The 55,709-nt window shown below is 74.6% G+C and carries 50 protein-coding genes; 27 read left to right on the top strand and 23 right to left on the bottom strand.

Annotated elements, in window-relative coordinates:
• Nucleotides 1–365: 365 nt before the first annotated feature.
• The gene (locus tag M0638_RS01915; RefSeq protein ID WP_248665263.1) at nt 366–1,139 is read left to right on the top strand and encodes a DUF1194 domain-containing protein; all 774 of its coding nucleotides are present in this window, start codon (nt 366–368) and stop codon (nt 1,137–1,139) included.
• A gap of 341 nt (nt 1,140–1,480) precedes the next feature.
• Here M0638_RS01915 and M0638_RS01920 read toward each other — a convergent pair whose 3' ends face one another.
• Nucleotides 1,481–1,888 carry a hypothetical protein gene (locus tag M0638_RS01920; RefSeq protein ID WP_248665264.1) on the bottom strand — a complete coding sequence of 136 codons (408 nt, stop codon included), beginning with the start codon at nt 1,886–1,888 and terminating at the stop codon, nt 1,481–1,483.
• Between the two features lie 55 nt (nt 1,889–1,943).
• Between M0638_RS01920 and M0638_RS01925 the strand changes: the two genes are divergently transcribed.
• Nucleotides 1,944–2,801: a S49 family peptidase gene (locus M0638_RS01925; protein ID WP_248665265.1), complete on the top strand. Its 858-nt coding sequence runs from the start codon at nt 1,944–1,946 to the stop codon at nt 2,799–2,801.
• A gap of 163 nt (nt 2,802–2,964) precedes the next feature.
• Here the strand turns inward: M0638_RS01925 and rpsU are convergent, their stop codons facing one another.
• A complete protein-coding gene (rpsU, locus tag M0638_RS01930; protein ID WP_007006360.1) occupies nt 2,965–3,168 on the bottom strand; it encodes a 30S ribosomal protein S21 in 204 nt (67 codons plus the stop codon).
• 275 nt (nt 3,169–3,443) lie between these two features.
• Here rpsU and def point away from each other — a divergent pair, with 275 nt between their 5' ends.
• From def to M0638_RS01950, 4 genes are all read left to right on the top strand, one after another.
• The gene (gene def / locus M0638_RS01935) at nt 3,444–3,977 is read left to right on the top strand and encodes a peptide deformylase (RefSeq protein ID WP_248665266.1); all 534 of its coding nucleotides are present in this window, start codon (nt 3,444–3,446) and stop codon (nt 3,975–3,977) included.
• Nucleotides 3,977–4,585, top strand: coding sequence for a COQ9 family protein (locus M0638_RS01940; RefSeq protein ID WP_248665267.1), 609 nt, complete (start codon nt 3,977–3,979; stop codon nt 4,583–4,585). The genes def and M0638_RS01940 overlap by 1 nt, the downstream gene beginning before the upstream one ends.
• A gap of 202 nt (nt 4,586–4,787) precedes the next feature.
• Nucleotides 4,788–4,928: a hypothetical protein gene (locus M0638_RS01945; protein ID WP_248665268.1), complete on the top strand. Its 141-nt coding sequence runs from the start codon at nt 4,788–4,790 to the stop codon at nt 4,926–4,928.
• 341 nt (nt 4,929–5,269) lie between these two features.
• A complete protein-coding gene (locus M0638_RS01950; protein WP_248665269.1) occupies nt 5,270–5,800 on the top strand; it encodes a hypothetical protein in 531 nt (176 codons plus the stop codon).
• A gap of 39 nt (nt 5,801–5,839) precedes the next feature.
• Here M0638_RS01950 and M0638_RS01955 read toward each other — a convergent pair whose 3' ends face one another.
• Together M0638_RS01955 and M0638_RS01960 are read right to left on the bottom strand one after the other, a co-directional pair.
• Nucleotides 5,840–6,409, bottom strand: a complete 570-nt coding sequence (locus tag M0638_RS01955; RefSeq protein ID WP_248665270.1) for a DUF924 family protein — start codon at nt 6,407–6,409, stop codon at nt 5,840–5,842.
• Nucleotides 6,410–6,419: 10 nt separating this feature from the next.
• Nucleotides 6,420–9,359: an FAD-binding and (Fe-S)-binding domain-containing protein gene (locus M0638_RS01960; RefSeq protein ID WP_248665271.1), complete on the bottom strand. Its 2,940-nt coding sequence runs from the start codon at nt 9,357–9,359 to the stop codon at nt 6,420–6,422.
• 267 nt (nt 9,360–9,626) lie between these two features.
• Between M0638_RS01960 and M0638_RS01965 the strand changes: the two genes are divergently transcribed.
• Both M0638_RS01965 and M0638_RS01970 read left to right on the top strand, forming a co-directional pair.
• A complete protein-coding gene (locus tag M0638_RS01965) occupies nt 9,627–10,811 on the top strand; it encodes a pyridoxal-phosphate-dependent aminotransferase family protein (RefSeq protein WP_248665272.1) in 1,185 nt (394 codons plus the stop codon).
• Nucleotides 10,812–11,205: 394 nt separating this feature from the next.
• Nucleotides 11,206–12,603, top strand: coding sequence for a PleD family two-component system response regulator (locus M0638_RS01970; protein WP_248665273.1), 1,398 nt, complete (start codon nt 11,206–11,208; stop codon nt 12,601–12,603).
• Between the two features lie 509 nt (nt 12,604–13,112).
• Here the strand turns inward: M0638_RS01970 and rpmG are convergent.
• The 6 genes from rpmG to M0638_RS02005 form a co-directional block, all read right to left on the bottom strand.
• Nucleotides 13,113–13,280: a 50S ribosomal protein L33 gene (rpmG, locus tag M0638_RS01975; RefSeq protein ID WP_248665274.1), complete on the bottom strand. Its 168-nt coding sequence runs from the start codon at nt 13,278–13,280 to the stop codon at nt 13,113–13,115.
• 240 nt (nt 13,281–13,520) lie between these two features.
• Entirely contained in the window at nt 13,521–14,567 is a 1,047-nt protein-coding gene (locus M0638_RS01980) for a hypothetical protein (RefSeq protein WP_248665275.1), read from the bottom strand.
• A 313-nt stretch (nt 14,568–14,880) separates the two neighbouring features.
• Nucleotides 14,881–15,576 carry a hypothetical protein gene (locus M0638_RS01985; protein ID WP_248665276.1) on the bottom strand — a complete coding sequence of 232 codons (696 nt, stop codon included), beginning with the start codon at nt 15,574–15,576 and terminating at the stop codon, nt 14,881–14,883.
• Between the two features lie 175 nt (nt 15,577–15,751).
• Complete coding sequence (locus M0638_RS28695) at nt 15,752–16,951, bottom strand: IclR family transcriptional regulator domain-containing protein (RefSeq protein ID WP_282571786.1); 1,200 nt, start codon at nt 16,949–16,951, stop codon at nt 15,752–15,754.
• A 6-nt stretch (nt 16,952–16,957) separates the two neighbouring features.
• On the bottom strand, nt 16,958–18,274 hold the full coding sequence (locus tag M0638_RS02000) for an NAD(P)/FAD-dependent oxidoreductase (protein ID WP_248665278.1): 1,317 nt from the start codon (nt 18,272–18,274) through the stop codon (nt 16,958–16,960).
• Between the two features lie 59 nt (nt 18,275–18,333).
• Nucleotides 18,334–18,657, bottom strand: a complete 324-nt coding sequence (locus M0638_RS02005) for a 2Fe-2S iron-sulfur cluster-binding protein (RefSeq protein WP_248665279.1) — start codon at nt 18,655–18,657, stop codon at nt 18,334–18,336.
• Between the two features lie 236 nt (nt 18,658–18,893).
• Here M0638_RS02005 and M0638_RS02010 point away from each other — a divergent pair, with 236 nt between their 5' ends.
• From M0638_RS02010 to M0638_RS02035, 7 genes are all read left to right on the top strand, one after another.
• Nucleotides 18,894–20,255 (top strand): aromatic ring-hydroxylating dioxygenase subunit alpha, encoded by a 1,362-nt coding sequence (locus tag M0638_RS02010; protein ID WP_248665280.1) that lies wholly within the window; start codon nt 18,894–18,896, stop codon nt 20,253–20,255.
• 3 nt (nt 20,256–20,258) lie between these two features.
• Nucleotides 20,259–21,695 carry a glutamine synthetase family protein gene (locus M0638_RS02015; protein WP_248665281.1) on the top strand — a complete coding sequence of 479 codons (1,437 nt, stop codon included), beginning with the start codon at nt 20,259–20,261 and terminating at the stop codon, nt 21,693–21,695.
• A gap of 242 nt (nt 21,696–21,937) precedes the next feature.
• Complete coding sequence (locus tag M0638_RS02020; protein ID WP_248665282.1) at nt 21,938–23,149, top strand: ABC transporter substrate-binding protein; 1,212 nt, start codon at nt 21,938–21,940, stop codon at nt 23,147–23,149.
• A gap of 155 nt (nt 23,150–23,304) precedes the next feature.
• Nucleotides 23,305–24,657, top strand: a complete 1,353-nt coding sequence (locus tag M0638_RS02025) for an ABC transporter substrate-binding protein (RefSeq protein ID WP_248665283.1) — start codon at nt 23,305–23,307, stop codon at nt 24,655–24,657.
• Nucleotides 24,658–24,777: 120 nt separating this feature from the next.
• Nucleotides 24,778–25,113, top strand: coding sequence for a DUF1488 family protein (locus tag M0638_RS02030; protein ID WP_248665284.1), 336 nt, complete (start codon nt 24,778–24,780; stop codon nt 25,111–25,113).
• A gap of 37 nt (nt 25,114–25,150) precedes the next feature.
• Nucleotides 25,151–25,276, top strand: coding sequence for a hypothetical protein (locus tag M0638_RS28700; protein ID WP_282571787.1), 126 nt, complete (start codon nt 25,151–25,153; stop codon nt 25,274–25,276).
• Between the two features lie 143 nt (nt 25,277–25,419).
• Nucleotides 25,420–25,857 (top strand): ArsC/Spx/MgsR family protein, encoded by a 438-nt coding sequence (locus M0638_RS02035; protein WP_248665285.1) that lies wholly within the window; start codon nt 25,420–25,422, stop codon nt 25,855–25,857.
• 28 nt (nt 25,858–25,885) lie between these two features.
• Here M0638_RS02035 and M0638_RS02040 read toward each other — a convergent pair whose 3' ends face one another.
• The gene (locus tag M0638_RS02040; protein WP_248665286.1) at nt 25,886–26,719 is read right to left on the bottom strand and encodes a transglutaminase-like domain-containing protein; all 834 of its coding nucleotides are present in this window, start codon (nt 26,717–26,719) and stop codon (nt 25,886–25,888) included.
• A 473-nt stretch (nt 26,720–27,192) separates the two neighbouring features.
• Between M0638_RS02040 and M0638_RS02045 the strand changes: the two genes are divergently transcribed.
• The 7 genes from M0638_RS02045 (at nt 27,193) to M0638_RS28710 (ending at nt 35,826) form a co-directional block, all read left to right on the top strand.
• A complete protein-coding gene (locus M0638_RS02045) occupies nt 27,193–28,749 on the top strand; it encodes an ABC transporter substrate-binding protein (protein ID WP_248665287.1) in 1,557 nt (518 codons plus the stop codon).
• 10 nt (nt 28,750–28,759) lie between these two features.
• On the top strand, nt 28,760–30,340 hold the full coding sequence (locus tag M0638_RS02050) for a GMC family oxidoreductase (protein WP_248665288.1): 1,581 nt from the start codon (nt 28,760–28,762) through the stop codon (nt 30,338–30,340).
• 347 nt (nt 30,341–30,687) lie between these two features.
• The gene (locus M0638_RS02055; protein WP_248665289.1) at nt 30,688–32,916 is read left to right on the top strand and encodes a TonB-dependent siderophore receptor; all 2,229 of its coding nucleotides are present in this window, start codon (nt 30,688–30,690) and stop codon (nt 32,914–32,916) included.
• A gap of 25 nt (nt 32,917–32,941) precedes the next feature.
• Nucleotides 32,942–33,163, top strand: coding sequence for a hypothetical protein (locus tag M0638_RS02060; protein ID WP_248665290.1), 222 nt, complete (start codon nt 32,942–32,944; stop codon nt 33,161–33,163).
• 161 nt (nt 33,164–33,324) lie between these two features.
• On the top strand, nt 33,325–34,518 hold the full coding sequence (locus tag M0638_RS02065) for a PepSY-associated TM helix domain-containing protein (RefSeq protein WP_248665291.1): 1,194 nt from the start codon (nt 33,325–33,327) through the stop codon (nt 34,516–34,518).
• A 59-nt stretch (nt 34,519–34,577) separates the two neighbouring features.
• A complete protein-coding gene (locus tag M0638_RS28705; protein WP_282571788.1) occupies nt 34,578–35,456 on the top strand; it encodes an ABC transporter substrate-binding protein in 879 nt (292 codons plus the stop codon).
• On the top strand, nt 35,410–35,826 hold the full coding sequence (locus tag M0638_RS28710) for an ABC transporter substrate-binding protein (RefSeq protein WP_345892971.1): 417 nt from the start codon (nt 35,410–35,412) through the stop codon (nt 35,824–35,826). The genes M0638_RS28705 and M0638_RS28710 overlap by 47 nt, the downstream gene beginning before the upstream one ends.
• A 295-nt stretch (nt 35,827–36,121) precedes the next feature.
• Here the strand turns inward: M0638_RS28710 and M0638_RS02075 are convergent, their stop codons facing one another.
• Entirely contained in the window at nt 36,122–39,280 is a 3,159-nt protein-coding gene (locus M0638_RS02075; protein ID WP_248665292.1) for an efflux RND transporter permease subunit, read from the bottom strand.
• Nucleotides 39,281–39,413: 133 nt separating this feature from the next.
• Complete coding sequence (locus M0638_RS02080; RefSeq protein WP_248665293.1) at nt 39,414–40,619, bottom strand: efflux RND transporter periplasmic adaptor subunit; 1,206 nt, start codon at nt 40,617–40,619, stop codon at nt 39,414–39,416.
• Between the two features lie 209 nt (nt 40,620–40,828).
• Here M0638_RS02080 and M0638_RS02085 point away from each other — a divergent pair, with 209 nt between their 5' ends.
• The 3 genes from M0638_RS02085 (at nt 40,829) to M0638_RS02095 (ending at nt 43,601) form a co-directional block, all read left to right on the top strand.
• On the top strand, nt 40,829–41,455 hold the full coding sequence (locus tag M0638_RS02085; RefSeq protein ID WP_248665294.1) for a TetR/AcrR family transcriptional regulator: 627 nt from the start codon (nt 40,829–40,831) through the stop codon (nt 41,453–41,455).
• Nucleotides 41,456–41,649: 194 nt separating this feature from the next.
• Complete coding sequence (locus M0638_RS02090) at nt 41,650–42,885, top strand: cupin domain-containing protein (protein WP_248665295.1); 1,236 nt, start codon at nt 41,650–41,652, stop codon at nt 42,883–42,885.
• Between the two features lie 5 nt (nt 42,886–42,890).
• Nucleotides 42,891–43,601 (top strand): OmpA family protein, encoded by a 711-nt coding sequence (locus tag M0638_RS02095; protein WP_248665296.1) that lies wholly within the window; start codon nt 42,891–42,893, stop codon nt 43,599–43,601.
• 74 nt (nt 43,602–43,675) lie between these two features.
• Here the strand turns inward: M0638_RS02095 and M0638_RS02100 are convergent, their stop codons facing one another.
• The 4 genes from M0638_RS02100 to M0638_RS02115 all read right to left on the bottom strand — a co-directional run bounded on the left by M0638_RS02100 (nt 43,676) and on the right by M0638_RS02115 (nt 47,680).
• Nucleotides 43,676–44,677, bottom strand: coding sequence for an N-carbamoyl-D-amino-acid hydrolase (locus tag M0638_RS02100; RefSeq protein ID WP_248665297.1), 1,002 nt, complete (start codon nt 44,675–44,677; stop codon nt 43,676–43,678).
• A 339-nt stretch (nt 44,678–45,016) separates the two neighbouring features.
• Entirely contained in the window at nt 45,017–45,295 is a 279-nt protein-coding gene (locus M0638_RS02105) for a hypothetical protein (protein WP_248665298.1), read from the bottom strand.
• A gap of 13 nt (nt 45,296–45,308) precedes the next feature.
• Nucleotides 45,309–46,250 (bottom strand): N-carbamoyl-D-amino-acid hydrolase, encoded by a 942-nt coding sequence (locus tag M0638_RS02110; RefSeq protein ID WP_248665299.1) that lies wholly within the window; start codon nt 46,248–46,250, stop codon nt 45,309–45,311.
• Complete coding sequence (locus M0638_RS02115) at nt 46,247–47,680, bottom strand: dihydroorotase (protein ID WP_248665300.1); 1,434 nt, start codon at nt 47,678–47,680, stop codon at nt 46,247–46,249. Before M0638_RS02115 ends, M0638_RS02110 begins: the two co-directional genes overlap by 4 nt.
• Before the next feature lie 479 nt (nt 47,681–48,159).
• On the opposite strand from M0638_RS02115, the gene M0638_RS02120 reads away from it, so the two are divergent.
• Together M0638_RS02120 and M0638_RS02125 are read left to right on the top strand one after the other, a co-directional pair.
• Nucleotides 48,160–48,396 (top strand): hypothetical protein, encoded by a 237-nt coding sequence (locus M0638_RS02120; protein WP_248665301.1) that lies wholly within the window; start codon nt 48,160–48,162, stop codon nt 48,394–48,396.
• A gap of 374 nt (nt 48,397–48,770) precedes the next feature.
• A complete protein-coding gene (locus tag M0638_RS02125) occupies nt 48,771–49,481 on the top strand; it encodes a hypothetical protein (RefSeq protein WP_248665302.1) in 711 nt (236 codons plus the stop codon).
• A 173-nt stretch (nt 49,482–49,654) separates the two neighbouring features.
• On the opposite strand, the gene otnK is transcribed toward M0638_RS02125, so the two are convergent.
• From otnK to M0638_RS02155, 6 genes are all read right to left on the bottom strand, one after another.
• A complete protein-coding gene (otnK, locus tag M0638_RS02130) occupies nt 49,655–50,914 on the bottom strand; it encodes a 3-oxo-tetronate kinase (RefSeq protein ID WP_248665303.1) in 1,260 nt (419 codons plus the stop codon).
• A gap of 274 nt (nt 50,915–51,188) precedes the next feature.
• Nucleotides 51,189–52,046 (bottom strand): class I SAM-dependent methyltransferase, encoded by an 858-nt coding sequence (locus M0638_RS02135; RefSeq protein WP_248665304.1) that lies wholly within the window; start codon nt 52,044–52,046, stop codon nt 51,189–51,191.
• Nucleotides 52,046–53,206 (bottom strand): glycosyltransferase family 4 protein, encoded by a 1,161-nt coding sequence (locus M0638_RS02140; protein WP_248665305.1) that lies wholly within the window; start codon nt 53,204–53,206, stop codon nt 52,046–52,048. Before M0638_RS02140 ends, M0638_RS02135 begins: the two co-directional genes overlap by 1 nt.
• A gap of 73 nt (nt 53,207–53,279) precedes the next feature.
• Nucleotides 53,280–53,711: a 6-pyruvoyl trahydropterin synthase family protein gene (locus M0638_RS02145; RefSeq protein ID WP_248665306.1), complete on the bottom strand. Its 432-nt coding sequence runs from the start codon at nt 53,709–53,711 to the stop codon at nt 53,280–53,282.
• Between the two features lie 20 nt (nt 53,712–53,731).
• Nucleotides 53,732–54,727, bottom strand: a complete 996-nt coding sequence (locus M0638_RS02150) for a zinc-dependent alcohol dehydrogenase (protein ID WP_248665307.1) — start codon at nt 54,725–54,727, stop codon at nt 53,732–53,734.
• Between the two features lie 94 nt (nt 54,728–54,821).
• On the bottom strand, nt 54,822–55,631 hold the full coding sequence (locus tag M0638_RS02155) for a RibD family protein (protein WP_248665308.1): 810 nt from the start codon (nt 55,629–55,631) through the stop codon (nt 54,822–54,824).
• Nucleotides 55,632–55,709 lie beyond the last annotated feature (78 nt).

Consider the following 55,709-nt stretch of genomic DNA (forward strand, 5'->3'; position numbering starts at 1 on the left):
CCGGCCCCGCCGCGGCCCTCCCCGGGACAGGGGGTGGGGCCGGCGCCGGGGCGAGGGACCGAGGGGAAGGGCGCCGCGAGGCGCCCTTTTCCGTGTCCGGGGTGGGTCTCCAGCCGACCTGCCGTGACCTCCACCCGGAGGGGTCGGCTGGGTGCCGATCCGGGCTGCCTGTCGACGGGCTCGCCGACGGTCGCCGCGGCCGTTTCCCCGCCGATGACACCCCTCGCCGGGGAGTGTTGCAAACCCGCCATGGCCACCGTCGTTATGACGACCGGCACGGTCTCGTGTTGCAGTGCAGCAAGAACCTGCCCTAGCCTGTCGCCAGGGATGAAAGCGCGACCCACGGCCTGGATTTGGAGGGCTGTATGCGCAGACGAGACGTGTTGCGTGCCTCCTTGCTGGCCGCGCCGGCCCTTCTGACCGGCCGCGCCCTGCAGGCGGCCGGATCGCAGGTGGAGGACCGGGGCGAGAACGAGCCGGTCGACGTGGAACTCATCCTGGCGGTGGATGTGAGCCGCTCGGTGGACTCGGCGGAGCAGGAGCTTCAGTTCAACGGCTATGCCGCGGCGTTCCGTGACCGGCGGCTGGTCGAGGGCATCGTGGGAGGCCCCATCGGCGCCATCGCCTGCATGATGTTCACCTGGTCGGACTGGCAGCTCCAGGAGGTGATGGTGCCCTGGGCCCGCATCGACGGGCCGGCGAGCGCCGCGGCCTTCTCCGACCGCATCGCCGAGGCGCCGCGCCGGAGCTGGCTCTACACCTCGATCTCCGGGGCGATGGACTATGCGAGCCGCAGCTTCGGCCAGGGCTTCGAGGGCACGCGACGCGTCGTCGACATCTCCGGCGACGGGGTGAACAACTCCGGCCGGCCGGTGGCCGATGCGCGGGCCGACGCGCTGTCGAAGAACATCGTGCTGAACGGCCTCGCGGTGCTGGACCGCACCCCCGGCGCCCCCGATCAGGGACTCGGGCAGCCGGCGCTGGACGAGTACTACCGCGACCAGGTGATCGGCGGTCCCGGCAGCTTCCTGGTGGTGGCGGAGGGCTTCAACTCGTTCGAGGCGGCGGTGCGGCGCAAGATCATCCGCGAGATCGCCTGGAACCCGCCGGCCGGGCCGCTGGTGGAGCGGGTGGGCTAGAGCGGATCGCCGACGGGCGAGCACGCCCGGCGGCGTGAATCCGCGTCGAGAACAATGAGCTACAGCGAACCGCAGTCCCAGCCGGACTGCGGTTCGCTGTAGAGTCGTTCTGGCCTGATACAGTCAGGCCGAGCGACTCCAGGGACCGGCGCTGGCGGGTGGCGGCCGGGTCCGCTGCCCATGGGGCGCGGGGGGTGCCGCCCGGGCAGTGCCCCACCGCTCCGGCCGTTGTTCCGGCGCGGCTTCCGCGCCGCCGGGCGGGTGCGTCCGGGCCTGGGAAACGTGCCGGGCCAGGGGCGTTCGGGACCGCCGGCGGCGAGGCCTCCCCGGGCCGGTGGAGGTCAGTGGCGTGGCCCGGCCGCCAGGGCATCCTGCCCGTCCGCCGAGGGGCGTGGCAGCCGCAGCCATGCCCAGGCCCCGAGCGCCAGCCCCAGCATGCCCCAGCTCGCGTTGTAGTTGGCCACCGCCACCGCCCCGAGCGCCACCGCCGCGACGGCCGGCACGAAGGCGGCGCGCAGGAAGGCCAGGAGCCCCAGCAGCAGCGCCGAGAGTCCCCAGAGCTGCCAGTTCTGCAGCCAGAGCAGCGCGGCCCGCGGGTAGCAGGGCAGGGGCAGCCCGGCCGCGAAGGGGCTGGGTGCGGCGCACAGCGCCCCCCATGCCCGCGGTTCCACATAGGCGGCGCGGAAGGCGAGCATGCCGCCCAGCGCCAGGGCGGCCACGGCCAGCCCGATCCAGTCACGTCGTTGCATGCGGCGCAGCATGGCACGGCTTGATGGCGGCCGCAGGGCGGTCATCTAGGGAGGCATGGTGTTCTCCCTGCTCGACTCCCGTCCCCGCGTGGCGCTGCTGCGCCTGCAGGGCGTCATCGCCGCGCGTTCCGGGCCGCTCTCGGGCGGCCTCAACCTTGCCGGGCTGGCGCCGTCGCTGGAGCGCGCCTTCGGCATGCGCAGGCTCGCGGGGGTGTTCCTGGCGGTGAACTCGCCCGGCGGCTCGCCGGTGCAGTCGAGCCTGATCGCCGGCCGCATCCGCCAGCTCGCGGACAGGCGGAAGGTGCCGGTGGTCGCCTGCGTCGAGGACGCGGCGGCCTCGGGCGGCTACTGGATCGCCTGCGCGGCGGACGAGATCGTGGCCGATCCCGCCTCCATCCTCGGCTCGATCGGCGTGATCTCCGCCTCCTTCGGCTTCCAGGAGGCGCTGCCGCGGCTGGGCATCGAGCGGCGGCTGCGCACGGCGGGCACGGAGAAGAGCTTCCTCGACCCGTTCCGGCCGCAGGCGCCGGAGGATCTCGCGCGGCTCGACGCGCTGCTCGGCGAGCTGCATGCCGAGTTCAAGGACTGGGTGCGGCAGCGGCGCGGCGTCCGGCTGCGGGCGCCGGAGGCGGAGGTGTTCGATGGCCGGTTCTGGACCGGGCGGCGTGCCGTGGCGCTCGGGCTCGCGGACCGGCTGGGCGATGCCGATTCGGAGGCGAAGCGGCGCTTCGGCGCGAAGGCGCGGCTGGTGCCGGTGGGCGGGCGGCGGCGGCCGCTGATGGCGCGCCTGCTGCCGGGCATGGCCGCCGGCCGGGAACCGGCCGCGCTTCCCGCCGCCATGGCGGCCGTGCTGCCCGCCGCCCTGGCCGACATGCTGGAGGAGCGGGCGGCCTGGTCGCGGCTCGGCCTCTGATCGGACCGGCCGGCCGGGGCGCGCGCCGGCCGCCGGGTGCGGCATGGCGTGCCCGCATGGCGTACCCGGAAAAGCGAAACCGCGGCCCACGGGCAGGGCCCGTGCCGCGGTTCTGCAAGTCGTCGGTCTTGCCGCCCCGGCAGTGGGGGAGCGGCGGCGGGCTTCAGAAGCCCTCGCGCTCCAGGCGCTTGCGCTCGACCTTGCGGGCGCGGCGGACGGCCTCGGCGGCCTCGCGGGCACGGCGCTCGGACGGCTTCTCGTAGTGCCGGCGGAGCTTCATCTCGCGGAAGACGCCCTCACGCTGCAGCTTCTTCTTGAGCGCCTTCAGCGCCTGGTCGATGTTGTTGTCACGGACGACGACTTGCACGCGGCACGAACTCCTCTCGGGTCGGGTTCTGGAATGGCTCTAGGCGCCGACGGGGAGGTTCCGGCGGGGCCGGCCTCCCTGGGCGCTGCGACGCGTACCGATAGCACGCGCCGCCCGCCGCCGGAAGCCCTCCCGGTCCGGCCGGCGCGCGCCTATCTACACGACCCTGTTCCGCCACCGGGACATGCCGCGCGGCCGCTCGCGCGGCGGCCCTCCGGACGGCCACGGCGGCGCGCCGGGGGGAAGGCGCCAGGGAGAGGCGCCAGGGAGAGTCGATGGCCATCCTGAAGATCGCCCGCATGGGCCACCCCGTGCTGCTCGCGCGCGCCGCGCCGGTCGCGGACCCGACCGGGCCGGAGATGCGCCGCCTCGTCGCCGACATGGCCGAGACGATGCACGATGCCGGTGGCGTCGGCCTCGCGGCGCCGCAGGTGCACGTGCCGCTGCGCCTCTTCGTCTGGCGCAGCCCGGGCGGGCCGGTCGGCGGCGGCGCCTCGGTGCTGTTCAACCCGGTGCTGTCGCCGCTGGACGACGAGGTGGTGACGGGCTGGGAGGGTTGCCTCTCGATTCCCGGCCTGCGCGGCGCCGTGCCGCGCGCGCGGCGCATCCGCTTCGCCGGGCTGGACGGGGAGGGACGGCCGGTCGAGGGCGAGGCCGAGGACATGCTGGCGCGCATCATGCAGCACGAGGCCGACCATCTCGACGGCACGCTCTACACGATGCGCATGCCAGACCTGTCGCGGCTCGGCTTCAACGAGGAGCTCGCCCGCTTCGCGCCGCCCAAGCCGGGCGGGGAGGGGAGCCGGTGATGGAACGCAGCCCCGAGCGCGACGCCGCCCTGCGCGCCGCGCTGCCGCACGTCGCCTCGCTCGGCTGGACCCTGGCGGCGCTCGCCGCCGGGCTGCGCGACCTCGGCCACGCCCCGGCCGAGGCGCGGGACGCGGCGCGGTCGCTCTTTCCTCGCGGCGGCGCCGCGCTGGTCGAGGCGTGGTGCGACCTGGCCGATCGCGACATGGCGACCGCGGCCATGCAGGAGGACCTGCTGGCGCTGCGCACCCCGGCGCGGGTGCGGCGTCTGATCGCGATCCGGCTGGCCCAGGCGGCGGTGAATCGCGACGCGGTGCGGCGTGCCCTGGCGGTGCTGGCGCTGCCCTGGAACGCCGGCGTCGCGCTGCGCACGGCGGCGTGCACGGCGGATGCGATCTGGGCGGCGGCGGGCGACCGCTCGGCCGACTTCTCGTGGTACACGCGCCGCGCCACGCTCGCCTCGATCTACGGCGCGACCCTGGCCTGGTGGCTGCGCGAGCCGGCGCCGACGCTGGAGGCGACCATGGGCTTCCTCGACCGGCTGCTCGCCGGGCAGGCGAGGATCGGGCGGCTGCGCCGGGGCGCGGCGAGCCGGCCGGCGGGCGCCTGAGGGGCTTGTTCGAGTGGCCGGGCCGGTCGGCCCGGCGGGCCGCTTCCGCGTCCGAGGGAAGAGGGGAGCGCCGCATCGCGCCGGCGGCCCCGTCGTCCGGGCGCGGAAATCCGGCGCGGAAATGCCCCGTCCGCCCTCCGCCACCGGTCGCTCGGACGGGTTCCGGGCGCCGGGATAGGGACCAGGGGCCGGGGCGTGGCCTTTGGCAACCGCGTCGGCGGGCCGGCGTTCTCCGAGGCAACGACCAAGGGGAACACGGTACATGCGCGGCATCCTGCTCTGGCTCATCGGCATCCCGATCCCGGTGATCATCCTCCTCTGGCTGTTCGGCGTGCTGCACTGACACCGTTGCCGCACGGGTCCCGGCCCCTGTGGGTCCGCCTCCGCGGCGCGATGCCGCGCCGGGCGGCCCGCGTGCCGGCCTCCGGCGGCAGGATGGCGGCGACGGGGCTGCCGGCGGCTTCGGCGCCGTGGCAATGCCGGCCTGCAACACCCTGAACCAAAACCATGAACGCGCTTGACTTTCCCTCGCTTCCCGTCGCCCCGGCCGCCTAGTCTCGGTTCCGGGAGCGAGATGGGAACGGCGCCGGCACGGCGTCGTCCGACGCCACGATGCCGCGGGGGAAAGGCGGCATCCGGCGGATCGACACTCCCGCTCAACGCGATCGGGAGTATCCGGCCCACATGCGTCCGTTCCGAGCCATCCTGTCCGGCCTCTGCGCCGCCGCCATCGCCCTGCCGGCGAGCGCCGCCTGCCTCCAGCCCGCTGAGCGCGCGGCCTTCGACGTGCAGGCGCTGAAGAGCCACCTGATGGTGACCGCCATCGCCTGCCGGCACGAGGACCAGTACAACGCCTTCGTCACGCGCTTCCAGCGCGACCTGAGCGCCGCCGGCCGTGCCGTGCAGGCGCATTTCCGCCGCGCCTATGGCCGCGCGCATCAGCGCGAGCTGGACTCCTACATCACCAACCTCGCCAACGCGCAGTCGCAGGAGGGCATCCGGCAGGGCTCCTTCTTCTGCCGCGACCAGACGCCGGCCTTCCAGCAGGTGATGGCGATGCAGGGCGCCAGCGCCCTGGCGCAGCTCTCGCAGGAGCGGCGCGTGATCAACGTCTACGGCACCGAGGCCTGCGCGACGCCGCCGGTCCGCGAGGCGCGGGCGGCGAGCCCGCTGCTGCGGCAGGCGCGGGCGAGCACGCTGGCCTCGGCGCGCTGAGCAGCCGGGAACGGCGGCAGGCGCGCGCCGCCCCGCCGTTCAGAAGCCGAGCGGGAAGCGTGCCAGCCACGCCCGCTCGGCCGGCGTGGTCTCGCGCCCCAGCACGGCGTTCCGATGCGGGAAGCGGCCGAACCGGCGGATCACCGCGTGGTGCCGCCACGCATACTCGATCGACCCGCCCGGTGCCGCCATGCCGGGTGCGTCGCGCAGCCCGCCGAACAGCGTGACGGAAAGGTCCTGGTCCGCCATCGCCTCCGAGTGCTCGAAGGGCAGGTAGAGGAAGATCCGCTCCACCGGGCGGAGGGCGAGGTCGTGCCGGTGCCGCAGCACGGCGGCGCGGGCGACGGCGCGGGCCTGCGGGTCGGCGTCGAAGGCGGCCGCGTTGCCGCGGTAGAGGTTGCGCGGCAACTGGTCGAGCAGCAGGCAGAGCGCCAGGGCTCCCTTCGCCGTCGCCGTCCAGCCGGCGAGCGCGCCGGACCGCGCCGCGTCCGCCATCGCCCCGAAGTGGCGGCAGCGCGCGTCGAACACCGGGTCGGTCCGGAACCAGATCTCGCGGTGACGGTCGGGCTCGCCCCCGAACCAGAAGTGGAGGACGGATTCGGGCGTCATGCCGGGCACCTCACGGCAGCGCCTCCCGTTCCAGCGCCTGGGCCAGCACGCGGACGGAATGCACCGCCGCGCGCCCGCCGAGGTCGTCGATCTGGTGCCGGCAGGAGGTGCCGTCGGCCACGATCAGGTCCCCGGGCGCCGCGGCGCGCACCGCCGGCAGCAGGGAAAGCTCGGCCATCGCCCGCGACGCCTCCTGCGTGTCGGCGCGGTAGCCGAAGGCGCCGGCCATGCCGCAGCAGGAGGAGGTGATGGGCTTCACCTGCAATTCCGGCACGCGGCGCAGCGCCGAGAGCGCGTCCGGGAAGGCGCCGAAGCTCTTCTGGTGGCAGTGGCCGTGCAGGTGCGCGGTGCGCGCGAGCGGGCGAAGCTTCAGGTCCGGCTTCTCGCGCGCGAGGAACTCGGAGAGCAGCACGGCGCGCGCGGCGAGGCGTTCGGCGGCGGTGCCGGGCAGCAGGGAGAGGAACTCGTCGCGCAGAGTCAGCAGGCAGGAGGGTTCGAGGCCGATCACCGGCGCGTCGCCGTCGCCGATCGCGTCGAGGGTGCGCCTCGCCTCGGCGCGTGCCCTGTCCACCATGCCGGCGGCGAGGTAGGTGCGGCCGCAGCAGAGCGGGCGCCGGTCCGGCGCCTGCGCCACGCGCACCCGGCAGCCGGCGGCGGCGAGGACGCGCAGCGCGTCGCGCAGGTTCTCCGGCTCGAAGTGGCGGTTGAAGGTGTCGGCCAGCAGGATGACCTCGCGGCCGGTGCTGCGGCCCGCCGCCTCGGAGTCGCGGAAGAAGTCGCGCCGGAAGCGGGGCAGGGACCGCCCGCGTGCGAGGCCGGTGACCCGTTCCGCCAGCCCCGGCGCCAGCCCGCGCAGCGCGGCCAGCCACGGCAGGCGCGATGCCGCCGCCGCGTAGCGCGGCAATTCCGCGATCAGCCGGTCGCCGAGCGGCACGCCGTGGCGTTGCGCGCGCGCGTGCTGCGCCTCGATCTTCAGCTTCGCCATGTCGACGCCCGTCGGGCATTCGCGCCGGCAGCCCTTGCAGGAGACGCAGAGCTTCAGCGTCTCCGCCACCTCGTCCGAGGCCAGCGCGTCCGGCCCGAGCTGGCCGGTCAGCGCGAGGCGCAGCGTGTTGGCGCGGCCGCGCGTCAGGTGCCGCTCCTCGCGCGTGACGCGGTAGCTCGGGCACATCGTGCCGGCGTCGAACTTGCGGCAGGTGCCGTTGTTGTTGCACATCTCCACCGCGCCCAGCAGCCCGCCTTGCGGACCGGGCCAGGCGGACCAGTCGAGCGCCGGCCGCACGGCGGGATCGGCCGCGTAGTCCGGGAAGTAGCGGAACAGGGTGCGGTCATCCATGCGCGGCGGGCGCACCACGCGGCCCGGGTTCAGCATCCCCGACGGGTCGAACGCGTCCTTCACCGCCTCGAAGGCGCGGGCGATGCGCGGGCCGAACATCGGCTCGTTGAACTCGGAGCGGCAGATGCCGTCGCCGTGCTCGCCGGAATGGCTGCCCTTGTACTCGCGCACCAGCGCGAAGCACTCCTCGGCGACGGCGCGCATCGTGCGCACGTCGGCCGGGTCCTTCATGTTCAGCACCGGCCGGACGTGCAGGCAGCCCACCGAGGCGTGCGCGTACCACGTCCCGACCGTGCCGTGCCGCGCGAACACCTCGTTCAGCCGTTCCGTGTAGTCGGCGAGGTCGTCGAGGCCGACGGCGCAGTCCTCGATGAAGGAGACCGGCTTCCCGTCCCCCTTCATCGACATCATGATGTTGAGCCCGGCCTCGCGCACCTCGGCGATGCGCGCCTGGAAGGCGGCGTCGGTCGCCCGCACCACGGCGCCCGGGTAGCCGAGATCGGCCATCGCCTGGTCCAGATCGCGCAGCTTCGCCGCCAGCGGCGCGTCCGCGTCGCCGTGGAACTCCACGATCAGCAGCGCCTGCGGCGCCGTGCCGTTGTCCCCGGGGACCATCTCCCCGATGGTGGCGCGGAAGATCGGGATGTCGCGCGCGAGGTCGATCATGGTGCGGTCGACCAGCTCCACCGCCTCCGGGTCGAGCGCCACGAGGTGGCGGCTCGCCTCCATCGCCGCGCGGAAGGTGGGGAACTGGCAGATGCCCACCACCTTGCGCGGCTTGATCGGCCAGAGCTTCAGGTCGAGCGTCGCGGAATAGGCCAGCGTCCCCTCGCTGCCCACCAGCAGCCGCGCCAGGCTGCCGCGCCCCGCCGCGCGGGCCTCGGGGGTCAGCGCGTCGAGATTGTAGCCGCCGACGCGGCGGAGCTGGTGCGGGAAGCGCGCCGCGATCTCGGCCGCCTCGCGCGCGCCGATCGCCCGCAGCCGCTGCACGAGGTCGGCGACGCCCGCCGGCACCCCGGCGCCGAGGTTGTCCGGCAGCTCGCCGAAGCGGAAGCGCGCGCCGTCGGCCAGGATGGCGTCGATCGCCAGCACGTTGTCGGCCATCAGCCCGTAGCGGATCGACTTGGCGCCGCAGGAATTGTTGCCCGCCATGCCGCCGATGGTGCAGCGCGCCCAGGTGGAGGGATCGACCGGGAAGAACAGCCCGTGCGGCTTCAGCGACTCGTTCAGCGCGCCGAGCGTGATGCCGGGCTCGACCGTCGCCTGCCGCAGCTCCTCGTCGATCACCGTGACTCGACGCAGGTGTTTCGAGCAGTCCATCACCAGGGCGCGGTTGACGGTCTGGCCGCACTGGCTGGTGCCGCCGCCGCGCGGCAGGACGGGGATGCCTTCCTCGCGCGCGATCGCCATGGCGGCGGCCACGTCGTCGGTCGTGCGCGGCACGATCACGCCGATCGGCTCCACCTGGTAGATCGAGGCATCGGTGCTGTAGCGGCCGCGGTCGCCGGCGGAGAACAGCACCTCGCCCTCGGTCTCGCGGCGTAGCCGGTCGGCCAGCCGGCTGTCGCCGATCCGGCCCCGGGGCAGGCCCGGGTGGCGAGGTGGCGCGTTCATGGACATCCCCTGCGCTGGGTCGAGACCCTTGGGCACGGACGAAGCGCCGCGCCGCCTGCCCCGGTTCCTAGCGCCTGTGCGCCCGGGACCCAAGCCCGGCGGGCGCCCGTGTCGTCCCGCCGCCCGGTTCCGCCGGCGCCGCCCGCACGGGGCCGGCCCGGCCGGCGCCGCCCGCACGGGGCCGGCCCGGCCGGCGCCGCCACGAGCATTGCCCATCGCCCCGCGCCGACGCATGGTCGCGCCGGATCACGCCGGAGGAACCGAACCATGGCCTACTACCAGTCGCAGCCCGTCGCCGGGCGCCACTTCCTGCAGATCCCCGGCCCCACCAACGTGCCCGACCGCGTGCTGCGCGCCATGGACAACCCCACCATGGACCATCGCGGCCCGGATTTCGGGAAGCTCGGCAAGTCACTGCTGGAGAAGGTTCGGCAGGTCTTCAGGACCGAGGGGCCGGTGGTGATCTACCCCGCCTCCGGCACCGGCGCCTGGGAGGCGGCGCTGGTCAACACCCTCTCGCCCGGCGACGCCGTGCTGATGTGCGAGACCGGCTGGTTCGCGACCCTCTGGCGCGAGATGGCCGAGCGCCTCGGCCTCGCGCCCGAGTTCATCCATACCGACTGGCGCCGCGGCGCCGACGTGCCGGCCATCGAGGCGCGGCTGCGCGAGGACCGGAACCACGCCATCAAGGCGGTCTGCGTCGTCCACAACGAGACCTCGACCGGCTGCACCTCGCGCATCGACGAGGTGCGCCGCGCCATCGACGCCGCCGGCCACCCGGCGCTGCTGCTGGTGGACACCATCTCCTCGCTCGGCTCGATCGACTACCGGCACGACGAGTGGGGCGTGGACGTCACCGTCGCCGGCTCGCAGAAGGGGCTGATGCTGCCTCCCGGCCTCTCCTTCAACGCGGTCAGCGAGAAGGCCCGCAAGGCGGCCGAGACGGCGCGGCTGCCGCGCTCCTTCTTCGACTGGAAGGCGATGCTGGCGGCCAACGAGACCGGCTACTTCCCCTACACCCCCGCCACCAACCTGCTCTACGGCCTGGACGCGGCGGTGGACATGCTGCTGGCCGAGGGCCTCGACAACGTCTTCGCCCGCCACGACCGCTTCGCCGAGGCGACGCGCCGCGCCGTGCGCGCCTGGGGCCTCGAGATCCAGTGCGCGGAGCCGCGCCACTACTCCTCGGCGCTCACCGCCGTGCGCCTGCCCGAGGGCCATTCCGCCGACGCGCTGCGCGCCGCCATCCTGGAGCGGTTCAACATGAGCCTCGGCAACGGGCTCGGGCCGCTGAAGGACCGGGTGTTCCGCATCGGCCATCTCGGCGATCTCGGGCCGCTGCAGCTCATGGGCACGCTCTCGGGCGTCGAGATGGGGCTGCGCGTCGCCGGCGTGCCGCACCGGCCGGGCGGGGCGCAGGCGGCGATGGACTACCTGGCCGGCAATTCCTGAGTCCTCGCAAGAGGGGCTCGCCAGGGGGGCTTGCCAGGGGGGGCTTGCCAGGGGGGCGGGGCCGCGGGCGGGAAAGGCACCGCCCGGATCTTTACCGTGCGGCACCGGACGCACGCGTGTGACGATTTGTGGTAGTAGTGCTTCCACACCCGGGACCGGCGGCGCCGCCGCCGCGATCCGTCGGGCCGGACCGGAAGCCGCCTGAACACCATCGAATGTGCCGCAAGGATCGCCTGCCTGCCGGCCGCCCGCCCGCCCCGCCCCTCGCGGGCCGGAAGGCAGGCACAGGGATTCCCGTCGGCCGCAGGCCCGCCGCAATCCCGCCCGGGTCCGGTCCCGTCCGTCGGGCAGAACGTCACGCCGTGACGAATCCTTCCCCTTCCTGGCAGGCGGCATGACGGCACGCATCCTCGTCGTCGACGACATCGCGGCCAACCGGCGCCTGCTCGAGGCCAAGCTGCTCGGCGAGTACTACGACGTGGCGCTGGCGGCCAGCGGCCCGGAGGCGCTGGATCTGGCCGCCGGCTGGATGCCGGACGTGATCCTGCTCGACGTGATGATGCCGGGGCTCGACGGCTACGAGGTGTGCCGCCGGCTCAAGGCCAGCCCGGCCACGGCGCACATCCCGGTGGTGATGGTCACCGCCCTGACCGAGGCGGCCGAGCGCGTGCGCGGCCTCGACGCCGGGGCCGACGACTTCCTCTCCAAGCCCGTGGACGACGCCACGCTGTTCGCCCGGCTGCGCGCGCTGCTGCGGGTGAAGCAGGTGATGGACGCCTGGCACCTGCGCGCCGACACCGCCCGCGCGCTGGGCGTCGAGGCGCCGCCGGGGCCGGGTGTCGGCGTGGCCGGGCGCCGCGTGCTGCTGATCGACGTGGTGCCGGCGGAGCGGGCGGCGATCGAGGAGGCGCTGGCCGCCGACGGCCTGCGCCTGGAAGGCGCCGCCACGGCCGGGGCGCTCGACCGGCTGGCCCGCGGCGACTGCGACCTGGCGCTGCTCGACCTCGCGCACGAGGGCGCCGAGGCGCTGCGTCTGGCCTCCCGGCTGCGCGCCCATGCCGCGACGCGCGACCTGCCGCTGCTGCTGCTGGCCGATCCCGGCCAGCGCGACCTCGTGCTGCGCGGCTTCGACCTCGGCGCCAACGACCACGTGCTGCGGCCGCTCGACACCAACGAGCTGCGGGCGCGGGTGCGCAACCAGATCCGCCGCAAGCGCTACCAGGAGCGGCTGCGCGAGGATCTCGACCGTTCGCTGATGCTCGCCGTCACCGATCCGCTGACCGGGCTGCGCAACCGGCGCTACGCGCGCCGCCACCTCGAGACGCTGCTGCGCGGCGAGGGGGCGGTGGTGCTGATGATCGACGTGGACCGCTTCAAGAGCATCAACGACGCGCATGGCCACGCCGCGGGGGACATCGCGCTCCGCGCCGTGGCCGACCGGCTGCGGGACGCGCTGCGCGTCGCCGACGTGGTCGCCCGCTTCGGCGGCGAGGAATTCATGGCGGTGATGCCGAGCACGCGCGCCGAGGAGGCGCTGCTGATCGCCGAGCGGCTGCGCGTCAGCGTCGAGGGCCCGCCGGTGACGATCCCGGACGGCGCGATCTCGCTGTCGGTCAGCATCGGCATGGCGGCGGCCGTGGCCGGGGCGTCGGCGGAGGCGACGATCGCGGCGGCGGACGCGGCGCTCTACCGGGCCAAGCGCGCCGGCCGCAACCGGGTCGAGATCGCCCGCCCCGAGGACTGGGACGCGGCGGTGCGGCCGGCAGAGAAACGGGGCGGCGGGGAAGGCTGACGCCGCCGGCCCGGCCGGATGGTGGGCGACGGCACGCCGGGGTCACACGGGCGGGGAACGGTCCCGGCCTCTTGGGCACCGGGAGCGAGGCCCGGCGGGGGTTTCCGCCCTCGCGGGCAGAGGGCGGACGGGGCGGCGGGCGATGCCGCCCGTGTGGAGGCGGCCCTGCCGGATCGGGGAAGCCGGATCGGAGGCCGGCGCGATGCCGGCCGCGCGGTTCCGCCATGCGCGTCGATGCGGCCCGGGCGCGAGGGCCCTGGCCGGCCGACCTCGATGGGGCGGGCACGGAGTGGCGGGACCGGGACGCGTCGCCGCCGGGGCGGTCCCCGGAAGGGCCGGTCGGGACCCTGGCGGATCCGTGGCGGCGGAGCGCCGCCTGTCGCCTCGGCGGCGGAGCGCCGCCTGTCACCTCGGCGGCGGGGCGCCGCCTGTGCCTCCGGGTCGTCATCGGGCCCGCCGGGCACTTCCCTCGCCGCCAGGACGACGGAGCCCGGCGGCGGCAAAGCCGACTACTTGATCTTCGCTTCGCGGAACGGGACGTGCTTGCGCGCCACCGGGTCGTACTTGTTCATCTCCATCTTGCCGGTGGCGTTCCGGGTGTTCTTCTTCGTCACGTAGAAGTAGCCGGTGTCGGCGCTGCTGACGAGCTTGATGAGGATGGTGTTGGCCTTGGCCATCGGGGCGCTCCGGAAGGAGAGGGCTGGCCCCGGGAGGGGCATGCAACCTGGGTAGCACGACAGGCCCGGGGCTGCGGGCGCCCGGGCGGAGGGCGCGCACACTAGCCGCCCGCGGCCGCGCGTCAAGATGCGGCGTGCGGCCGCGGGCGCCCGTGCGGGTGCCGGCGGCGGGATGGCGTGGGCTTCCCCGGCCCGGAAGCAGGGGCCGCCGACCGGCCCGCCGGCCACCCGGGCAGGCTCTCAGCCTTCCGCCAGGGCGCAGTCCGGCAGGAGGACGGCCTCGGCGGCGCCCTGGCTCCAGCCGGTCGGGGTGCCGCGGACCAGTACCGCGTCGCCGGCCCGCAGCGCGGCGACGCGGGCGAGCACCGCGTCGTCGTCCGGCAGCAGGCAGACGATCTCCCGCGAATCGTCGGGGCGGCGCTGGATGACCCGCTGGCCGAGCGAGAGGGCGACCACCTGCCGGCGGGTGGCGATCCAGCCACCCATGGCCAGCCAGCGCGCATCCCATTCGGTGCGTGGCCGCAGGCGCAGGAACTCGCGCTGCAGCAGCAGCGGCCGGCCGCGATGCGTCGCCTCGAACCGGACCGGACCGAGCGTCGCCGCCTCCCGCAGCAGGGCGGCGGCCAGCACGGCGCCGGGGACGGGAGCCTCCCGCTCCGCCGGCGCGCGGGCGGCGAGCACGAAGGCACCGGCGAAGCGCGGCACGTAGTAGAGCCGTACCTCGACGCGCCCGGCCGGCCCGCCCGGCAGGCTGGTGCGCGAGCGGCCGGCGGGCACCGGCACGGCCTCGCGCATGGCGGCATCGGTCTCGGCGATCGCGTCGGGCGCATCTGCCGCGACCACCACCAGCCGGTGGCCGGAGCCGTCACGCAGCGGCGTGGCGTCGACGTCGGCGACGATCGCGTCCACGGCGCGCAGGCGCGGCTGCGCCAGGCGCAGGGCCACGGCCGGCGTGGCGGCGGATGGACCCGGGGGCGGGCCGGCGGCAGCGTCCGTGCCGGCCGGGGCGGCGCGGGGCGCGGCCCCGCGCAGGGCCGCCGCGCGCAGGCGCGCCAGCTCGACGAAGCGCCCCTGCGGGAAGGCGGCGAGGTAGGCGTCCAGCTCGGCCGGGTCGCGGCTGTCGCGCACGCTGCTCCAGAAGGCGATGTCGGCGGCCGTGTCCTGCGACCGGGCGGCCGCCGGCAGCCCGGCGAGCGCCGCCGCGAGCAGCAGCGCGAGCGGCCGCGCGCACCGCGCCGGGAGACGCGCCGGGCCTGTCCGGCCGGGCCCCGCCGGGCCGTGCCTCACGCGCCGCCCGCCATGCGTGGTCCCGTTCCGTCGCCCATGCCCGCTGGCGTCCCGTTCCTCTGCGGCGAACCGCGGTCCGGCCGGGACTGCGGTTCGCTGCGGCTCGTTGCGTTCGGCGCGGATTCGCGCCGCCGGACGTGTCCGCCCGCCGGCCTTTTGGTTTCTCGCATTTTCCGCGTCGCCGGGTGAGTACATCCAGCTTGGAGGTGCTCTACAGCGAACCGCAGTCCGGTTGGGACTGCGATTCGCTGTCGCTCGTTGTTCTCGGCGCGGATTCACGCCTCCGGGCGTAGCCGCCCTCCGGCGATCCGCTCTAGCGGACGCCGACGGTGAAGGTGGCGCGGGCGCTCACCTCGAAGCGGCGGTCGTTGTTGTAGAGCGTGGTCATGTAGCGTGCCTCGTAGGCGCCGGGGGCGAAGGGGCCGACCTCGGTGTCGCGCTGCGCGCCGTAGAACACCTCGCGCGCCAGCGGGCGGTTCGCGCCGTAGTCGGTCGGGTCCAGATCCGGCGTGCCGGCCGGCACCACGATGATGAAGTCGCCGTTGGCCTGCGGGAAATTCTCGAAGCGCAGCGTCACGCGCTGGCCCACGCGCACGGTGGCGGGCGTGACCACGATGCGCTCGCCCTGGCCGACCACGGGCCCGCCGGGCGGTGCCGCGGCGGGCTGGAGCTGGGGCTGGGGCGCGGCCGGCGCCGCGGGGGCGCCGAGCGCGGCCGGCTTGCCGGGCAGGGTGCCGGGCGCGCCCGTGGGCACGGCGGCGGGAGGCACGGCGGCGGGGGGCGCGGCGGCCGCCGCGCCGTCGGCCTGGCCGGCGCGGATGCGGGCCAGCGCCGCGAAGCGGCCCTGCGGGAAGGCGTGCAGGTAGGCGGCGTACTCGGCGGGGTTGGCGCTGTTCTGGATCGACTGCCAGAAGGCGAGATCGGCCGGGTCGGTGTCCTGGGCCCGGGCGCCGCCTCCCAGGAGGCTCAGGGCCAGCGTGATGCCGAGGAACCGGCGTGTAAGGCGCATCCCAGGGTCCTTGCTGCTTCGCAACGCCGGCAGGATGGCATGGCGTCGCCTCGGCGCAAGCATGACGGGCCGGGGCTACGGAATGCTGACAAAGGCGGCGGCCGCGCGGAATTCGCGGCGCGGCCGGCCGGCCACGTCAGGGTGCGGCCGGCCGGCCGCGTCAGGGGCGGTCGTGTCAGAGCAGGTGCTCGCGCAGCCGCGCCGCCGCGTCGCGCAGCGGCGGCAGGCAGCGTTCGCGCAACGCCTCGGCCGAGGCGCGCTCGACGCGCAGGCCGGTGTTGAGGGCGGCGACGACGCGGCCGTCGCGGCGGGCGAGCGGCACGGCAAGGGAGCGGAAGCCCATCTCGGCCTCCTGGTCCACCAGGGCGTGGCCCTCCGCGCGCACCGTGTCGAGCAGCCGGCGCAGCGCGGCCTTGTCGGTGAGGGTGTGCGGAGTCGCCGGGCGGGGGCGCAGGCGGCGCAGGCAGGCGTCGCGCTCCGCGTCCGGCAGGGCGGCGAGCAGGACGCGGCCGACGGCGGAGCAGTGCGCGGGCAGGCGCAGCCCGGGACCGGCGCCCTCGACGTAGAGGCGGCGGGGGGAGGCGTAGGCGATCATCACCGCCTCCTCGCCCTCCAGCACGGCGACGGAGCAGGTTTCCCCGAGCTCGGCCGAGAGCGACTCGCAGGCGGGTTGCAGCAGGGCGGTGGCGGCGGAGCTGTCGAGATAGGCGGCGGCGAGGCGCAGCACGCGCGGGGTGAGGCGGAATTGCCGCCCTTCGGCGGCGACGAAGCCGAGGTGCCGGAGCGTGAGCAGCGCGCGGCGGGCGGTGGCGCGGGGCAGGTCGATGCGGCGGGCCAGCTCGGCGAGGGTCATGGCGCGGTGCTCGCCGTCGAAGGCGAGGATGGCGGCGAGGCCGCGGGACAGCGCCTCGGAGTAGTCGCGGGCGGCGGGGCCGGCCTCGCCGGGCGGGTCGGCGGACGATCCGGCACCGGCGGGGGCGGGCGGCGCGCCGGCACCGGCCTGGCCCGCCGGTGGGTCGGCATCGACACGGACCGCCGGCGTGCGGGCACCGGCGGCGCGGCCGACGGCCGGCGCGGCGTGGGCCGCGCCGGGGGCGGGACCGCCGGGGGCCGGATTGCCGGCGACGGGATCACCGGCGACGGGAGCACCGGCGGTCGGACCGCCGGCGACGACGCGCGCGGCGCGGGCGGCGGCGGGGGGGGCGCGGCGGGGGGGGGGGGGGAAGGGGGGGGGGGGCGGCGCGCCGGGGGCGGGCCCGCCGGGGGCCGGAGGGCGGGCGCGGGGACCACCGGCGACGGGACCCCCGGCGGGCGGCCCGCCGGCGCCGCCGCGCGCGGCGCGGGCGGCGGCGTCGATGGCGCGCAGGCGGGCCATCGACGCTCAGCCCTTGAGCAGCCGGCGCAGGTCGAAGCCGGGATCGGCGGCCTGGGCGGGGGTGGGGCCGTCGGCGAGGGCGAGGAGACGGCGGGAGAGCATGTGCTCGGCGGGCAGGTTGACGGTCTCGACGGCGCGGAGGCGCTCGCCGGCGAAGTGCCAGAGGGAGAATTTCGCGTCGCTCCCGTCGCCGCCCGGCTTCTCCCGCCGCACGGTGCGGTCGGTGCCGTCCAGCAGCCCGGCCATCTGGAGCTTCATGCCGAGCTGGTCGGACCAGAACCAGGGCAGGGCGATGTGCGGCTGGGCGCGGCCGACGATGGTGGCGGCGGCGGTGCGGGCCTGGTCCTGGGCGTTCTGGATGCTCTCCAGGCGGATGGTGGCGCCGGCGAATTCGGAGGGGTGGGCGGTGCAGTCGCCGGCGGCGAGGATGTGCGGGTCCTCGGTGCGGGCGTGCCGGTCCACCACGATGCCGTCGAGGCAGGCGAGGCCGGCGGCCTCGGCCAGCTCCGTGTTGGGGATGACGCCGATGCCGACCACGAGCAGGTCGGCGGGCAGGCGCGTGCCGTCGGTGAGGCGGACGGCCGCGAGGCGGCCGTCGCGCTGCTCGATGGCATCGACGGCGGTGCCGAGATGGAGGGCCACGCCGGCCGCGCGGTGGCGGGCGGCGACGTGCTCGGCCAGCTCGGGCGAGGCGGAGCGGGCGAGCAGCCGGGGGCGGCCCTCGGCGAGGGTGACGCGGCGTTCGGGAGAGTCGGGGGCCGGGGAGGCCAGCGCGGCGGCGACCTCCAGGCCGATGAAGCCGCCGCCGAGCACGACCACGTCGCGCGCCGTGGCGGCGGCTTCGCGCAGGCGGCGCGCATCGGCGAGGTCGCGCAGCACGAGCACGCCCCCGGGGGGCTCGCCGAAGCTCGCGGGCAGCGGGCGGGCGCGGGCGCCGGTCGTCAGGGCGAGGTGGCCGTAGGGGAGGAAGGTGCCGTCGGCGAGGTGGAGCCGGCGGGCGGCGCGGTCGATGGCGGCGGCGCGGGTGCCGGGGCGGAGCGTGATGCCGGTCTCGGCGAAGAAGGCGTCGGAGCGGAGCGCGAGGTCGGGCTCCGACGTCTTGCCGGCGAGGAAGCCCTTGGAGAGCGGCGGGCGCTGGTAGGGCGCGTCGGGCTCGTCGCCGATCAGGGTGATCGGGCCGGGGTAGCCGTATTCGCGCGCCGCGGCGGCGAGCTGCACCCCCGCGTGCGAGGCGCCGACCACGACCAGCCCGCTGTCCACGAGCCCGTCGGGAGCGGGCCCATCGGGAGTGGTCCTCGGGCGCTCCGTTTCACCGCTGGCCATGCTGTTCCGGTTCCTCCCTGGCTGACGGGCCCGTCCGGCGGGCCCGGCTGGCGGCGGGTTCAGCCCTGCTCGGCCGGGATCTCGACGACGAGGCCGTCGAGCGCGGCGTCGACGTTGATCTGGCAGGAGAGGCGGCTGGTCTCGCGGCGCTCGCCGGCGACGCCCTCCAGCATGTCCGCCTCGTCCTCGCCGGCCGGCGGGATGCGGTCCATCCAGGCGGGATCGACGTAGACGTGGCAGGTGGCGCAGGCGAGGGCGCCGCCGCACTCGGCGTCGATGCCGCGCACGTTGTTGCGCACCGCCGCCAGCATCACGGTGCTGCCGACCGGGGCCTCCACCTCGCGTCTGGTTCCGTCCGGCTGCACGTAGGTGATGGTCGGCATGGGCATCCCTTCTTTCGCATTGCGTGGCCGGCCGCGCCGGGTCGCGTCGCGGCGGCGGGCGATCCTATCGCCGGCGTTGCGCGGCCTCAATCTTGCATGGCAAGTTGTGCGAGCTGAACGAACAGTTGTGCGGTAGTCGAACATTCTCTCGGCGCCGCGCGGGATGTGCCAGAGGCGAGCTTTCCCGGGGCGGCCCCCGGCGGAAGCGGCCCGAAGAACGGCTGGAGGGTGCCGCCATGATGAGCGCCGAGCAGAACGAGCTGATCACCCGCATCGGGGCGGGAACGCCCTGCGGGGCGCTGATGCGCCGCTACTGGCAGCCCGCCGCGCTGGCCGACGAGCTGTCGCCGGCGCAGGCGGGGGACCGGCCGGTGCGGGCGGTGCGGCTGCTCGGGCAGGACCTCGTGCTGTTCCGCGACGAGGCGGGGCGCCTCGGGCTGATCGACCGGGACTGCCCGCATCGCGGCGCCGACCTCGCCTTCGGCCGGCTGGAGGATGGCGGGCTGCGCTGCCCCTTCCATGGCTGGCTGTTCGACGCGGATGGCCGGTGCCTGGAGACGCCGGCCGAGCCCGAGGGCAGCAGGCTGTGCACGCGGATCCGGCAGCGCGCCTATCCGGTGGTGGAGCGCAGCGGCATCGTCTGGGCGTATCTCGGTGAAGGCGAGCCGCCGGCCTTTCCGGCGCTGGACTGCTTCGCGGCGCCGGACAGCCACGTCTTCGCCTTCAAGGGGCTGATCGACTGCAACTGGCTGCAGGCGCTGGAGGTGGGCATCGACCCGGCGCATGCGAGCTTCCTGCACCGCTTCGAGGACGATGGCGAGGAGAGCGAGAGCTACGGCAAGCAGTTCCGCGCCACCTCGGCCGACAGCGACATGCCGATGACGCGGGTGCTGCGCGAATTCCCGCGCCCGCGGATCGAGGTGGAACGGACGGAGAGCGGGCTGCGCCTGTTCGCGCTGCGCCGGCTCAGCGACCTGCACACGCATGTGCGGGTGACCAACCAGCTCTTCCCGCACGCCTTCGTCATCCCGCTCTCGCAGGAGATGACGATCACGCAGTGGCACGTGCCGATCGACGACACCTCCTGCTACTGGTACGCGATCTTCACCAGCTTCCGCGCGCCGGTGGACAAGGACCGGATGCGCGAGCAGCGCCTGGCGCTGTACAGCCTGCCCGACTACCGGCCGAAGGTCGGGCGGTTCAACGATTACGGCTTCAATCCCTACGAGCAGAAGCACCGCACCTATACGGGCATGGGCGAGGACATCAACGTCCACGACCAGTGGGCGGTGGAGAGCCAGGGGGCGGTGCAGGACCGCACGCGCGAGCATCTCGGGCAGTCGGACAAGGGCATCATCGCCTACCGCAAGCTGCTGGTGGCGGCGATCGAGGCGAATGCGCGCGGCGAGGCGCCGCTGCTGGTGCTGGACGCGGCCGCCGCCGCCGAGGTGCGGGGCCCCGCCACGATGGACGGGATCGGGCCGACCGAGGGGTGGGAGCAGTACTGGCGGGCGGTGGACCGCAGGCGCCGGGAGGGCGCGCCCTGGGCGTCCACGGGGGCGTCCACGGGGGCGCCCATCCTCGGGGCGGCCGAGTAGGGCATGGGCTTCGTCGAACGGCACGGGCTGCTCAGCGAGGCGCAGCGCCGGCAGGCGGCCGAGGTGGCGCGCCACATCGAGGCGGACGGGCTGGAGGCGGTGCGCTTCTCCTTCCCCGACCAGCACGGCGTGCTGCGCGGCAAGGTGCTGATGGGGAGCGAGGCCGCCGGCGCCTTCCGTTCCGGCCTCTCCCTCACCTCCACGCTGCTGCTGAAGGACACGGCGCACCGGACGGCGGTGCCGGTCTTCGCGCGCGACGGCAGCCTGCTGCCGGAATTCCGCGGCGCCGCCGACTTCCTGCTGGTGCCGGACCCCGCCACCTTCCGCGTGCTGCCCTGGGCGCCGCGCACCGGCTGGATGCTGTGCGACGCCTACCTGCCGGATGGCCGCCCGGTGCCCTACGCCACGCGCGGCCTGTGCCGCGACGTGCTCGCGCGGCTCGGCGCGCGGGGCCACGCGCTGGCGACGGGGCTGGAGGTGGAGTTCCACCTGCTGCGGCTGCTGGACCCGAAGCTTGCGCCCGAGGATGCCGGGCAGCCGGGGACGCCGCCCGAGGTGGGGCTGCTGAACCAGGGCTACAACTACCTGACCGAGACGCGCTTCGACGGGCTGGAGCCGATCCTGGAGATCCTGCGCCGCGACCTGCTGGCGCTGGGCCTGCCGCTGCGCTCCCAGGAGGTGGAGTTCGGGCCGAGCCAGGTGGAGTTCGTGTTCGGCGTCGGCACCGGGATGCAGCCGGCGGACGACATGGTGCTGTTCCGCAGCGCGGTGCGGCAGATCTGCCGGCGGCACGGCTACCTCGCCTCCTTCATGTGCCGGCCGCGCCTGCCCAACGTGATGTCGAGCGGCTGGCACCTGCACCAGTCGCTGTGCGACCCGGAGACGGGCGGGAACCTGTTCGTGCCGCAGGCGGCGGGGCAGCCGCTCTCGGCGCCCGGGCGGCACTGGCTGGCGGGGCTGCTGGCCGAGGCGCGGGCGGCGGCGGCGTTCACCACGCCGACGATCAACGGCTACAAGCGGTTCCGGCCGCACTCGCTGGCGCCGGACCGCGCCGTGTGGGGCTGCGACAACCGCGGCGTGATGCTGCGCGTGCTGGGCAGCGGCCCGGGCGACCCGGCGACGCGGATCGAGAACCGGGTGGGGGAGCCGGCGGCGAACCCGTACCTGTATCTCGCCTCGCAGGTGGTGTGCGGCATGGCGGGGCTGGCGGCGGCGATGGAGCCGGGGCCCTCGGCGGACACGCCCTACGAGCACGAGGCGGCGAAGCTGCCGGCGACGCTGGAGGAGGCGCTGTCGGCGCTGGAGGGATCGCGCTGCTTCCGCGAGGGGTTCGGCGACGGGTTCGTGGACTACTTCCTGCGCATCAAGCGGGCGGAGATCGCGCGGTTCAACCTGGAAGTCTCCGAGTGGGAGCAGCGGGAGTACTTCGACCTGTTCTGACGGCAGGAAGGAAGCGCCAGGGGGCGAAGCCCCCCTGGAACCCCCCGTTTCGATTCGTGCCTCGCCGTTGCAACGCGCGAGGCGCGAACGCCGGCGGAGGTCCAGGAACCTGAGGTTCCTGGCGGATGGGGTCTGGGGAAGGCGGAGCCTTCCCCGAGGGGCGGATGAGGTCCGGGGAAGGCGGCGCCTTCCCCGAAGAAGCGCCAGGGACAACACGGCCATCGCACTGCAAGGGATGGCGGATGAAGACGGTTCTGGTTGCCGCGGCGCTGCTGGCGCTCGGGCTCACGGCGGCGCATGCCGAGGTGCAGGGGCCGGTGCGCGTGGGCGTGCTGACCGACATGAGCGGCCCCTATTCCGACCAGGTGGGTGCCGGCTCGGTGATGGCGGCGCGGCTGGCGGCGGAGGATTTCGCGGCCGAGGCGCGCGGGGTGCAGGTCGAGATCGTCGCGGCCGACCACCAGAACAAGCCCGACGTGGGCAGCGCCATCGCGCGCCGCTGGGTGGACCAGGAGGGCGTCTCGGCGATCGTGGACCTGCCGAATTCCGGGGTGGGGCTCGCGGTCAGCAACATCATGCGCGAGCGCAACCGGGTCTCGCTGAACTCCTCGACGATGAGCTCGGACCTGACCGGGCCGGCCTGCGCGCCGACCACGGTGCAGTGGGTGAACGACACCTGGAGCCAGGGCAACGCCATCGCGCGCGGGCTGGTGCGGCAGGGCGACGATTCCTGGTTCTTCCTGACGGTGGACTACGCGCTGGGGCACACGCTGGAGCGCGACACGGGGGCGATGGTGCGCCAGTCGGGCGGCACGGTGGCGGGCTCGGTCCGGTTCCCGCTCGGCAGCACGGATTTCGGGGCGCACCTGCTGCGGGCGCAGTCCTCGCGCGCCAAGGTGGTGGCGCTGGCGATGACGGGCACCGACCTCATCAACACGATCAAGCAGGCGGGCGAATTCGGGCTGACGCGGGGCGGGCGGCAGCAGCTCGCGGCGCTGTTCATGCTGATCACCGACGTGCACACGCTCGGGCTGCGGACGACGCAGGGGATGCTGCTGGCCTCGCCCTTCTACTGGGACCTCGACGAGCGCACGCGCGCCTGGAGCCGGCGCTGGAGCGAGCGCATGGGCGGGCGGATGCCGACCATGGACCAGGCGGGCGTGTACTCGGCGACGCTCGCCTATCTGCGGGCGGTGCGCGACGCGGGCACGGTGGAGGGGGAAGCGGTGGTGGCGCGGATGCGCGCCGCGCCGATCGACGACCCGCTGTTCGGCACCGTGACCATCCGGCCGGACGGGCGGGCGGTGCACGCGATGCACGTGTTCCGGGTGAAGAAGCCGGAGGAGAGCCGAGGGCCGTGGGATCTGTACGAGCGGGTGGAGACGATCCCGGCGGAGCAGGCCTTCCGGCCGCTGGCGGAGGGCGGGTGCCCGCTGGTGCAGGCGGTGCGCTGAGGGAAGGGCGGCCCCGCGGGGGAGGCGGCGCGGGCCGGCCGCTTCCGACGCCCGCTTCCGGCGCCCGCTTCCGGCACCGGTGGAAAGGCCTGTAGTCTCCGGTGCCACAACGAAAGGCCGGCATCCGCGCGGTGCCGGCGCGAGGAGAAGCGTCCATGCCGGTACCCGTCCCCCCCGCCGCACGTCCCGCTCCCCGTCGAGGCGCCCCGGGTGCGGCGTTCCGGGCCACGCGCCGGGTGACGCTGGGCACGGCCTTCGCCGCGGGGCTGGGGGCGGCCCTTGCCGCGGGGCTGCTCGCCGCGTCGCCGGCCAGGGCGCAGTCACAAGGGCCGGCCACGGCGCAGCCGCAGGGGCCGGCCGCGGCCCAGTTGCAGGGGCCGGTGCGCGTGGGCGTGCTGACCGACATGAGCGGGCCGTTCTCGGACCAGGTGGGGGCGGGCTCGGTGATGGCGGCGCGCCTGGCGGTGGAGGACTTCGCGGCCGAGGCGCGCGGGATGCAGGTCGAGCTCGTCTCGGCCGACCACCAGAACAAGCCGGACGTGGGCAGCACCATCGCGCGGCGCTGGGTGGACACCGAGAACGTCAGCGCGGTGGTGGACCTGCCGAATTCGGGCGTGGGCCTCGCCGTCGCCGACATCATGCGCGAGCGGCACCGGGTGGCGCTCGCCTCCTCCACCGCCACCTCGGACCTGACCGGGCGCGCCTGCGCGCCGACCACGGTGCAGTGGGTGACCGACACCTGGGCGCAGGGCAACGCACTGGCCCGCGCGCTGACGGCGCAGGGCGGCAGCTCCTGGTACTTCATCACCGTGGACTACGCGCTCGGCCACGCGCTGGAGCGCGACGCCACGGAGGCGGTGCAGCGCGCCGGCGGGCGGGTGCTGGGCTCGGCGCGGGCGCCGCTCAACACCGGCGACTTCTCCTCGCTGCTGGTGCGCGCGCAATCCTCCGGCGCGCGGGTGGTGGCGCTGGCCAACACCGGCACCGACGTGATCAACGCGATCAAGCAGGCGGGCGAGTTCGGGCTGCTGCGCGGCGGGCAGCGGCAGCTCGGCGCGCTGTTCATCATGCTCTCCGACATCCACGCGCTCGGGCTGCGCACGGCGCAGGGGCTGACCCTGGCCGAGCCCTTCTACTGGGACCTGAACGACGACACCCGCGCCTGGAGCCGGCGCTGGTCGCAGCGCATGAACGGGCGCATGCCGACGATGAACCATGCGGGCGTCTATTCCGCGACGCTCGCCTATCTGCGCGCGGTGCGCGACGCGGGCACGGTGGAGGGCGAGCGGGTGGTGACGCAGATGCGCGCCGCGCCGATCCGCGACCCGCTGTTCGGCGAGGTGACGATCCGCCCCGACGGGCGCGCGGTGCACGCGATGCACGTGTTCCGGGTGAAGAAGCCCGAGGAGAGCCAGGGGCCGTGGGACCTCTACGCGCGGGTCGACACGATCCCGGCGGAGCAGGCGTTCCGCCCGCTGGACCAGGGGGGCTGCCCGCTGGTGCGTTGAGTCGCAGCCGGTGAATCCCGGCGCCGCACTTGCGCCGGGCCGGCGGAGCACCGATATCCGGGAGACGTGCCTGGTCGTTTCACCGACGATGCCGCGCTTGCGCACGAAAAGGCACCTTCCATGCAGGACGAATCCGTCGTTTCCGCCCCGGTCCGGGCTTCCTGGGACGGCAACCGCATGCTGTTCGAGATCGCCTGCGGGGACGACCGGATCGCCTGCGCGATCTCGCGCGGCGCGTTGCAGGACCTCAGCGAGCATCGCCGCTTCCGCCCGGCCGAGCTGATCGACTGCTTCGCGAAGTACCGGCCGCGGATCGAGGCGCTGGCACTGGCCAAGTACCGGGCACGTTCGAAGAGCAATGTCGGGCGCGTGCACATCTGGGCAGAGGACATCGAGGGGCCGCCCGCGGGTCTGCCGCGCGCGGCGCCCCGGACCGCCTCCCGGTCCGTGCCGTGACGCAGGCGCGCCCCGATCCGAAGGCGGAGCTGGAAAGATGGCAAAAGGTCAGAAGCGCAGCGGCCGCGAGCCGAAGAAGCCCAAGAAGGCGAAGCCCGCGCCGGCCCAGGTGACGTTGGCCGCCGGCAAGCCCGTCATCAAGACCAAGGCGGAAAGGGACTGAACGGGGCATCCCGCTTTCCCGTACCCGCATGGATGCATGATGGGGCGGCCCGCCCGGGGTGTCCCGTGTGCGTGGACCATGGATCGACGGCAGCGGGGGGTGGCGGTCCGGGCGGCCGGCGATGCCGCGACGGGAGGCCACCGATGACGATCCGGATCTACGCCGCCTCATCCGACAGCACGACGCGCGACGTGTGCGCCCTGATCCGCAATTCCGGCGCGGAGCCGGTGGTGGTCGACTGGCGGCAGGCGCCGCCGGAGCGCCGGGTCGTGGCCGAGCTGATCCGGCGCATGGACCTGCCGGTCCATGACCTGCTGGACGGCCGCGCCGCCGACTACGAGCGGCTCGGTCTCGACGATCCCACCTGGACCGACGGGCAGCTGCTCGACCTGATCCTGTACGATCCGTCCCTGATCTACGGTCCCATCGTGGACACACCGCTCGGCGTGCGCCTGTGCCGGCCGGCCGAGGTGGTCCTCAGCCTCCTGCCGGAGCCGCAGGTCGGGGCTTTCCGGAAGGAGGATGGCAGCCCGGTGATCGACGCGAAGGGCCGGCGGGTGGACGGTGAGGCGCCGGGATGACGGCCGGACGGGGCGCCTGCCGGCCGCATCAGGCCGCGACCTCGTCGGTGACGACGCTGAACCCGGCCAGCGTGCAGGGGCCGAAGGTGGTGGCGATCGCGACGTCCGTGGCGTCGCGGCCGCGTGCCATCAGGATGCGGCCGATGCGGGGCTGGTTGTTGCGTGCATCGAAGGTGTGCCACGCGCCGCCGAGATAGGCCTCGAACCATGCCGCGAAGTCGGGCACGCCCCAGGGCTGCGGCGTGCCCATGTCGCCCAGGTAGCCGGTGCAGTAGCGCGCCGGGATGTTTAGGCACCGGCACAGCGCGACGGCGAGGTGCGCGTAGTCGCGGCAGACGCCCTGCCGGCCGTCATGGGCCTCCCGGGCCGAGCGCGTGGCGTCGGCCCTCTGGTAGTCGAACCCGATGCGGTCGTGCGCGTAGTCGCAGACCGCCTGCACGCGTTCCCATCCCGGCGGCGTGTTGCCGAACAGCGTCCAGGCCAGGTCGGACAGGCGGTCGGTATCGCAGTAGCGGCTGCCCAGCAGGAAGACCAGCACCTCGTCCGGCAGCTCGGGAACCGGCGTCTCCGTCGCGGCCGGGCTGACCGGGTCCGGCAGGCCGCCGTCACGGATCAGCAGCGTCGTCGAGATCGTCAGGCGGCCGGCCGGGGCGAGGAGACGGGTGCAGACGTTGCCGAAGCCGTCGGTGTACTCCGTGGCGCCCAACGGGGCGCCCAACGGGGCGGCCAGCGGCGGATCGAAGCGGGTCCCGCCCTGCTCGACGAGGTCCGGCACGCGGGAGGGATGGAGGCTGACCATCAGCAGCATCGGCGTCGGTTGCGGGCAGTCGTAAACGATCTGGTAGCCGGCGCGGATCAGCATGGATGGTAGTCTCTCCGGTGCGGCGCGACCCCTTGGAGGGCGGCCGGAACGAGTCGGTTGGGAGGAAAGCGGCCCAGTCCTGATCCCGCCGGGCCGGCGGGCGGAACGGCGCGGGATGGTCGCGCCACACGTGGCACGATGGCGGCCGAGATGGCTCGCCGGCGTGATGAGCCGTGCCGGTGGGAGGCCAGGGATGGGGTGAGGCGCCGTGTGCGGCCACGTTCACCGCAGCGTGCCGGCACCGTAGCATGCCGGAAGGCGCCGCGGTTGCGGCACGTGTATCACGAAAGCGGAACGGCCGAATCGCGGAAGGGATCCCGGGGAAGCCGCCGCGCATCGTGGCGCGACGGCCATCGTGACCGCGCGGTCGATTCCGGCGAGGCGGCCGGCGCCTGCATGGCATCCGCCTTGCACCGGCGCCGCCGCCGGGCCGGGCGCCGAACCGCCCGGCGCCACCGACGAAGGACCGCACGATGCCGCGCTGGCTGAGAATAGCCCTGCTTTGCCTCGCCCTGGCGCCGCCGCCGGGGGCGGCCCGCGCCGAGACGGTGCTGCGCGCGGTGCTGGAGGCCGAGATCGTCACACTCGACCCGTATTTCAGCCCTGCCTACATCACGCGCACCTTCGGCTACATGGTGTTCGACACGCTGTTCGCCCCGGACAGCCGCGGCGACTTCCAGCCGCAGATGGTGGGAAGCTGGGCGGTCTCCGACGACCGGCTGACCTGGCGCTTCACGCTGCGCGAGGGGCTGCGCTTCCACGACGGCGCGCCGGTGACGGCGGCGGACGTGGTGGCCTCGCTGCGCCGCTGGTCGCAGCGCAGCGCGCTGGGCGGGCGGCTGATGGCGGTGACGGCCTCGCTGGAGGCGGCGGACGCGAAGACCTTCGTGCTGACTCTGCGCGAGCCCTACGGGCTGGTGATCGACACGCTGGGCACCACCTCCAGCCCGACACCCTTCATCATGCCCGAGCGGCTGGCGCGCACGCCGGCGATGCAGGCGGTGCCGGAGATCGTGGGCTCGGGGCCGTTCGTCTACAGCCGCGCCGACCACCGCACCGGCGACCGCATGCTGCTGCGCCGCAACGCCGCCTACGTGCCGCGCTCCGAGCCCACCGACTTCCTCGCCGGCGCCAAGGTGGTGAAGGTGGACGCGCTGGAGATCCGCGTGGTGCCGGACGGCGCCACCGCCGCCGCCGCGCTCCAGCGGGGCGAGGTGGACTACATGCAGTACGCGCCCTTCGACCTGATCCCGGCGCAGCAGCGGGACCGGAACCTGCGCGTGCTGGGCTTCACCGGGCCGCACATGTTCATCGGCCACTACCGCTTCAACTTCGTGCAGAAGCCGTTCGACGACCCGGCCATCCGCCGCGTCGCGCAGATGGTGGTGGACCAGCAGGAGGTGCTGGACGGGCTGGGGCTGGACCGCCGCTTCTCCGAGCCGTGCGATTCCTTCTTCATCTGCGGCTCCCCCTTCGCGACGCCCAACCCGGCGGCGCCGACCGACCACGCGATCGAGGCAGCGCGCGCGGCGCTGCGGGCGACGGGCTACCGCGGCGAGCCGGTGGTGGTGATGGCGGCGCAGGACCTGGAGGCGCCGCGCGTCGCCGCCACCATCATCGCCGACCGGCTGAAGCGCGCGGGGTTCAACGTCGATCTCCAGGCGGTGGACTGGGGGACGCTGCTGCAGCGGCGGGCGAGCCGGTCGGGGTGGAACCTCTACGCGGTGCACGCGCTCGGGCTCGACCTGCAGTCGCCGCTGACCAATTCGGTGATCAACTTCACCTGCCAGGATTCGCCCGGCGCCGGCTTCGGCTGCGACCAGCGCCTGCCGCCGCTCTTCGCGGAATTCGCCCGCGCGCCGACGCGCGAGGCGCAGCGCGCCGTCGCCGACCGCATCCAGGCGGTGGTGACGGCGCAGGCGATGGGCGTGCCCTTCGGGCAGTTCGCGCAACCCGCTGCCTACCGCGCCAACCTGACGGGGCTGATTCCCTCCGCCATCCCGATCTTCTGGCAGGTCGAGAAGAAGTAGGCCGCTCATCATGTACGACGTCATCGTGGTGGGGGCCGGCTCCGCCGGCGCCCCGCTGGCCGCCCGCCTCTCCGAGGATCCCGGCCGCCGCGTGCTGCTGCTGGAGGCGGGGCGCGACTGGCGCGCGGCGGAGGCGCCGCACGCGCTGCGCTCGGCCAACATCGTGCCCTTCATGTACGACCGCGCGCATCAGGAGGCCTGGCAGTGGCCGGGGCTGCTGTCGCGGCGGACGAAGGCGCAGGAGCCGCGCTTCTACTGGCGCGGCAAGGCGCTGGGCGGCAGCTCGACCGTGAACGCGCAGATCGCCATCCGCGGCGTGCCGGCCGCCTTCGACGCCTGGGCCGAGGCGGGGTGCGAGGGCTGGGCCGCCGCCGACGTGATGCCGCTGTTCGACATCATCGAGGACGATGCCGATACCGGCACGGCACCCACCGGCACGGTGCCCGGCGTGCGGCGCGGCGGGCCGCTGCCGGTGTACCGGGCGCCGTTCTCCGAGTGGGGCGCCGTGGATCTCGGGCTGCGCGACGCGGCGCTGGCCTGCGGCTACCCGTGGAAGCAGGACCTCAACGCGCCGACCGGCGAGGGCGTCTCCTGCAACCCGATCAACAGCCGGAACGGGCTGCGGGTGACGACCAATGACGGCTATCTGGAGCCGGCGCGGGGCCGGCCGAACCTCGCCATACGCGGCGAGGCGCTGGTGGACCGGGTGGTGGTCGAGGACGGGCGCGCCGTGGGCGTGCAGGTGCGCTTCGGCACGGGTGAATGGGAGGTGGTGCGCGGGCGCGAGGTGGTGCTGTGCGCCGGCGCCATCCACAGCCCGGCGATCCTGTGGCGTTCCGGCATCGGGCCGGCGGCGGCATTGCAGGGGCTCGGCATCCCGGTGCTGGCGGACCTGCCGGCGGTCGGGCGCCACCTGATGGACCACCCGATCCTGCGCGCCTCGCTGGCGCTGAAGCCCGAGCACCGGGCGCGCGGGGCGGATGCGCGCCACACCAATTGCTGCGTCACCTACAGCAGCGGGCTCGGCGGCGGCGGCGAGCGGGACATGATCCTGATCGCCTACAACCACCGCCTCGGCACCGGGCCCGAGCCGGGGCCGGGCGGCGCGATCGGCGCCGCCGTCTACGACGCCTTCTCGCGCGGGGAGGTGACGCTGGCCAGCGCCGATCCGGAGGCCGACCCGGTGGTCGAGGAGAACATGCTCGACGACCCGCGCGACCGGCTGCGGATGCGCGACGCGGTGCGCCGCCTCGCCGCGCTGGCGGCGCAGCCGGCGCTGGCCGGGCTGTGCGAGGGGGTGACGATCGGGGATTCCGACCTCTCCCCGGCCGAAGCGGCGGCGCTGCCGCCGGAGGATCTGGACGCGCTGCTGCTGCGCGAGGTGGGCGACATCCAGCACGCCGCCGGCACCTGCCGCATGACCGCGCACGAGGACCCGCGCGGCGTGGTGGACCCGGATCTGCGCGTGCGCGGCATCGACGGCCTGCGGGTCTGCGATGCCTCGATCATGCCGGCGGACTGCCGGGCCAACCTGCACTTCACCTGCGTGATGATCGGCGAGAACCTGGCGCGTCGGATGCGGGCGGGCTGAGCGCGGTACGGCCGTGGCGGCCCGGCGCAGACAGGGCCGGCGCGGGCAGCGGCGGGCGGGTGACGGGGCGGCAGCACGGGGCGGCGGCACGGGGCGGCGGCGTGGGGGGCGGAGACGCGCAGGCGCCACCGCACCGGCTGGAGGAGGAAGACCCGCCGCCCCCCTTCCCGGCGGGCAGGAGCGGCACCGGCACAACTCGCGTCGTGTCAGCCATGTCATGTTCCGGCAGGCAATGTGTGGATCGGGCAACAGTCTCCATTCCCGGACGCAAATGCGAATCATAGTCATTTACTGAGCCGTCCAAGCGTGATTGTTGCGCCTTCCAACCCAGGAAGCGCGCGCCGCCCATGATCCGCCCGACCACCCATCGCGCCGCCCTGCTGCTGGCCGCCGCCTTCGCCCCGGCCATGCTGCCGGCGGCGCGGGCCGAGGAAGCCCAACCCGCCCGGCTGGCCCAGGCCGATACCGGAACGCCCGCCGGTGCCGGCACGGCCAGCGCCACGGTGCTGCCGGAGGTGGCGACCCAGGCGCGCGGCAACCGCTCCTCGCTGGAGCCGACGCCGGGCTTCGTGGCGCCGGCCAGCATCGCCGGCGGCAAGGTGGACACGCCCCTGGTCGAGACGCCGCAATCCATCTCCGTGGTGACGCGCGACGAGATCGACGCGCGGCAGGCGCAGACGGTGGGCGAGGCGCTGCGCTTCGTGCCCGGCATCCGCACCGAGCCCTACGGCCCCGACAACCGCTACGACTGGTTCACCCTGCGCGGCTTCCAGGCGCAGGAGAACTCGATCTTCCTCAACGGCCTGCGCTACCAGTTCGGCAGCCTGGTGGGCATGCTGGAGCCCTACGGCATGGAGCGCATCGAGGTGGTGCGCGGCCCGACCTCGGTGCTCTACGGGCAGATCAACCCGGGCGGCCTCGTCAACCTCGTGCAGCGGCGGCCGACCGACACGGCGCAGGGCGAGGTGCGGCTCTCTGCCGGTACGCAGAACCGCGTGCAGGGCGCCTTCAACACCAGCGGGCCGCTGACCGCGGACGGGCGCTGGTCCTACAGCCTGACCGGGCTGTTCCGCGACAGCGGCACGCAGGTCGACTTCGTCAAGAACGACCGCACCTACATCGCGCCCGCGCTGACCTTCCGCCCGACGGACGACACGCGCATCACGCTGCTCGCCTACTACCAGCGCGACCTGACGCATGGCGACGAGTTCCTGCCGGCGCTGGGCACGCTCTACCCCTCGGTCTACGGTCGCATCCCGACCTACCGCTTCTCGGGCAACCCGAACGGCGACCACTTCAACCGCACGCAGTACGGCGTGGGCTACGAGATCGAGCACCGCTTCAACGACGTGTTCACGGTGCGCCAGAACGCGCGCTTCGGGCACACGGACTACGACTGGCAGCAATTCTACGGCATCGGCAACGTGCCGGGCACGGCCGGGCGGCTGCTCTACCGCTTCCCGTTCCAGCAGGGCAACACGCTGGAATCCTTCCAGGTGGACAACCAGGCCGAGGCGCGCTTCGCCACCGGCCCGGTGCGCCACACCGTGCTCGCGGGCGTCGACTACGCGCACAGCTTCTACGCCACGCGCTTCGCCACGGCGCCGACCGACACGATCGACCTCTACAACCCGGTGTACAGCACGCCGGCGCCCTCGCGCTTCAGCCTTTCCTCCGCCTCGCGCCAGATCGGCGACCAGGTGGGGCTGTACGCGCAGGACCAGCTCCGCCTCGACCGCTTCGTGATGACGGTGGGGCTGCGGCAGGACTGGGCCGACCTCGGCACCTTCAACCGCGTCACCACCGCGCGCACCTCGCAGGACGATTCGAAGCTCACCTGGCGCGCCGGCCTCACCTACCTGTTCGACAGCGGCGTCGCGCCCTACTTCTCCTACGCCACCTCCTTCCAGCCGCAGATCGGCGTCGGCTACTACGGCCAGACCTACCGGCCGACCACGGGCGAGCAGTACGAGCTGGGCGTGAAGTACCAGCCGCCGGGCCGGCGCAGCTTCGTGCAGGCGGCGATGTTCCAGCTCACCCAGCAGAACGTGCTGACCACCGACCCGGGCAACAACCTCAACCAGGTGCAGACCGGCGAGATCCGGGTGCGCGGCGTGGAACTGGAGGCGGTGGCGAACCTCACGCCCGGGCTGAACGTGCGGGCGCAGTACACCTACCTCGACCCGACCATCACCCGGAGCAACGTGGCGGGCGAGCAGGGGCGGCGCCCGAACGGCATCCCGATGACCACCGCCGGCGCCTATGCCGACTACCAGTTCGGCGAGGGGCGCGGCGTGCTGAGCGGCGTCGGCCTGGGCGGCGGCGTGCGCTTCGTCGGCAACACGCCGGCCGGCAACACGCATGTCGCCATCGTGCCCTCGGTGACGCTGTTCGACGCCTCGCTGCGCTACAGCCTCTCGGCGCTGAACCTCGGGCCGCAGCTCGACCGCGTCTCGATGCAGGTCAACGCCTCCAACCTGTTCGACAAGCAGTACGTGGCGAGCTGCGGCTCGCTCTCCTCCTGCTTCTGGGGGCTGCGGCGGACCGTGATCGGCTCGCTGGTCTACCGGTGGTGAGGCGGCGCGGGGCGGGGGGCGGCGCGTGACCGCCCCCGGCGCCGCCGGCCGGCCGCGCCGTGCCGGACAGCGGCACGGCGGGGGCGGCGAGGCGCGCCGTGTCTGGCTGGCGCCGGCGACGCTGGCGCTGCTGAGCCTGGTCGGCCTCGTCTCGGCGCTGCTGGGCGACGAGGTGTGGGACGTGCTTTCCTGGGGCGCGCTGAGCGTGCCGCTGGCCACCATCACCTGGTACGCGCTGAAGCGCTGACGCCGCTGCCCGAGCCCGGCCCGCGCGCGGTGGCGCCGCGCGCGGGCCGGGCTCGGGCAGCCACCCGCCACGGGGCGCGGGGCCGCCCCCGGCCCGCGATCCGCGGCTTCCTCGACGGCCGGGCCCGCGCCCGGCCCGGCGCCATCCGGGGACGGAAACGCATGCGGGCACGCACCATCAGGGTCTGGTCGCGCATCCACACCTGGACCAGTCTCGTCTGCACGGTGTTCCTGCTGCTGCTCTGCCTGACCGGCCTGCCGCTGCTGTTCCACCACGAGATCAACCACCTGCTCGGCCATGGCGTGGAGCCGCCCGCCATGCCGGCCGGCACGCCGCGCGCCGATCTCGACCGCATGGCGGCGGCGGCCGCGGCGCGGCGGCCGGGCGAGGTGGTGCAGTACGTGATCTGGGACCCGGAGGAGCCGGACAGCCTCTACTTCTCGATGGCGCCGACCGTGGCATCGCCGCCCACCGAGATACGCGGCGTGGTGGTGGATGCCCGCACGGCGCTGGTGCTGGACGAGCCGCGCGACCAAGAGGGCTTCGTCTGGCTGATGCTCCGGCTGCACACGGACCTGTTCGCCGGGCTGCCGGGCAAGCTGTTCATGGGGGCGATGGGCCTGCTCTTCGTGCTCGCCATCGTCTCGGGCGTGGTGCTGTACGCGCCGTTCATGCGCCGGCTGGATTTCGGCACGGTGCGGCGCGACCGTTCCCGCCGGGTGCGCTGGCTCGACCTGCACAACCTGATCGGCGTGGCGACGCTGTGCTGGGCGCTGGTGGTGGGAGCCACCGGGGTCATCAACACCTGGGCCGACCTCATCATCAGGCTGTGGCAGCGCGACGAGCTGGCGGAGATGGTGGCGCCCTATCGCGGCCTGCCGCCGCTGGAGCGGCCCGGCTCGCTGGAGCGGGCGGTGGCGGCGGCGCAGGCGGCGGCGCCGGGAATGAAGCCGGCCTTCGTGGCCTTTCCCGGCACGGCGTTCAGCAGCGGGCACCACCACGCCGTGTTCCTGCGCGGCGCGACGCCGCTGACCAGCCGGCTGCTGACGCCGGCGCTGGTGGACGCGCAGACGGGGAGGCTGACCGAGATGCGGTCGCTGCCCTGGTACGGGGTGATGCTGTTCGTCTCGCAGCCGCTGCACTTCGGGGATTACGGCGGGACGCCCTTGCGGGTGATCTGGGCGCTGCTGGACGTGGCGACGATCGTGGTGCTGGGGAGCGGGCTGTACCTGTGGGTGGCGCGGCGGCGGCGGCCGATGGGAATGGCGGGGGGAGGCGGACAGGGCGAGCCGCCGCGCGGCGCCCGGCAGCCGGAGGCGGGTGCCGTGGAGGATCGGGAGGCGGGCCGGGTTTGACAGGCGCCGGCAGGCGGTGGGAGCCTGCCGGCAACGAACACGTCCGAGAGAGAAGAATCATGCGGAGACGCGACGTCCTCGGCGCGGCCGGCTCGGTCGTGCTGGGCGCCGGCACGGCCCGGGCCCAGCAGAGCCAGGCCCAGCAGAGCCTGGCGCAGCAGAACCGGCCGCTGCGCATCGCCGTGACCAACGACATGTCCGGCCCCTACGCCGCCAATGCCGGCACCGGCAGCCGCACCGCGATCCAGCTCGCGATCCGCGACATGAACGGCCGCGCCGGCGGGCGGCCGGTCGAGCTGGTCGCGCTCGACCACCAGAACAAGCCGGACCTCGCCTCCTCGCTGGTGACGCGCGCCTTCGACGTGGACGGGGTGGAGGCGGTGTTCGACATCGCCAATTCCAGCCTCTCCCTCTCGATCCAGGAGATCGCCCGGCCGCGTGGCAAGGTGGTGATCCATGTCGGCTCCTCGCATGACGGGCTGTACGGGAAGCAGTGCTCGCCCACCTCGGCGCTCTGGCTCTACGACACCTACAGCCTGGCGCGCGGGCTGACGCGGACGCTGGTGGAGGCGGGCGGCGACACCTGGTTCTGCATCGCCGTGGACTACACCTTCGGCGTGGTGATGCAGCAGGAGGCGGAGCGCACCCTGGCGCAGCTCGGCGGTCGCATGCTGGGGACGGTGCGCCACCCGCTGGGCGCCACCGACTTCTCCTCCTACCTGCTCTCGGCCAGGGCGAGCCGGGCCAAGGTGATCATGCTGGCCAACGCCTCGGCCGACACGATCAACGCCATCAAGCAGGCGCACGAATTCCGCATGCTGGGGCAGGGGCGAGAAGCTCGCCATCCCGATCTTCTACGCCAACAACATCAAGGCGCTCGGGCTGGAATCGGTGCAGGGGCTGCAATACCTCGAAGGCTACTACTGGGACCGCGATGACCCCTCCCGCGCCTTCGCCCGCCGCTTCGGCGCGGAGGAGCGCGGGGTGATGCCGGGACAGATCCATGCCGGCTGCTACAGCGCGGCGCTGCACTACCTGCGGGCGGTGGAACGGATCGGCAGCAGCGACGGGCTTTCGGCGATGCGGGCGATGAAGGCGGCGCCGCTCGACGACTGCTACGCGCCCGGCGCCCGCATCCGCAAGGACGGGCGGCTGATGAACGACATGATGCTGGTGCGGGTGAAGACGCCGGCCGAGAGCCGCGGCGAATGGGACCTGGTGGCGATCGAGCGGGTGGTGAAGGCGGCGGACATCGTGCGCCCGATGGCGGATGGCGGGTGCCCGTTCCTGGACCCGCGGCCGGGCTGAGCAGGGAAGCAAGCAAGCAAGGAAGCGCCGGGGGCGAAGCCCCCCGGACCCCCCGTTCGGTTTCGCGCCTCGCGCGTCGCAACCGTCGGGATGCAAACGAAGAGAGGTCCAGGAGGGCTTCGCCCTCCTGGTGGATGGGGTCCGGGGAAGGCGAAGCCTTCCCTGGCCGGAGGGGTACGGGGAGGGCGGAGCCCTCCCCGATGAGCGAGGCGGGGTACGGGGAGGGCGAAGCCCTCCCCGATGAGCGAGGTGGGGTACGGGGAGGGCGGAGCCCGCCCCGGCGAGGCGCGTGCCGCTACTCCGCCGCCACCACCTCGCGCCGCTTCTCCCGGCGCAGCATCCGCCCGAGCCGGCCTTCGAGGCCATCCATATAGGTATAGGCAACGGGCACGAAGACGAGGCTGAGCAGGGTGGAGGTGATCAGCCCGCCGATCACCACCAGCGCCATGGGCGAGCGGAACTCGCTGTCGGCGCCGACGCCGGCCGCGATGTGGGCCATGCCGGCGCACATGGCGATGGTGGTCATCACGATCGGCCGGGCGCGCTTGCGGGCGGCCTCGCGGATCGCGTCGAAGCGGCCCAGGCCCTGCTCGCGCCGGGCCAGGATGGCGTACTCGACCAGCAGGATGGAGTTCTTGGCGACGATGCCCATCAGCATCAGCACGCCGATCACCGCCGAGACGCCGAGCGCCTTCTGGGTGATCAGCAGCGCCATCAGCGCGCCGCCGATCGAGAGGGGCAGGGCGGACATGATGGTCAGCGGCTGCAGGAAGCCGCCGAACAGCAGCACCAGCACGAGGTAGACCATCAGCACGCCGGCCGCCATCGCCATGGCGAAGCCGCCGAACAGCTCGCGCATGATCTCCTTGTCGCCCGCCTCGCGCTCGCGCACGCCGTCGGGCAGGTGGTGCATGATCGGCAGCGCCTCGACCCGGCGGATGGCGTCGCCGAGCGGCATGCCGTTCAGTTCCGCCTCCACGGTGGCCTTGCGGATGCGGTCCATGCGGTCGATCTGCGAGGGGCCGGCGCCGTGGCGGATCTCGGCCACCGCGTCGAGCGGCACCGCCATGCCGCCGCGCCCCTCGACGCGCAGCATGCGGAGCTGGCCGAGATCGGCGCGCGCCGCCTCGTCGAGCATGACGCGGATGTAGATCTGCCGGTCGGGCAGGTTGTAGCGCGCCAGCATCTGGTCGATGTCGCCGGTCGTCGCGATGCGCGCCGTGGCGGCGATGGCGGCGACCGAGACGCCGAGCTCGGCGGCGCGGCCCTCGCGCGGGACGATCTGCAATTCGGGCCGGGCGAGGGCGGCGGTGGAGCGGGCGCCGGCGAGGCCGGGGATGGCGCGCATCTCGCTTTCCAACTGCCGCGCGGCGCCGGTCAGCGCCTCGGAATCGTTGCCGACCAGCGTGATCTGCAGGCGCGAGCCGCTCTGCCCGTCGGCGCCGAAGCGGACGCGGGCGCCGGGGATGGCCTCCAGCAGCGGCCGGGTGGCGGCCTCGAATTGCTGCTGGCTGACGCGGCGCTCGCCGCGCGGCTTCAGCGTGACGGTGAGGTTGGCGGTGCGCGGGTCGCCGGCGCGGGTGGTGTTGCCCATCATCGGGCCGCCCTGCGTGCCGCTGTTGGCGGTGCCGAGCGAGGCGAAGACGGAGACCACCTCGGGCCGCGCGCGCAGGATGCGGGTCGCCTCCTGCACCACCTTCTCCGTGTCGGCCAGGGTGGCGCCGGGGGCCAGCTCGATCGAGAGCGCCGAGCGGCCGCGGTCGGCGCCGGGCACGAAGTCCGACGGGATCAGCGGCGTCAGCGCCACCGAGGCGGCGAAGAAGCCGATGCCGCCGAGCAGGGTGAGCAGGCGGTGGCGCAGGCACCAGTCGAGCAGGCCGAGGTAGCGGCGGCCGACCGGGCCCGACATCTCACGCTCCGCCTCGGCGCCGGGCCGGTCGCGCAGGAGGTAGGCGCCGAGCAGCGGCGTCAGCAGGCGCGCGACGACGAGCGACATGGTGACGGCGGCGGCGACGGTCAGCCCGAACTGGCGGAAGAACTGCCCGGGGATGCCGGGCATGAAGGCGACGGGGACGAAGACGGCGAGGATCGCGGCGGTGGTCGCGACCACGGCGAGGCCGATCTCGGCCGAGGCGTCGAGCGCCGCCCGGTAGGCGCCGGCGCCGGGGTTGGCGCGGAGATGCCGCACGATGTTCTCGATCTCGACGATGGCGTCGTCCACCAGCACGCCGACCACCAGCGTCAGCCCGAGCAGGGTGACGTTGTTGAGCGAGTAGCCCAGCAGGTACATCACGAGGAAGGTCGGGATCAGCGAGAGCGGCATGGCCAGCGAGGCGATGGCGGTCGCGCGCCAGTCCCGCAGGAACAGCCAGACCACCAGCATGGCGAGGCCGGCGCCGACCAGCAGCGCCTCGATCGCGGCGTGGTAGCCGGCCAGCACGAAGGTGACGGTGGAGGCGACCTGGCGCAGATCGACGCCGGGGTGTGCCGCGGCGAGCTGGCGCGCCATGGCGGCGACGCCCTCGGCCACCGCGACCTCGGAGGAGCCGCGCGTGCGCATCACCTCGAAGCCCACCACGGGACGGCCGTCGAGGCGGGCGGCGGTCCGGACCTCGGCGGTTGCGTCGGTGATCTCGGCGAGGTCGGAGAGACGCGCCATGCGGCCGCCGGGCAGGGTGATGCTGCGCGCGCGCAGCGCCTCGACCGAGAGGGCCGAGCCGATGGTGCGGATCGACTGCTCGCCGCCGCCGAGCGTGCCGCGGCCGCCGGGGAGGTTGATGTTGAGGTCGCGAAGCTGCGCGTTCACCTGGTTGGCGGTGATGCCGAGCGCCAGCAGCCGGTCGGGGCGCAGCGCCACGCGGATCTCGCGCTGCACGCCGCCGACGCGGTTGACCGAGGCGACGCCGGGGATGGAGAGCAGCGCGCGGGTCACCGTGTCGTCCACGAACCAGGAGAGCTGCTCGTCGGTGAGGTGCGGCGCCGCGACGGTGTAGGTGACGATGGCGCCGCCGGTCGCCTCGATCCGGGAGATGATCGGGTCGCGGATGCCGGCGGGCAGGTCGGCGCGTATCTGCGCCACCTTGTCGCGCACGTCGTTGGTGGCGCGGTCCACGTCCATGCCCATCACGAACTCGATCACCGTGGTGGAGGCGCCGTCCACCACGGTGGAGTGGATGTGCTTGATGTCGCTGAGCCCGGCGACGGCGTCCTCGACGCGGCGGGTGATCTGCGTCTCCAGCTCCGAGGGCGCGGCGCCGGGCTGCATGACGGTGACGACCACGGCGGGCAGGTCGAGGTCCGGCGTGTTGTTGATGCGCAGCATCGGGAAGGTGACCAGCCCGCCCAGCGTCAGCAGCAGGAACAGCACGGTGGTGGCGACCGGGTTGCGGATCGCCCAGGCCGAGATGTTGCGGTGCTCGGCGGGCTGGGGAAGGGGCTGGGGGGCGCGGCTCATCGGCGCGATTCCGGCGGGGGGCTGCGGGGAATGCTCGGCGTGTGAAGAAATCGAACCTGCGAAAGAATGCCCGTTGAAGAGACCCGTCTTTTTCGGCCGGTTTCAACGCTGACGGGCATTCTTCCGCAAACGCTCAGTCGGCGCTCGCCGGCGGGGCGAGGCGCACCCGGTCGCCGTCGGCGAGGAAGCCGGCGCCGGCCACCACCACGCGCTCGCCCGGGGCGAGGCCGTCGGTCACCGCCACGAAGCCGTCGCGCCGGGGGCCGGTGGCGAGGCGGCGCAGCGCCACGCGGTCGGTGCCCTCGGGGAGCACGAAGGCGGCGGGGGCGCCGTCGCGCACCACCACGGCCCCCTGCGGCACGGCCAGGGGCGGGGTGCCGCCGGTGGCGGCCGCGCCGGCATCCGGGATCGTCGCGGGTATCGTGCCCTGGGCGAACATGCCCGGCCGCAGCGCGGTGCCGGCGGGCAGGGCGACGCGCACCAGCCCGAGCCGGGTCTCGGCCGCGACGACCGGCGCGACCAGCCGCACCGAGGCGTCGATCGCCTGCTCGCCATGGGTGACGCGCACGCGCTGCCCGGGCTGGACGCGGGCGAGGTCCAGCTCCGGCACCCGCATCTCCAGCTCCAGCCGGCCGTCGCGCACCAGCCGCGCCACCTCCTGGCCGGTGCCGATAATCGAGCCGAGCAGGGCGGCGCGGCGCGAGACGATGCCGTCGGTGGGGGCCACGATGCGGGTCTGGGCGAGGCGCGCCGCCGCCTCGTCGCGCCGGGCGCGGGCGGCGAGCAGGCGCGCCTCGGCCTGGCGCTGGACGGACTGGCGCTGGTCCAGCGTGGCGCGCGGGGTGTTCTGGGTGCGGGCCAGCTCCACGGCGCGGGCCAGCTCGGTGCGGGCGATGTCGAGGGCGGCGGCGGCCTCGGCCTGCGCCGCCTCGGCCTGCGCCGCCTGCGCCGCGAGCACGCTGTCGTCGAGGCGGGCGAGGAGCTGGCCGCGGCGCACCGCGTCGCCCTCCTCCACCGCCATCTCCACCACGCGCAGGCCCCCCAGCTCGGCGCCGATGGTCAGCTCCTGCCACGCCACCACGGAGCCGTCGCCCACCACGTCCCGCACCATGGCGCGCGGCGCGGCCGGGGCCACGGTGACGGTGAGGGCGGGCGGCGCGGCGTCCGGGACGGGGGCGGGAGGCGGCGCCGCGCCGCGCGGCAGGCCGAGCTGGTGCGCCGCCAGCAGGCCGCCGCCGGCCAGCACCAGCAGCGCCAGCGCGGCCAGGACCGGCCGGCGGCGCGGCCGCGTTGCCGTGGCGGGGGCGGAGGCCGCGGCGGCGTGTGGGCTGTCGAACATGACGGACCGATCCCATGCTACCGACCGTGTGGTCAGCAAGTGTCGCCTTATCCGTCATTACCGACCGTGTGGTCAACAGTGCGGATAGACGGTATGACGAAGGTGTGCGCCCCCCCGGCTCCGCGCCGGCCGGGGCGGGCAGGAGGGCCGGGCGGGAGAGGGATGTGCGGCGGATGCGAGGTCAGGGGGAGGCGGCGGAAGGCCCCGGGGTGGCATCGCCGCGACGGCAGCGCCTGCGGCCGGATGTGCGCCTGCCGCAGATCCTGGACGCGGCGGTCGAGGAGTTCGCGGTGCGGGGCTATGCCGGGGCCAGCATGACCGCCATCGCGGGGCGCGCCGGCGTCGCCAAGGGGCTGCTCTACCACTACTTCCCGGCCGGCAAGGCGGACCTGTTCCGCGCCGCGGTGCGGTCCTGCGTGCAGCCGGCCTTCGCCGAGGCGGAGGCGATCCTGGCGAGCCGCGCGGGATCGCGGCGCGCGCTGCTGCGGGCGCTGGTGGACATGGCCTATGCCCGCCTGACCGGCCAGCCGCGCGACCAGGTGCTGTTCCGCCTGATCGTCAGCGAGGCCGACCGCTTTCCCGAGATCGCGGAATTCTACCAGGCGGAGGTACTGTCGCCGACCTTCGCGCTGGTACGCGCCGTGCTGCGCGCCGGGGTGGAGTCGGGGGAGTTCCGCCCCGAGGCGCTGGAGCAGCCGGGCCTGCCGCAGGTGGTGCTGGCGCCGGTGCTGATGGCCTCGATCTGGCGGATGATGCTGGGCGAGGCGCGCAGCCCGGACCTCGATGCGATGCGCGACGCGCACGCGGATCTGCTGGTGCGGGCGCTGTCGGCCTGAACGCCTGTCCGGGTGGCCGGCGGCGGGATGGCGGGCGATTCGTCGTGCCGGGAGGGAGGGTTTCCGTGCCGGGAGGCGGCGGCCGCCGGCGCGACGCGGCGCATCGTGCCGGGGCCCCGCCGCGCCGCCGCCGGCGCCGCGCCGCATCGCCCCACTTCGCGCCGTGCGGGTGCCTCGGCTATGGTCCCGCTGCCATGAGCCTCACCCTGGATGCCCTGCTTGCCCCGGTCACGGCGGAGCGGTTCCTCGCCGAGCATTACGACCGGCAGCCGCTGCACGTGCGCGGCACGCCGGAGAAATTCGCCCAGGTGCTCTCCTGGCGCGGCATCAACCGGCTGCTCGACATGACGCATGCCTGGTCGGGCCACTCGCTGAAGCTGGTGATGGACGGCACGCCGGTCCCGCCCGAGCAGTACTGCGCCCGCGCCGCCGGGCGCGATACCGGGGCGCAGGGAATGCAGCCGGAGGCGCGGCTGGTGCAGGAATGGATCGGGCGCGGCGCCAGCCTGGTGCTGAACGACGTGGACAGCCTGACCCCCGGCCTCGCCGCCGTCTCGGACGCGCTGGAGGCGGCCGGGCTCGGCAAGGCGGCGGCCAACGTCTACATCTCCTGGAAGGAGCACAAGGCCTTCCCGGCGCATTTCGACACGCACGACGTCTGGGCGGTGCAGGTCGAGGGCGAGAAGACCTGGAACATCTGGGAGGGCCGGGCCGAGTGGCCGATCCCGCACCCGGTGTTCCGCTCGCTCGGCCAGGCGCATCACGAGCAGGCCAAGGGGAAGCTGCGCGAGGTGGTGCGCATGCGGCCGGGCGACCTGCTCTACCTGCCGCGCGGCTGGTACCACGATGCGCTGGCCGAGGGCGCGGCCTCGGTGCACGTCGCCTACGGCGTCAACGCGCCGCTCGGGATGGACGTGCTGAACATCCTGGTGGAGCGGGCGCTGTACGACACGCTGTTCCGCCAGCCCCTGCCGCGCCAGGACGGCAGCGCCGCCGCCCGCTTCGCCCTGACCAGCCGCGCCGGGCAGATCGGCCAGCGACTCGCGGAGCTGGCGCGTGACCCGAAGGTGATGGAGGTGCTGGAGCGCTTCGTCGGCGACTACCGCTTCCGCCGCGGCGGCTACGACCTGCTGGCGGCGCGCGGCCTGGGCGCCGCCGCGGCGATGCCGGGGCCGGGTGGCGCGGAAGGCGACGCCCCGGTCTTCCGGGTGATCGCGGGCGGGGCGAGGCCGGTGCGGCGCGGCGCCGAATTCGTGCTCAAGACCCAGTCCGGGGCGCTGCCGCTCTCCCCCGCGGAGGCCGAGGCCGCGGGCTGGCTGCTGTCGCGCCCGGACGTGGCCGAGCCCGAGCTGCGCGCCGCGCACCCCGCGGTGGACGCGCCGGGCCTGCTCGGCCGGCTGCGCGCCGCCGGCCTGCTGGTGGCCGCCTGAGCAGCATGCGCCCCCTGCTGATCGCCGCGCTGCTGCCCCTGGCCGGCGCGCTGGCTTCGAGGCCTGCCCTGGCGCAGCCGCGCCCCTTCTCCTGCGTCGGCGCGGAGCGGATCGCCACGGACAGCTTCGGCATCGACTTCCGCCAGGCGAGCAGCACGCCGGACCCGGCGGCCACGGCGCAGATCGCCGCCGCCGCCGCCCTGGCGCGGGCGAATCCGGAGCGCAACCTCTGCGTGCTCGGCCATGCCAGCCGGGATGGCGGGCAGACCGCCAACACGCGGCTCTCGGCACGGCGTGCCCGGGCGGTGTCGGAGGCGCTGGTGCAGCATGGCGTGGCGCGCGAGCGCATCCGCGCCGAGGCGCGCGGCGCCGGCTTCGGGCCGCGCGCGCCGACGCCCGCGATGCGCAGCGTCACCGTGGTGGTGCTGCCATCGGCCGGCGCGGCGGCGGTGCCGAGGCCGGGTGTGCCAGGGGGCGTACCAGGGGGCGGGACGGGGGCTGCCGCCGGGACGGGCGGGGCGCCGGCCAGCGGGGCGCCGGCGGCGACGCAGCCCGCCGCCACGCCGCCGGTGGTGCCGCCGGGATCGTCGCCGGGGTTGCCAGCGGTGGCCGCACCGCCCGTCGTGGCGCCGGCCGCCCCGCCCGCCGCGGCGTCACCGCCGGACGGGGGCCGCACGGCGGGCCAGGCGGGCACGGCGGCCGGCGCGCCGGACTGATCCCGGCGCCCGCGCCGGGGCTGCGGCGCCCGGCCGCACGCGGATGCGGGACGGGCGCGCCCGGCGGCGCCGGATCAGCCTCGTGCCGCCCCGCCCGGCTGCCAGACCGGCGGCGCCACCGAGCCGGTCTGCCCGACGATCCGGCCATAGGCCTCGGGGCGCCGGTGCGCGGCGAAGTTGAAGATGGTGCTGCGGCCCAGCGCGCACATGTCGAGGTTGCAGTCGGCGGTGATCAGCTCGTCGTCCCAGCTCGTCGCCTGGGCCATGATCTCGCCCTGCGGGTTGACGATGATGGAGTGGCCGAACAGCTCGCACCCGTCCTCGGTGCCGGCCTTGGCGGTGGCGACGGCGAAGCAGGCGTTCTGGTAGCAGCCGGCCTGGATCGAGAGGTGCGAGTGGAAGACGCGCAGGTGGTGCGCCTCGAAGCCGCGCGCCTCCATGTTCAGGCTAGGCGTGTTGTAGCCGAGCATCACCAGCTCCACCTGCTGCAGCCCGAGCACGCGCCAGGCCTCCGGCCAGCGGCGGTCGTTGCAGATCAGCATGCCGGCATTGACCTCGCCGGCCTGCCCGACCGGCGCGCGGACCACCGGGAAGCCGAGGTTGCCGACCTCGAAGTAGCGCTTCTCCAGGTGCTGCACCGTGCGCGTCGGGTCGTACTCGGCATGGCCGGGCAGGTGGACCTTGCGGTACTTCAGCATCACCTCGCCCTCGGGCGAGACGAAGACGGCGGTGTTGAAGCGACGGCGGCGCACCGTGCCGGTCTCGTCCGCCTCCTCGGCGATCTCGGCGTAGCCGAGGTGGAAGGCGATGCCGTATTTCCGCGCCGCCTCGAACAGCGGGGCGGTCTCGTTGGAGGGCAGGGCGGGCTCGAACCAGCCATCGGCCTCGGCGATGTCGGCGTGGTAGTGGCGCGGGAAGAAGGTGGTGAGCGCCAGCTCCGGGAACACCACCACCTCGACGCCGCGCCTATGGGCGCGCTCCATCAGCCGCACCATGCGGCCCACGGCGACGTCGCGCCCCTCCGCCTTCTGGATGGGGCCGAGCTGTGCGGCGGCGACGGTGAGCATGCGTGACATGGGGACTCGATTGCCTCTTTCTCTTCCGCGACCGGCCCGCCCTGGTGGCGCTGCCGGCTGCGATGTGCCGCCGGCGCCACGGCGGTCGGTGTGTGTGACGGGGTCCGCCGTAGCTCGTTGTTCCCGGCGCGGATTCACGCCGCCGGGCGTGTCCGCCCGCCGGCGATCCGCTCCAGAGCCGATCCAGCCTGACTGTATCAGGCCGGAACGGCTCCAGCCTTTGATCCGGCGCATTTTCCGAGCCGCTGAGCGAGTACGCTCAGCTTGAAAATGCTCTAGCCAGCGGCATGCCAGCAACCCGCCTGACGCCTTGCCGGGCGGACATGCGCCGTCGAAGGTTCAGCCTTCCGCGGGCCCCGGCGTGGGGTCGAGCAGGTCGTAGGGGTAGTGCTGCCGCACCTGCGCCACGGCGCCGCCGAAGGCGGCGGCCCAGCCATCCTCCAGCGCATCGACGAGCGCATCGGCGCTCTCGCGCGAGCGGGTGACGGCGATCCGCTCGCCGCCGGACACCACGGAGAAGTGCAGCCCGTCCTCCTCCTCGCGCACCTCGAACATCCCGACCCGCCCTCCCGCAGCGCCGACCCGCATCGCCGCCGGCCGGGCGGCGATGCGGGCCATGGTGCCGCGCCGCTCAGTCCGGCGCCACCGCGCCGACCTGCCCGGTGATCGGCCCGTACCATTGCGGGCGGCGATGGGCGGCGAAGTCGAACATCTTCTCCTTGCCCTGCCGGCAGGCATCGAGGTCGCAATCGGCCACGATCACCTCGTCCTCCAGCGTCGCCGCCTGCGCCACCACCGCGCCGTCCGGGCCGACGATGCAGGAGCCGCCGATCAGCCCGGCGCCGTCCTCCACCCCCGCCTTGGCCACGGAACAGGCCCAGGTGGCATTCATATAGGCATTGGCCTGCACGGCGAGGGTGGAGTGGAAGGTGCGCAGCGCGGCGCTCTCGCTCTCGCCGCCGTTCGGGTCGTAGGCGGCCGAATTGTAGCCGATGCAGACCAGCTCCACGCCGCCGAGGCCGAGCACGCGCCAGCCCTCCGGCCAGCGCCGGTCGTTGCAGATCAGCATGCCGAGCACCGGGCGGCCCCATTCGGCCGGGCCGCGGAAGGTGCGGAAGCCGCGGTCGCCGTACTCGAAATACATCTTTTCGAGCTGCTGGTAGCGCTGCCCCTCCTTCACCACCGCGGAGCCGGGCAGGTGCACCTTGCGGTAATGGCCGAGGATGGTCCCGTCCGGCCCGACGGTGACGGAGGAATTGAAGCGGTGCCCGTCCCCGGTCAGCTCCGCGTAGCCCACGTAGAAGCCGACGCCCAGCTCCCGGGCGCGGTCGAACAGCGGCTGCACCGCCGGGTTGGGCAGGCTCCGCTCGAAGTAGGTGAGGGTTTCCGCCTCGTCCATCGGCCAGCGCGGGAAGAAGGTGGTGAAGGCGAGCTCCGGGAACACCACCAGCCTCGCGCCGCGTTCCGCCGCCTGCTCCAGCAGCGCGACCAGGCGGCGCATGGTCCGGGCGCGGCTGTCGGCGCGCTGGATCGGGCCGGTCTGCGCGCCGGCGACACGGAGGATGCGGCTCATCGTGGGGACTCCCCGAGATAGGGGGCGGTGCCGGGCGGCGACTGGCGCGGCACGAACTGCCCGTCGCCGGGTTTAGCCAGAACCGTGCCGCCATCCCAGATCGGGCGGCCGCGCAGGTAGGTGGCGGCGACGCGCGCCGCCATGACACGGCCGTGATAGGGCGACCACCGCAGCTCCGGGCGATCCTGGATCGAGGCCTCGTCGAAGGTGAAGCGCCCGGTTTCCAGGACGCAGAGATCGGCGTCGGCGCCGATGCGGATCGCGCCCTTCCTCGGCCACAGGCCGTGGAAGCGGGCCGGGCGCTCGGCGCAGTGGCGGGCCATGAGGGTGGGCGGCAGGCCGCGCCCGGCCAGCAGCGTGTACATCAGCGGCGCGAAGCTCTGCAGCCCGGTCAGCCCGGCGCCGCAGGCGAAGATGTCGTCGCCGAGCTTGCGCTCGCGCGGCCAGGGGGCGTGGTCGGTGGAGACGTAGGCGACCTCGCCGGCCAGCAGCGCCGCCCACATGCGCTCCACCTCCTCGGCGGTACGGAAGGGCGGGTTGCACTTGCCGAAGCCCTTGAGGCGGAGGATGTCCTCCTCGGTCATGCAGAGGTACTGGATGCAGGCCTCGCCCGTGGTGCGCGCGCCCATGCCGCGGAACAGCCTCGCCAGCTCGAAGCCGCGCGCGACCGAGGAGTGGGCGATGTGGACATGCGCGCCGGTCTCCAGCGCCATCTCGAAGATCTCGAGGTCGGCCATGGTCTCGGCGAGCGGCGGGCGGGTGCGGCAGTGCATGATCGGGTCGGCGCGGCCCTCGGCCTTCGCCGCCTCGGTCAGGCGAACCACCAGCTCCTGGTCCTCGTTGTGGATCGCGACCATCAGCCCGGTCCCGGCGATGGCGCGGAAGGCGGCCAGCATGTCCGGGTGGTCGATGCGGGGGAAGCGCACCGGGTCGTATTCGTAGGTGGAGAGCTTGAAGGAGCAGACGCCCGCCTCGGCCAGCCCGGCGATGGCGGCCGCGATGCCCTGGTCGCCACCTGCGTGCTTGGCAATCGTGCCGTAGAGCGCCACGTCCACGTGTGCGGTGCGCTCCACCCAGCCGATCTTCTCGGCCAGGATCGCCGCGTCCGTCACCGGGCGCGGGATGTCGTAGGGCATGTCGACGCAGGTGGTGACGCCGCCGGCGGCGGCGGAGCGCGTCGCGCCCTCGATGCCGGGCCAGCCCATGGCGGAGGAGGTGTGCATGTGGCCGTCGACGAGGCCGGGCAGCACCAGCCGGCCGCGATGGTCGATCGTCTCGGCCGCCGGCGGCGGCGTGCCGCCCGCCGGGACCTGGCCGATCGCGGCGATGCGTTCGCCGGCGATGGCGACGTAGCCGTCGTGCAGCACGCCGCCGGGCAGGTCCGGCTCGGGCAGCACGAGGTCGCCGAGGATGACGCGATCGAACGGCATGGGCGTGCGTTGCTCCGGGTTGCTGGTGCCGGGAGGAGGATGCGGCCTGGCGGTCGGGGCACCGGCCTGCCGCCGCGCCGCGCCGCGAGGCTAGGCGGCTTGCGCCAGGGCGCCAACACCGGTGGCGCCAACACCGATGGCCGGCGCCGGCGCCCGCTCGCGGCGGCGCGCCGCGAAGGCGCCGCCGCGTGCGCGGCCGCTGCGTCACCACAGCGTGGCGGGTGTGCCGCATGCGCGTCTGATGGCGGTGCTGCATGCGCGGCCGCGGGCGTTGCCAAGTGCGTGGCCGGGAGTGTCGCCGCATGCGCGGTGGCGGGGTATCGGCCGCATGCGCGGCGGCGGGTTGTCGGCCGCATGGTTGCCATGCGGTGCGCGCCGCGTTCCCGGCGGCTGCATGCGTGGCCTGCGTCGCGGCGGGGTACGCGGACGAAGCGGCGCGCGCCACGGCGGGCCCGCATCGCAGTCGCCCGGATGCGCGCATGCTTGCACCCGGCTTGCGCTTTTCCGAGGCAGGCGGCGCGCCCCGAACCGCCGCGCGGCACGCGGCGCGGAACGCGCGGCGACGCCGTGGCGGCCATCGCGATTCACAACAGCGCGCGCAGCGTGCGCCGCGTGCCGAAATGGCAGCCATGAACGCGGATTTTGTTGACATGCCTGTTGCGTATGCAGATAGCGTGAAGCGCGTGCACGTCGCCTCGCGCGATGCGAATCGCTGAAGATCGGATCCGCCGGCCATGCCGGAGCGCATCCGGCATCGTTCGGCGGATCCGACATCGCGACGCGGGCGTGCCGCAGCAGGGAAGGACGGCTATGGACCGCGGGCCTGCCTCGTTCCATCGCGCAGCAACCGTCGCTCGCGACGCGGCTGACGAGGCATCGGCATGTCGGGGGCGAGGTCGGGACGCGGCGTGCCGCGCGGCACCGGCAACGCACCGACAACCCCGACCGCCGCGAGGCGTTGCACCGTCGGCTCTGCTGCTCACGGATGTGGTGTTCTTCCGGCCGGTCCGGGCGCGCCGCGTTCGCCTCGCCTCGATACCGTATGCGCGTCCCGGAGAAAGCCGGCGCGCCTGACAGGAGAAGCTCGCCCATGACCGAGAAGAAGGAAGACGGCACCGCCGCGCCGCGCGCGCAGGCCATGGCCGTGTCCACCACGCGCCGCAGCACCGCCACCCGCAAGCCCGCGGGCCGCACCACCGCCGCGCGCAAGACCGCCGGGACCGCCAAGCGCGCGCCCGCGAAGACGGCGAAGGCGCCGGCCAAGCGCACCGCCGCGAAGGCCACGAAGCCCGCCACCAAGCGCGCGCCCGCGAAGACGGCGAGGACGGCGAAGGCGCCGGCCAAGCGCGCCACCGCCGCGAAGCGGACCACCACCGCCCGCAAGACCACCGCGACGGCCCGCAAGCCCGCCGCGCGCAAGGCGGCCACCACCCGCAAGGCGGCGACCACCCGCAAGGCGGCCACGACGCGCACCGCCGCGAAGGCGCCGGCCAAGCGCGCCGCCACCAGCCGCGCGAAGACCAGCACGCGCGCCAAGGCCACCACCACCCGCACGGCGCGCCCCGCCGCGCGCAAGGCGACGACGGCCAAGGCGACGGGCACCACGCGCCGCACCGCCACCCGCACCGCGGCCGCGAAGGCCTCCACCCCGGCGAAGCGCGCCAGCACGGCCGGCACCAGCTCCCGTTCCGAGGCGGCGAAGAAGGCGGCGGCGACGCGGGCGCGCAAGCGCGCCGAGGCGGCTGCCGCCACCGCGCCGGCGCCCGAGCCGATGCCGGAGACCGAGACCAGCGAGGCCTGATCCAGGCTCGCTTGCGACGAGGGGCGCCGGCCGCGCGCAGCGGCCGGCGCCTTTCGCATGGGCGATCGTCTCGGTCGCCCCTCTTGGCTACCCCCTTGGGCCACCTCATGGCCCTTCGCGCGGTGCCCGCGCGCAACTGCCGGATTGCGCGGGCCGAATTACGCGCGGCGGTGTCAGCCGTCGAACGCCTTCAGGAAGAAGTCGCGCGCGCCGAAATTGCCGCTCTTCAGCGCGAGATGGATGCCGGACGCATCATCGGGTAGCTCGGCCTGAGTCCAGGGCACGCCCGGGTCGATCTCCGGCCCGATGCGCAGGCTGCGCACGCCGAGGCGCGACACCACCGCGCCGGAAGTCTCGCCGCCGGCCACGACCAGCCGACGCACGCCGCGCGCCACGAGCGCCGCCGCGATGCCCGCCAGCGTCTCCTCCACCAGCGCGCCCGCCGCGTCGCGGCCGAGCCGCTGCTGCAACGCCGCGACCTTGTCCGGCGGCGCCGAGGCGGCGATCAGCACCGGCATGTCGCCGAGCTTTCCGTCCATCCAGTCGAGCGCCTGGCGTTGCAGCGCGTCGGCATCCGGCGTCGTCAGCACGTCGAGTTCGAGCGTGGGCAGATGATCGCGTGCGAAGCCGATCTGGCCGAGCGTCGCGCGCGAGCAGGAGCCGGCGAGCACCGCGGCGTGGCCCGCGACCGGCGGCAGCGCCGCGGCGTCGCGCTCGGGCAGCAGGCCGGCCGCGCGGAAATTCGCCGGCAGGCCGAGTGCCACGCCGGAGCCGCCGGTGATCAGCGGGTGCTGCGCCGCCGCCTCGCCGATCGTCAGCAGGTGCGCGTCGGTGATCGCGTCGACGATGGCGTAGCGGCGGCCGCTCTCCTTCAGGCGCGTCATGGCGCGGCGCGTCTCGGCGGTGCCCCGCGCCACCGTGGCGAAGGGCACGAGGCCGACGGCGCCGTCGGTCTGGGCGCCGAGCACGCGCACCAGGTTCGCGTCGCGCATCGGCGTCAGCGGGTGGTTCTCCATGCCGCTCTCGCTGAGCAGCGCGGCGCCGACGAAGAGATGGCCCTGGTAGACGGTGCGTCCGTTGGTCGGGAAGGCGGGGCAGGCGAGGGCGAAGCCGGCATCGAGGCGGCGCACCAGCGCATCCGCCACCGGGCCGATATTGCCCTCGGGCGTGGAGTCGAAGGTCGAGCAGTACTTGAAGAAGATCTGCCGGGCGCCCGCGGCAAGCAGCGCGTCGCAGGCGGCGAGGCTGTCGCGGACCGCCTCCGCCACCGGCGCGGTGCGGGACTTCAGCGCGACGATCACGGCGTCCGCCTCCGGCAGCGGACCGTCCGGCACGCCGATCACCTGCACGGCGGACATGCCGCCTTTGACCAGCGTGTTGGCGAGGTCGGTGGCGCCGGTGAAGTCGTCGGCGATGCAGCCGAGCAGGGGCATGGTCGGTTTCCTCTTGTTGTCGTGTCGGGGCCGGCGCGGTTTCGGGGTGCCGCCCCGGACCCCGCCAGGGAAGGCGCCGCCTTCCCTGGACCCATCCGCCGGGGGCGAAGCCCCCCGGACCCCCCGAGGGGTTTCTAGTCCCGACGCCTGGACCGGCGAGGCCGAAAACGCCGGCGGAGGTCCAGGAACCTGAGGTTCTTGGTGGGTGGGTTCCAGGGAGGGCGAAGCCCTCCCTGGGGGATGGGGTCCGGGGAAGGCGAAGCCTTCCCCGCCTTCACTCCCCCGGCAGCGCCAGCAGGTCCCGGTGCCCGATGCGCAGCGCGAGCCGCCCGTGGCGCGCCTGTGCCATGCGCGCTTCCGCCCAGCGCATGATGGCGCCCGCGTGCCGCCGGTCCGCCGCCAGCGCGGCGCCGGCATGGCCTTCCACCAGCATCCGCGTCATCAGACGCGCGGCGCCCGGGATCACCCAGGGGCTCGTCGCCGACAGAACGGTGAAGCCCTGCGCCGCGAATTCCCGCCGGATCGCCGCCGGCGCCGCGCCGCCGAGCGCGGGGCCGAAGCCCTTGTCGCGCCGCTGGTCGCGCGCGAAGGCGCGGCGTACCAGCGGGTCGGCCGGGTGGCGCGGCAGGAAGCTCTCCCGCCCGTCGACGTTCAGCACGGCATAGAAGGGCACGCGCAGCGACTCCGCCATCGCCGCCACCCAGTCGGCCGAGACGAGGTCGCACAGCGCGCTGCACAGCACCGCGTCGTAGCCCTCCTCGGGCAGCGCGTCGGGGCCGTCGGCGAGGTCGGCGATGCGGCCCTCGACGCGCCAGGCGCCGTGCGGCGTGTGCACGAGCAGCGTGCGGCCGGGCCAGGTGACGGTCCAGCCATGCGCCGCAGCCCAGTCGGCGATCGCCTCGAAGGCGCCGGTGAGCAGCGACTGGTCGGCGTCGTACAGCGTCCAGGCCTGGGCGCGGCCGAGGCGCGGCGCCAGCCAGCGGAACAGGCTGCCCGTGCCGGCGCCGAGGTCGATCAGGCGCGGCCGCGCCGGCAGCGCGTCGTTCAGGCGCGCGGCGAGGGCGGGGCTGCGCGCCGCGGCGTCCCAGGCCTCGCGCAGGGCGAGCCATTCGGCGGGGAAGGCTTCCGGCATCAGGCGGTCCCGCCGCTTCCGAGCGCCGCCGGCGTGCCGCTGCCGGCGCCTTCCGCCGCGCCGCTCTCGGTCCTTTCTGGCGCGCCGCTCTCGGTTCTTTCTGCCACGCCGATCTCGATCCTCTCTGCCGCGCCGATCTCGGCGACGAAAGCCGCGGCGCGGTCGTCCCAGCGCGGCAGCCGCTGGCCGGCCATCCAGGCGGCCTCGGCCATCTCGGCGCGCAGGGCGGTATCGAAGATCACGCGGCGCATGGCGCGCGAGAGGGTGTTGGCGTCGCCGGGCGGGGAAACCACGCCGGCGCTGGCCGGCACCACCTCGGCGATGGCGCCGCCGGCCGTGATGGCGACGGGCAGGCCGCGTGCCAGCGCCTCGGCCGCCGCCATGCCGTAGCCTTCCCACCAGGTGGCGAGGGCGAACAGGTCGGCGCGCTGGTACTGCGCCTCCAGCGCCGCGCCGTCCAGCTCGCCGAGGAATTCGACGCGGCCGTCGAGGCCGAGATCCTCGGCCAGCGCGCGCAGCCCGTTGGCGTGCACCCGGTCGCGGCCGCCGCCGGCGATGCCGAGGCTCCAGTCGAGGTCGGTGAGTCGGGCGAGGGCGCGCAGCAGCACGTCGTGCCCCTTGCGCGGCGTCAGCGTGCCGACCGCGACGATGCGGCAGCCGGGGCCGCCCGAGCCCGGCGCGCGCGGTGCCGGATCGGTGCCCGGCTCCACCACGCCGATGCGCGCGGGGTCGGCGCCGAATTCGCCGGGCAGCCGGCGCGCGGTGAGCGGCGAGGTGGCGACGAGACGGGCCATGGCGGGAAACAGCAGCCGTTCGCGCGCCTTGAGGTCGTCGCGTTCGGAGTCGGCGTAGCCGGGTTCCAGCGCCGTGGGATGGTGGATCAGCCCGACCGCGCGGCGCCGCGCCAGCGCGTCGCGCAGCGGCGCGAAGGCGGGCAGGCCGAGGCCGTCGATGACGAGGCGGGCGTCGTCCGGCAGGGCGTCCAGCGCCGCGCGCGCGCCCGCCTCGGCCGCGTCGTCGGGCAGCGGGTGGCGGCCGGGCAGCTCGACCACCGACACGTCGTGGCCGAGGCCGCGCAGCCCGGCGGCGAGGCGGCGGTCGTAGATGTAGCCGCCCGACACCTGGTCGAACGGCCCGGGGACGAGGAGCGCGATCTTCATGGCGCGCCTCTCATGCGCCGCCGCGTCGCCGCTGTCACGCCGTTCCGCGTCGGGCGGCGGGGCCGGGGCGCGTTCAGCCCGCGTCGCCCGGCGAGATCAGCGCGGCCGCGACCGGCGCCTCGTAGGCGGCCCAGGCGAGCGGGCTCTCGCGCAGCGTCACCTTCAGCGCGCTGACGGCGTGCCCGCCCTCGCCGAGCCGGCCCGCGCGCAGCGCCTCGGCCAGCCGCGTGTGGATGTGGTGCGCCAGGAATTCGGTGGTGGTGTTGCGGCCGGCGAATTCCGGCACCTCGTCGAGGTTGCGGTAGTCGAACGCGTCCAGCACCCGGCGCAGCTCGACGCGGGCGAGGCCGATATCGACCAGCAGCTCGAGCGGGTCGAGCGCGGGGGCGCGGAATTCGGCCTCCACCACGAAGGTGGCGCCGTGCATCCGCTGCGCCGGGCCGAAGGCCTCGCCGCGGAAGCTGTGGGCGATCATGACGTGGTCGGCGACGGTGAGGCTGAACATGGATTCCCGCGTGCTGTCTCTTATGGATAGGTGACGATGGGGCAGGGCGGCGGCGACTGCACCGCCGTGCTGCGCGAGGGCGGCGCCGGCGCGAGCAGCGCGGGCATCGCGGCGGGCAGGTCGGCGAAGGCGGTGGCCGGACCGACCAGCGCGTCGAAGCGCGAATCCTCCAGCAGCGAGAGGGCGAGGGCAAGGCGCTGCGTCGTGCTGCGCCGGCCGCGCATGGCGGGGGAGACGCTGCCGACCTGGCTGGCGATGATCGAGAGGCGCCGCGCGTGGAAGGCCTCGCCGAGCGGCAGCGTCACCGGGCGGTCGCCGTACCAGCTCGCCTCCAGGATGCGTGCCTCGAAGGCGGCGCGGTCGAGGGCGAGGCGCAGCCCGTCCGGATCGGCGGAGGCGTGCACGATCAGGTCGCAGTCGGCGGGGGCCGCCTCCGGCAGGCAGAAGGCGGCGCCGAGGCGGCGCGCCAGCGCGGCGCGGCCCGCGTCGATGTCGCAGATCGTCACCGCGACCGCCGGCATGCGCGCCAGCAGGTAGCCGGCGAGCAGCCCGACCGTGCCGGCGCCGATCACCAGCGCGCGCTCGCCCGGCAGCGGCCGCGCGTCCCAGATCAGGTTGACCGCCGTCTCCATGTTGGCCGCGAGCGCCGCGCGCGCATCGGGCACCGCGTCCGGCACCGGCACGCACATCGCGGCCGGCGCCACGAAGCGGTCCTGGTGCGGGTGCAGGCAGAAGACGCGGTGGCCGTGCAGCCCGGGCGGGCCGGTCTCGGCGATGCCGACGGCGGCGTAGCCGTACTTCACGGGGAAGGGGAATTCGCCGGCCTGGAGCGGGGCGCGCATCGCGTCGTACTGGCTCGCCGGCACGCGGCCGTGGAAGACCAGGCGCTCCGTGCCGCGCGAGATGCCGGAGACGAGCGTGCGGACCAGCACCTGCTCCGGCCCGGGCACGGGCAGGTCCTCCTCGCGCAGCGCGCCGACGCCGGGTGCCACGGTCCAGAACGCGTGTGCCTTCATGCGGGGGCGGGCTCCTGTTCGGTTTCCCGGCCATGCCCCCGCATCGCCGGCGGCGGGGGGCGGCCGGCCGCCGGCCCTCGGGGCGGACGGCCCGTCACGCGGCGGGGCAGGCGCGGTCGAGGGCGATGTCGAAGAGCAGGTCGCCCGCCGTGCCGCCCGTGGCCATGTCGTCGGCCGCGTCGAGCGGAAAGACGCGCCAGCGCAGGCGCAGCCCGTCGGCGACGTGCAGCGCGGGCGGCAGGGTGAAGGCGGGGCGGCCGGAGCCGAGCAGCAGTGGCGCCACGGTGACGTGCAGGCGGTCGAGGCAGCCGGCGGCGAGGAAGCGGCTGACGGTGACGCCGCCGCCTTCCACCATGATGCGGGTCAGCCCGCGCGCGGCGAGGCGGCGCAGCAGGGTCGGCAGGCAGAGGCCGGAGCCGGCGCGCGGCAGCGGCAGCAGCTCCGCCGTGCCGTGGGCGGCGGCGCGGCGCGCATCCTCGGCGCAGGCGAGCAGGGTGGGCGGCCCATCGGCGAAGACGCGGCGCGCCGGCGGCAGGTGGCATTCCGTGTCGAGCACGACCCGCACCGGATTCGGTCCGGCCACGGCGCGCGTGGTCAGGCGCGGATCGTCGTGCCGCACGGTGCCGGCACCGACCACCACGGCGTGGCAGAGGGCGCGCAGGCGGTGCGTGTGCAGGATGTCGCCCGCGCCGCCGATCCATTGCGAGTTGCCGGATTCGGTGGCGATGCGTCCGTCCAGCGTCTGGGCCAGGCGGCCGAGCACGAAGCAGCCGTCCGGTGCCCGGGGCGGGGCCAGCAGCGGCGCGAACAACGGGTCGGCCGCGTCCAGCCAGGGTGGGGCGTCCCGGGGTGTGGCGCCGAATTCGCCTGCGCGCGGGATCGGCTCTCCGGTTCGCCTGGGCATGCGGTGGCACCATGCCGCAAGCGCACCGGCCGCGCCAGCGCGGGATTGGCGGGCAGCGGAGCGGCAGGCGGGCGCGGA

Source organism: Roseomonas acroporae, assembly GCF_023223525.1.
GTDB classification, from domain to species: Bacteria; Pseudomonadota; Alphaproteobacteria; order Acetobacterales; family Acetobacteraceae; genus Roseomonas_E; species Roseomonas_E acroporae.

Bases quoted from the DNA above. Each gene is read 5' to 3' on its own strand.
- def (WP_248665266.1), top strand. From the start codon at position 3,444: ATGGCCATCCTGAAGATCGCCCGCATGGGCCACCCCGTGCTGCTCGCG.
- M0638_RS02125 (WP_248665302.1), top strand. From the start codon at position 48,771: ATGACCGAGAAGAAGGAAGACGGCACCGCCGCGCCGCGCGCGCAGGCC.
- M0638_RS02005 (WP_248665279.1), bottom strand. From the start codon at position 18,657: ATGCCGACCATCACCTACGTGCAGCCGGACGGAACCAGACGCGAGGTG.
- M0638_RS02045 (WP_248665287.1), top strand. From the start codon at position 27,193: ATGCCGCGCTGGCTGAGAATAGCCCTGCTTTGCCTCGCCCTGGCGCCG.
- otnK (WP_248665303.1), bottom strand. From the start codon at position 50,914: ATGCCCCTGCTCGGCTGCATCGCCGACGACTTCACCGGCGCCACCGAC.
- M0638_RS02120 (WP_248665301.1), top strand. From the start codon at position 48,160: ATGCTTGCACCCGGCTTGCGCTTTTCCGAGGCAGGCGGCGCGCCCCGA.
- M0638_RS02025 (WP_248665283.1), top strand. From the start codon at position 23,305: ATGCCGGTACCCGTCCCCCCCGCCGCACGTCCCGCTCCCCGTCGAGGC.
- M0638_RS01960 (WP_248665271.1), bottom strand. From the start codon at position 9,359: ATGAACGCGCCACCTCGCCACCCGGGCCTGCCCCGGGGCCGGATCGGC.
- M0638_RS02110 (WP_248665299.1), bottom strand. From the start codon at position 46,250: ATGAGCCGCATCCTCCGTGTCGCCGGCGCGCAGACCGGCCCGATCCAG.
- M0638_RS02035 (WP_248665285.1), top strand. From the start codon at position 25,420: ATGACGATCCGGATCTACGCCGCCTCATCCGACAGCACGACGCGCGAC.
- M0638_RS02020 (WP_248665282.1), top strand. From the start codon at position 21,938: ATGAAGACGGTTCTGGTTGCCGCGGCGCTGCTGGCGCTCGGGCTCACG.
- M0638_RS02090 (WP_248665295.1), top strand. From the start codon at position 41,650: ATGAGCCTCACCCTGGATGCCCTGCTTGCCCCGGTCACGGCGGAGCGG.
- M0638_RS01950 (WP_248665269.1), top strand. From the start codon at position 5,270: ATGCGTCCGTTCCGAGCCATCCTGTCCGGCCTCTGCGCCGCCGCCATC.
- M0638_RS28705 (WP_282571788.1), top strand. From the start codon at position 34,578: ATGCGGAGACGCGACGTCCTCGGCGCGGCCGGCTCGGTCGTGCTGGGC.
- M0638_RS02095 (WP_248665296.1), top strand. From the start codon at position 42,891: ATGCGCCCCCTGCTGATCGCCGCGCTGCTGCCCCTGGCCGGCGCGCTG.
- M0638_RS02050 (WP_248665288.1), top strand. From the start codon at position 28,760: ATGTACGACGTCATCGTGGTGGGGGCCGGCTCCGCCGGCGCCCCGCTG.
- M0638_RS02065 (WP_248665291.1), top strand. From the start codon at position 33,325: ATGCGGGCACGCACCATCAGGGTCTGGTCGCGCATCCACACCTGGACC.
- M0638_RS02080 (WP_248665293.1), bottom strand. From the start codon at position 40,619: ATGTTCGACAGCCCACACGCCGCCGCGGCCTCCGCCCCCGCCACGGCA.
- M0638_RS02010 (WP_248665280.1), top strand. From the start codon at position 18,894: ATGATGAGCGCCGAGCAGAACGAGCTGATCACCCGCATCGGGGCGGGA.
- M0638_RS28700 (WP_282571787.1), top strand. From the start codon at position 25,151: ATGGCAAAAGGTCAGAAGCGCAGCGGCCGCGAGCCGAAGAAGCCCAAG.
- M0638_RS01925 (WP_248665265.1), top strand. From the start codon at position 1,944: ATGGTGTTCTCCCTGCTCGACTCCCGTCCCCGCGTGGCGCTGCTGCGC.
- M0638_RS02030 (WP_248665284.1), top strand. From the start codon at position 24,778: ATGCAGGACGAATCCGTCGTTTCCGCCCCGGTCCGGGCTTCCTGGGAC.
- M0638_RS02140 (WP_248665305.1), bottom strand. From the start codon at position 53,206: ATGAAGATCGCGCTCCTCGTCCCCGGGCCGTTCGACCAGGTGTCGGGC.
- M0638_RS02105 (WP_248665298.1), bottom strand. From the start codon at position 45,295: ATGGCCCGCATCGCCGCCCGGCCGGCGGCGATGCGGGTCGGCGCTGCG.
- M0638_RS01985 (WP_248665276.1), bottom strand. From the start codon at position 15,576: ATGCGCCTTACACGCCGGTTCCTCGGCATCACGCTGGCCCTGAGCCTC.
- M0638_RS02155 (WP_248665308.1), bottom strand. From the start codon at position 55,631: ATGCCCAGGCGAACCGGAGAGCCGATCCCGCGCGCAGGCGAATTCGGC.
- M0638_RS02145 (WP_248665306.1), bottom strand. From the start codon at position 53,711: ATGTTCAGCCTCACCGTCGCCGACCACGTCATGATCGCCCACAGCTTC.
- M0638_RS01970 (WP_248665273.1), top strand. From the start codon at position 11,206: ATGACGGCACGCATCCTCGTCGTCGACGACATCGCGGCCAACCGGCGC.
- rpmG (WP_248665274.1), bottom strand. From the start codon at position 13,280: ATGGCCAAGGCCAACACCATCCTCATCAAGCTCGTCAGCAGCGCCGAC.
- M0638_RS02150 (WP_248665307.1), bottom strand. From the start codon at position 54,727: ATGAAGGCACACGCGTTCTGGACCGTGGCACCCGGCGTCGGCGCGCTG.
- M0638_RS02115 (WP_248665300.1), bottom strand. From the start codon at position 47,680: ATGCCGTTCGATCGCGTCATCCTCGGCGACCTCGTGCTGCCCGAGCCG.
- M0638_RS02100 (WP_248665297.1), bottom strand. From the start codon at position 44,677: ATGTCACGCATGCTCACCGTCGCCGCCGCACAGCTCGGCCCCATCCAG.
- M0638_RS02040 (WP_248665286.1), bottom strand. From the start codon at position 26,719: ATGCTGATCCGCGCCGGCTACCAGATCGTTTACGACTGCCCGCAACCG.
- M0638_RS02000 (WP_248665278.1), bottom strand. From the start codon at position 18,274: ATGGCCAGCGGTGAAACGGAGCGCCCGAGGACCACTCCCGATGGGCCC.
- M0638_RS02015 (WP_248665281.1), top strand. From the start codon at position 20,259: ATGGGCTTCGTCGAACGGCACGGGCTGCTCAGCGAGGCGCAGCGCCGG.
- M0638_RS01915 (WP_248665263.1), top strand. From the start codon at position 366: ATGCGCAGACGAGACGTGTTGCGTGCCTCCTTGCTGGCCGCGCCGGCC.
- M0638_RS02135 (WP_248665304.1), bottom strand. From the start codon at position 52,046: ATGCCGGAAGCCTTCCCCGCCGAATGGCTCGCCCTGCGCGAGGCCTGG.
- M0638_RS01955 (WP_248665270.1), bottom strand. From the start codon at position 6,409: ATGACGCCCGAATCCGTCCTCCACTTCTGGTTCGGGGGCGAGCCCGAC.
- M0638_RS28695 (WP_282571786.1), bottom strand. From the start codon at position 16,951: ATGGCCCGCCTGCGCGCCATCGACGCCGCCGCCCGCGCCGCGCGCGGC.
- M0638_RS02075 (WP_248665292.1), bottom strand. From the start codon at position 39,280: ATGAGCCGCGCCCCCCAGCCCCTTCCCCAGCCCGCCGAGCACCGCAAC.
- M0638_RS01940 (WP_248665267.1), top strand. From the start codon at position 3,977: ATGGAACGCAGCCCCGAGCGCGACGCCGCCCTGCGCGCCGCGCTGCCG.
- M0638_RS02055 (WP_248665289.1), top strand. From the start codon at position 30,688: ATGATCCGCCCGACCACCCATCGCGCCGCCCTGCTGCTGGCCGCCGCC.
- M0638_RS01920 (WP_248665264.1), bottom strand. From the start codon at position 1,888: ATGCAACGACGTGACTGGATCGGGCTGGCCGTGGCCGCCCTGGCGCTG.
- M0638_RS01965 (WP_248665272.1), top strand. From the start codon at position 9,627: ATGGCCTACTACCAGTCGCAGCCCGTCGCCGGGCGCCACTTCCTGCAG.